Raw genomic sequence first — 57,671 nt, 5'->3', positions numbered from 1 at the left:
CAGGAAGATCGCCATCGGCTCCAGCCAGGCCGCGATGCGCCCCTTCACGTGCGGCTCGGTCGAGCCCACCGCGAACGCGCCCACCGCCGCCATGAGCAGACCGCACACGATCCAGCTGGTGCGCTCGGTCGCCACGTACAGCAGGACCACGAAGACGCCGAAGAAGATCAGCGAGGTGCCTAGGTCGCGCTCGAAGACCAGCACCAGCAGCGAGATGACCCACACCGTCACGAGCGGCCCGAGCTGGCGGCCCGGCGGCAGCCGCATCCCCAGGAACCTGCGGCCGGTCAGGGCCAGCGAGTCCCGGTGCACGACGAGGTAGCCGGCGAAGAACACCGCGATCATGATCTTCACGAACTCGCCGGGCTGGAGCGACATCCCGCCCAGGTAGATCCACCGCTTCGCGCCGTACGTGTCGGCGGGCATGAAGGCGGGTGCGATCAGCAGCACCAGTGCCACGGCCATCGTCAGGTAGATGTACCGCTGGAGCAGCCGGTGGTCGCGCAGCAGCGCCAGCATCCCCAGGCAGATCGCCACACCGATCACGGTCCACAGCAGCTGCCCGGGCGCGTTCGCCGCCGCGTTCTTGAACTGCTGCGTGTACGTCTGGTCCAGCCGGGCCAGCAGCACCAGCCCGATCCCGGTCAGCAGCAGCGACAGCGGCAGGATCAGCGGGTCCGCGTACGCCGCGAACCTCCGTACGCCCAGGTGCCCGACCAGGGCCAGCAGGGACATGCTGACGGCGAAGCCGGACAGGTTCGGCGGCAGGGCGCCGTTCATCGCCAGCCCCACGCTCGCGTGCCCGCCCACCGTGATCACGACCACGAAGGCCAGCAGCAGGGCTTCGGTACGGCGGCGCGCCCCGGCCGCCGTCCGGGCGTGCAGGGTCAGTCCGCGCACGGGACGCCGCCGCCGTCGGACGCGCCGCAGCGGCGGCCCGGCCCGGACGGTGCGGCGGTACGCCCGGAAGCCCCGGGTCCGTTCTGCTCTGCAATGAGGCGCTTTATCTTCATATCGTCTAGGACGCTGATGTCCGGTACGAGGTTCCCGGAGGGGGTCCCGCTCGGCCGCGAGGGGCGTGAATTGGCACTCCGCTTGACCGAGTGCTAATCGCCGGAATAGTCTCGGGCCTGGCACTCGCCCCTGGTGAGTGCCAACACAGCGACGGGCAGGTCCGGCACCCGCGACGACGGATCGACCTGGTCGCCACCTCAGACAGTTAACCCCGTGAGATCTCCGAAGGGGGAGGTCGGATCGTGACGACCGCCAGCTCCAAGGTTGCCATCAAGCCGCTCGAGGACCGCATCGTGGTCCAGCCGCTCGACGCCGAGCAGACCACGGCCTCTGGCCTGGTCATCCCGGACACCGCGAAGGAGAAGCCCCAGGAGGGCGTCGTCCTCGCCGTGGGCCCGGGCCGCTTCGAGGACGGCCAGCGTCTCCCGCTGGACGTCAACGTCGGCGACATCGTGCTGTACAGCAAGTACGGCGGCACCGAGGTGAAGTACAGCGGCGAGGAGTACCTCGTCCTCTCGGCTCGCGACGTGCTCGCGATCGTCGAGAAGTAATTCACCCCGAAGCAGAAGTGCTTTGAGCTGCGCCCCTGGCCACCCCGCTGAAGCCGGGCGGCGAGGGGCGCAGTTCGTTTGGAACCCCCAGATTTTTCGAGAGGGCTGAACCGCTCCCATGGCGAAGATCCTGAAGTTCGACGAGGACGCCCGTCGCGCCCTTGAGCGCGGCGTCAACAAGCTTGCCGACACGGTGAAGGTGACGATCGGCCCCAAGGGCCGCAACGTCGTCATCGACAAGAAGTTTGGCGCCCCCACCATCACCAACGACGGTGTCACGATCGCCCGCGAGGTCGAGCTCGACGACCCGTACGAGAACCTGGGCGCCCAGCTCGTGAAGGAGGTGGCGACCAAGACCAACGACATCGCGGGTGACGGCACCACCACCGCGACCGTCCTGGCCCAGGCGCTGGTCCGCGAGGGCCTGCGCAACGTCGCCGCCGGCGCCTCCCCGGCCTCCCTGAAGAAGGGCATCGACGCCGCGGTCAAGGCGGTCTCCGAGGACCTCCTCGCGACCGCCCGCCCGATCGAGGACAAGACCGACATCGCCGCCGTGGCCGCGCTCTCCGCGCAGGACCAGCAGGTCGGCGAGCTCATCGCCGAGGCGATGGACAAGGTCGGCAAGGACGGTGTCATCACCGTCGAGGAGTCCAACACCTTCGGCCTGGAGCTGGAGTTCACCGAGGGCATGGCCTTCGACAAGGGCTACCTCTCGCCGTACATGGTCTCCGACCAGGAGCGTATGGAGGCCGTCCTCGACGACCCGTACATCCTGATCAACCAGGGCAAGATCGCCTCCATCCAGGACCTCCTGCCGCTGCTGGAGAAGGTCATCCAGGCGGGTGGCTCCAAGCCGCTGCTGATCATCGCCGAGGACGTCGAGGGCGAGGCGCTCTCCACCCTGGTCGTGAACAAGATCCGCGGCACCTTCAACGCGGTGGCCGTCAAGGCCCCGGGCTTCGGCGACCGCCGCAAGGCGATGCTGCAGGACATGGCCACCCTCACCGGTGCCACCGTCATCGCCGAGGAGGTCGGCCTCAAGCTCGACCAGGCCGGTCTGGACGTGCTGGGCACCGCCCGCCGCGTGACCGTCTCCAAGGACGACACCACGATCGTGGACGGCGCCGGCTCCTCCGAGGACGTCCTCGGCCGCGTCAACCAGATCAAGGCCGAGATCGAGGCCACGGACTCCGACTGGGACCGCGAGAAGCTCCAGGAGCGCCTCGCGAAGCTGGCCGGCGGCGTGTGCGTGATCAAGGTCGGCGCCGCCACCGAGGTGGAGCTGAAGGAGAAGAAGCACCGTCTGGAGGACGCCATCTCCGCGACCCGCGCCGCGGTCGAGGAGGGCATCGTCTCCGGTGGTGGCTCCGCTCTGGTCCACGCCGCCAAGGTCCTCGAGGGCAACCTCGGCAAGGACGGCGACGAGGCCACCGGTGTCGCGGTCGTCCGCCGCGCCGTGGTCGAGCCGCTGCGCTGGATCGCCGAGAACGCCGGCCTCGAGGGCTACGTCATCACCTCGAAGGTGGCGGAGCTGGAGAAGGGCCAGGGCTTCAACGCGGCCACCGGCGAGTACGGCGACCTGGTCAAGGCCGGCGTCATCGACCCGGTCAAGGTCACCCGTTCCGCCCTGGAGAATGCCGCCTCCATCGCCTCGCTGCTGCTCACGACCGAGACCCTGGTCGTCGAGAAGCCGGCCGAGGAGGAGGCCGACGCCGGTCACGGCCACGGTCACGGCCACAGCCACTGACGCGTCCCCGCGCTTCTGACGGAAGGCCCCCGTCCCGCCGGTCACCCGGCGGGGCGGGGGCCTTCCCGTTCTGCTGCGGCCGCCTGAGCGGGCGTCACTCCATGACGCCCAGCTGCCGCATCAGGGCCATGGCGTCGTAGTGCCACCAGCCTTCCTTGATCATGCCGTCCTGACATCGGAAGACCGTGGTGCCGGTCATCGTGCAGGACTTGCCGGTGGGGGCGATGCCCATGAACTCGCCCTTGTGCGTCCCGGTCCAGGTCCACAGCGTGGTGACGTAGTCGTCCTGCGCCATCTGGGCGTCACGGGTGAAGGTGAAGTCGAAGGCGCTGCGCCACATCTCGACGTCCTCGCGGACCGCGGCGTATCCGGTCTTGTCCACGGGGTTGGAGACGTCGTGGTCCCGGTAGTCCGAGGCGAAGATCTCCTCGATGACGGACAGGTCGCCCTTCACCGCGATGTCGTCGTACATCCGGTTCGCCAGCAGGGTGTTGAGGTGTTCGTCGCGGACCGCGTCCAGATTGGTGAACGTCGGCATGCCGTCGCACAGGGACACCATCTCGTGGAACATCCGGTCCGTCTCCGGGAGGTTGGAGTTCTTCATGGCCTCCTCGTACGACGGGAACTCGACGAAGTTCACGTAGTGGTCCGTTTGGTCGCGGTCCTTGCCCACGATGCTGTGGGTGACCGTGCGCTTGCCCTGGCTCTGGGCGACGTACTTGTCCAGCAGATCGCTCATCGCCTCGGGCTGGTGAGTTCTGTAATCGACCAGTTGTACGAATGTCATGGTGGCTCCCGGGCTGGGTGGGACATGTCCAGTTTAGGGAGGATTCACCCGTTCGGCCGGGTTACTCGCGGGTCACCGGGCGGGGCTCACTGCGGCCCGTACTTGCGGCCCGTGCGCGAGGACACCCCGCCCAGCAGACCGCGCGGGGTCAGCTTCACGATGCCCATCAGCGCCTTGTACCGCGGGTCCGGGATCGAGACCGTGCGCCCGCGCGACAGGTCCGTCAGCGCCGCCGCGACCAGCTTGTCGGCGTCCAGCCACATCCAGTTCGGGATGTTGTCGGTGCCCATGCCGGCCCGCTCGTGGAACTCCGTCCGCACGAACCCCGGGCACAGCGCCATCATCCGCACCCCCGACCCGGCCAGGTCCCGGGCCGCGCCCTGGGTGAACTGCACGACCCACGCCTTGCTCGCGCCGTACGTGCCGCGCGGGACGAACGCCGCGACCGAGGCCACGTTGACGACCCCGCCGCGGCCGCGCTCGCGCATGCCCGACGTGGCCGCCGAGGTCAGCCGCAGCACCGCCTCGACGTGCACCTTCAGCATGGCCAGCTCGTCGGTCATCGACACGTCGAGGTAGCGGCCCTTGTTGCCGAACCCGGCGTTGTTGACCAGCAGGTCCACCGGGCTGCGGCGGTCGCCCAGCCGGGCCTCGACGCCGGCGATGCCCTCCTCCGTCGACAGGTCCGCGGTGAGCACCTCGGCCTCGATGCCGTGCCGGTCGTGCAGCTCGGTCGCCTGCTCCCGCAGCCGCTTGGTGTCCCGGGCCACCAGCACCAGGTCGTTCCCGTCGGCGGCGAGCCGCCGGGCGAAGGCGGCACCGATGCCCGCCGTGGATCCCGTAATCAGAGCAGTCGTCATACGCGAAACCTAGCTGCCGCGGATGTCAGGCCCGCGCGTCGCTGCCGTACTTCTCCAGATGGGCCCGCGCCTTCTCCCGGGCGGCGGCCGACAGGGCGTCGCCCGCGGCCAGCAGGCGCGGCAGCAGGTCCCGTTCGGTGGTGTGGGCGCGGAACCAGAAGCCCACCGTGACCTCGTGGTCCGGCCGGTGCAGCACCTCGACCGGATCGCCGGGCGCGATCTCGCCCGGCTCGACCACCCGCAGGTACGCGCCGGGCCGCCCCGCCCGGGTGAACCGCTTCACCCAGCCGGCCTCGCCCAGCGCGCCCTGGAAGGTGCGGCACGGGATCCGGGCCGCGGACACCTCCAGCACCAGCTCCCGGCCGACCCGCCAACGCTCGCCGACCAGCGCGCCGTTCACGTCCAGGCCCGCGGTGGTGAGGTTCTCGCCGAACCGGCCGCCGGGCAGTTCGCGGCCCAGCTCGGCCTCCCACCAGTCCAGGTCCTCGCGGGCGTACGCGTACACCGCCTGGTCGTGCCCGCCGTGGTGGCGCAGGTCGCAGATGGCGTCCCCGGCCAGTCCGCTGCCTCCGGTGCCCCGCGGACCGGGGGCGTCGACGCGTACCGGACCGGGGGTCGGGTACTTGCCGATGCCGGTGCGCCCGCCCGGCGCGTCGGTGTAGTCGACGGCGGTCGCGCGTCCCAGGTTCACGGAGATCAGATGCATGGCGGCACCGTAGCCCAGCCGTCTCAAAGCGGACAACCATAATTGGCGCCACCATCAAAGGGCCCCTTATGCTCGGAGGGTGATCGAGGCACGTCATCTCCGCGTCCTGCGCGCCGTGGCCGCGACCGGGTCCTTCTCGGCCGCCGCCCGCGAACTGGGCTGCACCCAGCCCGCCGTCAGCCAGCAGATGAAGGCCCTGGAGCAGGGCGCCGGCACCCCGCTGCTCATCCGCACCGGCCGCGAGATGCGCCTGACCCAGGCCGGCGAGGCGCTGGTGCGGCACGCCGCCGGGATCCTCGCCGGGCTGACGGCCGCCGAGGAGGAGGTCGCCGCCATCGCCGGGCTGCGGGCCGGCCGGGTGCGGCTCGTGTCCTTCCCCAGCGGCAGCTCCACCCTGGTGCCGACCGCGCTGGCCGCGATGCGCGCCGCCCACCCGGGCACCCGCATCTCGCTGGTCGAGGCCGAGCCGCCGCGCTCGGTGGAGATGCTCCGCGAGGGCGACTGCGACGTGGCCCTCGCCTTCCGTTACACGGGCGCGGCGGACCCGGCGGAGTGGGCGGACCTGGTGGTCCGGCCGGTGCTCACCGACAAGCTGGTCGGCCTGGTCCCGGAGGGGCACCCGCTGGCCGGGGCGGAGCGGGTGGCGATGGCCGACCTGGCCGGCGAGCCGTGGATCGCGGGCTGCCCGCGCTGCCGCCGGCACCTGGTCGACGTGTGCGAGGAGGCCGGCTTCACCCCGCGCATCGACTTCGCCACCGACGACTACCCGGCCGTGGTCGGGCTGGTCGGGGCGGGCCTGGGCGTGGCGGTGCTGCCGGAGCTGGCGGTGGAGTCCGTACGGACCAAGGGGGCGCGGACGCTGGCGGTCGAGCCGGCGGTGCACCGCGAGGTGGTCGCGCTGACGCTGCCCGACCTGGCGCGGGTGCCCGCCGTGGCGGCCACCCTCGACGAGCTGGAGCGTGCCGCCGCGCGGTAGCCGGGGCCGGCGCCGCGCGGCGGCTCAGGGGAAACGTTCCTGCTGACGGTGCCTTTCGTGCACCGGTTCAGTGCGCGGGCGTGCTGCTCACGCTCGATGCGGAGATCAGGCGGTGGCGGGCGCGGCCCATCAGCTCCTCGCGCTCGTCCTCGGTCAGCCCTCCCCAGACCCCGTAGGGCTCGCGTACGGCGAGGGCGTGTGCGGCGCACTCCGCGCGCACCGGGCATCGCATGCAGACCTCTTTAGCCGAGGCCTCGCGCGCGCTCCGGGCCGCGCCCCGCTCGCCTTCCGGGTGGAAGAAGAGGGAGCTGTCGACCCCTCGGCAGGCTGCCATCAGCTGCCAGTCCCAGAGGTCGGCGTTCGGTCCGGGGAGGCGGGAGAAATCTGCCATGGGTAGTCCTCTTGAGGCCGGTACTGAGACGGATACGGCCCAACCAGTCATATCTACTATCCGAGTAGATGTAAATATGACTCATTGGGAATCTAGCCTCAGACACCAGCCAACCGGAAGGAAAGCCGCCAAATAGGGCATAGCTCCAGATGGAGGACAGACCGGTTGTGGCGCCCGTGTTGTGTCGGCGTCCTCACGTAGAGTGCCGAAGGTGTCCGTCCGACCCGTAACTCTTTCGAGTGACCATCGTTGAGAGTGCGAAGGCGGTTGAACGAAGAAGTTCCCGGACAGGTGTCCGAGAGCATCGACCGCACAGGTGACGATACGTACCAGCCTGGAGGCTCAAGGTGACGCGCATCAGTAGCTGCGGAGGGCGGCCATGACATCCGTCCTCGTCTGTGACGACTCCCCGCTTGCCCGAGAGGCGCTCCGTCGCGCGGTGGCCACCGTGCCCGGCGTCGAGCGCGTGACCACGGCTGCCAACGGCGAGGAAGTCCTCCGCCGCTGGGGCGCCGACCGCTCCGACCTCATCCTGATGGACGTACGGATGCCCGGCCTCGGCGGTGTCGAGACCGTGCGCCGGCTGCTCTCGGCCGATCCGGGCGCCCGCATCATCATGCTGACCGTAGCCGAGGACCTCGACGGCGTCGCGCTCGCGGTCGCCGCCGGGGCCCGCGGCTACCTGCACAAGGACGCCTCGCGCGCCGAGCTGCGCGCGACGGTGACGCAGGCGCTCGCCGACCCGACCTGGCGGCTCGCCCCGCGCCGGCTGCGGTCCGCCGAGATGGGCGCCGCGCCCACCCTCACCGCCCGGGAGATCCAGGTGCTGGAGGGCATGAGCCACGGCCGGTCCAACGCCGAGATCGGGCGCGAGCTGTTCCTCTCCGAGGACACGGTCAAGACCCACGCCCGCCGGCTCTTCAAGAAGCTGGGTGCGTCCGACCGGGCGCACGCCGTGGCGCTGGGGTTCCGCTGGGGCCTCGTCCGCTGATCGCGTTGCGGTCCCCGTCCGCCACCGTGCGGGCGGGGCGGCGCGTGGCGGTCGCACCCGGCGGCCGGCCGCGGATCCCTGCCGAAGGCCCGGGAGTCTCCGCGAGTCTTGCCGTATCCGGTGTGCGCGAGGGGGTTGGCGGGGCAGAATCCGGGGGACGTGTCGCTTCGCGCGCGATGCCGCATCCTTGAGGGTGGGACACCACCCAGGGGCGGACGCCGGCGCAGGCGCTGCTGCCTCGGGGACCATTCGGCCGAGCGGGAGGGGAGGGCGTTGACGATGAGTTCCGGCGCGCCTGCTCATAACGCTTCGGTGCACAACACGGGCCGCGGTGCCGCGGAACGTCCGGCGTCAAGGCACCATGGATTGATGCGCGACGACGAGGCCCTGGGATCCCCCACGGCCACGGGCCCTGCGGGGCCCCCCAAGAACAGCGGCGCCGGCGCAGTCGGTGCCCTGGTCCGTCGTGCGGTCGAGGGCGACGAGCAGGCCACCCACGACCTGCTCGCCCACGTCCACCCGCTCGCCCTCCGGTACTGCCGGACCAGGCTGTCGCGGCTGCCGGGGGACGCCCGGCACTTCGTGGAGGACCTGGCGCAGGAGGTCTGCGTCGCGGTGCTGATGGCCCTGCCGCGCTACCGGGACACGGGCCGCCCGTTCGAGGCGTTCGTCTTCGCCATCGCCGCCCACAAGGTCGCCGACCTCCAGCGCGCCGCGATGCGGCACCCCGGCAGCACTGCGGTGCCCTCCGACGAGATGCCGGAACGCCCCGACGACTCGCTGGGACCCGAGGAGCGGGCGCTGCTCAGCAGTGACGCGGCCTGGGCCAAGAAGCTGCTCGCCAACCTGCCGGAGAACCAGCGTGAGCTGCTCGTGCTGCGGGTCGCCGTCGGGCTGACGGCGGAGGAGACCGGGCAGATGCTGGGGATGTCGCCGGGTGCGGTGCGCGTGGCGCAGCACCGGGCGCTGTCCCGCTTGCGCGCGTTGGCCGAACAGTAATTCGATCAACGCGGGTTGAAACTCGTAGGATTCCACGAAAATCGCGATCGATCTTGATCGTGGAATGAGACGCCCCGGGTTCCCGTTAGCATCGTTATCCGCGCTAAGCAAGACCATCTGGGAAGGTGTCATGACTGCCAACGGTGACGGAGTGCCCGACAAATTCGCCTCGCTCGGGCTGACCTACGACGACGTCCTGCTGCTGCCGGGCTCGTCCGACATGGCACCCGACGAGATCGACACCTCCTCCCTGATCTCGCGGAACGTCCGCGTGAACGTTCCGCTGCTGTCCGCGGCGATGGACAAGGTCACCGAGGCCCGGATGGCCATCGCCATGGCCCGCCAGGGCGGCGTCGGCGTGCTCCACCGCAACCTCTCCATCGTCGACCAGGCCAACCAGGTCGACCTGGTCAAGCGCTCCGAGTCCGGCATGGTCACCGACCCGATCACCGTGCACCCGGACGCGACCCTGCGCGAGGCCGACGAGCTGTGCGCGAAGTTCCGCATCTCCGGCGTCCCGGTCACCGACCCCGCCGGCAAGCTGCTCGGCATCGTCACCAACCGCGACATGGCCTTCGAGTCGGACCGCAGCCGCCAGGTGCGCGAGGTGATGACCCCGATGCCGCTGGTCACGGGCCACGTCGGCATCTCCGGCGTGGACGCCATGGAGCTGCTGCGCCGCCACAAGATCGAGAAGCTTCCGCTGGTCGACGACGCGGGCACCCTCAAGGGCCTGATCACCGTCAAGGACTTCGTCAAGGCGGAGCAGTACCCGAACGCCGCCAAGGACAAGGACGGCCGCCTGCTGGTCGGCGCCGCCGTCGGCGTCGCCGGCGACGCCTACGAGCGCGCCCAGGCGCTCATCGAGGCGGGCGCCGACTTCATCGTCGTCGACACCGCGCACGGCCACTCCCGGCTGGTCGGCGACATGGTCGCCAAGATCAAGTCGAACTCCTCGGTGGACGTCATCGGCGGCAACGTCGCCACCCGCGACGGCGCCCAGGCGCTCGTCGACGCCGGCTGCGACGGCATCAAGGTCGGCGTCGGCCCCGGCTCGATCTGCACCACCCGCGTGGTCGCCGGCATCGGCGTCCCGCAGGTCACCGCCATCTACGAGGCCTCCCTCGCGGCGAAGGCGGCGGGCGTGCCGGTCATCGGCGACGGCGGCCTCCAGTACTCCGGCGACATCGCCAAGGCGCTGGTCGCGGGTGCCGACACGGTGATGCTCGGCTCGCTGCTCGCGGGCTGCGAGGAGTCCCCGGGCGAGCTGCTCTTCATCAACGGCAAGCAGTTCAAGTCGTACCGCGGCATGGGCTCGCTCGGCGCCATGCAGTCCCGCGGCGACCGCAAGTCGTTCTCCAAGGACCGCTACTTCCAGGAGGGCGTGGGCGGCGACGACAAGCTCATCCCCGAGGGCATCGAGGGCCAGGTGCCCTACCGCGGTCCGCTGTCGGCCGTCGTCCACCAGCTGGTGGGCGGCCTGCGCCAGTCGATGTTCTACGTCGGCGGGCGCACGGTGCCGGAGCTCCAGGACCGCGGCCGGTTCGTCCGCATCACGTCCGCGGGCCTCAAGGAGAGCCACCCGCACGACATCCAGATGACGGTCGAGGCGCCGAACTACTCCCGCAAGGGCTGAGGCGATCGCACAGGGGCGGGCCCGGGTGACCGGGCCCGCCCCTCGCCGTTTCCGCACCGGCCCGGGGTTGCGCCCGTCCCGCTCGGCGGTCGCGGGAACGCGGCCGTCCGGCCTTCGGGGATACTGGACACGCAGTAGCCAAGAGGGAAAGGCCACCACACGTGACTGAGATCGAGATCGGGCGCGGCAAGCGCGGCCGCAGGGCGTACGCGTTCGACGACATCGCCATCGTCCCGAGCCGGCGCACCCGGGACCCGAAGGAGGTCTCGATCGCCTGGCAGATCGACGCCTACCGCTTCGAGCTGCCGTTCCTGGCCGCCCCCATGGACTCGGTCGTCTCCCCGCAGACCGCCATCCGCATCGGCGAGCTCGGCGGCCTCGGCGTCCTGAACCTCGAAGGCCTGTGGACCCGCTACGAGGACCCGCAGCCGCTCCTCGACGAGGTCACCGAGCTCTCCGAGGAGGCCGCCACCCGCCGCCTGCAGGAGATCTACGCGGCCCCGATCCAGGCCGACCTGATCGGCCGGCGCATCAAGGAGGTGCGCGACTCCGGCGTCGTCACCGCCGCCGCGCTCTCCCCGCAGCGCACCGCGCAGTTCTCGAAGGCCGTCGTCGACGCCGGCGTGGACATCTTCGTGATCCGCGGCACCACCGTCTCCGCCGAGCACGTCTCCGGCGCCGCCGAGCCGCTGAACCTGAAGCAGTTCATCTACGAGCTCGACGTCCCGGTCATCGTCGGCGGCTGCGCCACGTACACCGCGGCCCTGCACCTGATGCGCACCGGTGCGGCGGGCGTGCTCGTCGGCTTCGGCGGCGGCGCGGCCCACACCACCCGCAACGTGCTGGGCATCCAGGTCCCGATGGCGACCGCGGTCGCCGACGTGGCCGCGGCCCGACGCGACTACATGGACGAGTCCGGCGGTCGCTACGTGCACGTCATCGCCGACGGCGGCGTGGGCTGGTCCGGCGACCTGCCCAAGGCCATCGCCTGCGGCGCCGACGCCGTGATGATGGGCTCCCCGCTGGCCCGTGCCACCGACGCGCCCGGCAAGGGCCACCACTGGGGCATGGAGGCCGTCCACGAGGACGTGCCGCGCGGCAAGAAGGTGGACCTGGGCACGGTCGGCACCACCGAGGAGATCCTCACCGGCCCGTCCCACACCCCCGACGGTTCCATGAACCTCTTCGGCGCCCTCCGCCGCTCGATGGCCACCACCGGCTACAGCGAGCTGAAGGAGTTCCAGCGCGTCGAGGTCACCGTCGCGGACTCGCAGCACCGCCGCTGACCCGTTCCGGTCACCGCACCGGGCACCCGTTCGCACGCCAGGGCCGGCATCCCACCCGGGATGCCGGCCCTCCGGTGTACGTGCCTCAGCGCCCCGGCCGGACCAATCGGACACGCGCAGATCAGACGACCGCGGTTGCGGGCCGGATTCAGAGGCGGTGGGCGGCGCCCGCGGGGCTGGCGCCGCGGGTGTCGAGGAGGAGCTGCGCCTTCACCGCCAGGCCCTGCATGTCGTAGGTGCGGTGGTGCTGGAGGAGGACGGTGAGGTCGGCGCCGGCGGCGGCCTCGTACAGGGACTCGGCGCGGGGGACGGGCTGGTCGCGGACCCGCCAGGAGGCGATGTACGGGTCGTGGTAGCTGATCTGTGCGCCCAGGTCGAGGAGGCGGCTGGCGATCTCGCGGGCGGGGGAGCCCTCCTGGTCGGCGAGGTCGGGCTTGTACGTGACGCCGAGGAGCAGCACGCGGGCGCCGCGGGCGGACTTGCCGTGCTCGTTCAGCAGGCCGGCGCAGCGCTGGATGACGTACTGCGGCATCCGGCCGTTCACCTCCTGGGCCAGGCCCATCATGCGCAGCGGGTGGCCGGGGGTGCGGGGGGTGTGCGGGAGGTAGTTGGGGTCGAGCGGGACGCCGTGGCCGCCGACGCCCGGACCCGGGCGGAAGGCCTGGAAGCCGTAGGGCTTGGTCTCCGCGCAGCGGATCACGTCCCAGACGTCCACGCCGAGGTCGTGGCAGAGCACGGCCATCTCGTTGGCGAGGGCGATGTTGACGTGCCGGTACGTCGTTTCGAGCAGCTGGACCGCCTCGGCCTCGCGCAGCCCGCGGGCCCGCACCACCTTGTCGGTCAGCCGGGCGTAGAACGCGGCGGCGGACTCGGTGCAGGCCGGGGTGAGCCCGCCGATCACCTTGGGGGTGTTGGCGAAGCCGTGGGTGCGGTTGCCCGGGTCCAGCCGGCTGGGCGAGTACGCGAGGTGGAAGTCGCGCCCGGCGCGCAGCCGCGAGCCGGACTCCAGGATCGGGCGGAGGTAGTCCTCGGTGACCCCGGGGTGGGCGGCCGATTCGAGGATGACGGTGGTGTGCGGCCGCAGCCGGGCGGCGAGCGCCCGGGCGGCCTCGCCGACCGCCGACAGGTCGAGGGCGCGGTCGGCGCCGAGCGAGGTGGGGGCGCAGATGACCGCGGTCCGCACCCGGCCGAGTTCGGCCGGATTGGTGGTGACGCGGAAGCCGGCTGCCGACATCCGGCGGATCTCGGCGGCCGTCAGGGTGCTGTCGGTGACCGGGCCGGCGTCGTAGCCGACGGTCTCGATGCCCGCGGCTACGGCGGCCTGGGCGAGGGGGAGGCCGAGGTGGCCGAGGCCGATGACGGCGAGGTCTGCGGGCATGGAGGTGGCCGTCCTTCCCTAACCGGAGGGGGCTGGGCGCGCAAGTCCTGTGGATGACACGAGCTGGCGCTATGTCAGACTAGGCGTATATATGACCGATCTGCGGCATTGTGGGACGGCGGCCACCGTTGTGTTGTCCACAGCCGGTGGCTGATGTGGGTGCGCCCGGTCAGAATCGTGGTGAGGGGGATGTGAGCGGGGTCACTCACGCCGGGCGGAGCTTGTGCGCCCGCAGGGGCGGCCGCACCGACGGGAGGCAGCAGTGAGGACAGCGGAACTGGGGCCCGCGCAGCGCACCGAGGCGCTCGCCCGGATGGCCGAGCGGGAGCTGGACGTGCTGGTGGTGGGCGCGGGGGTGGTCGGCGCGGGCACCGCGCTGGACGCGGTCACGCGCGGGCTGTCCACCGGGCTGGTGGAGGCGCGCGACTGGGCGTCGGGCACGTCGAGCAGATCGAGCAAACTCATCCACGGCGGGCTGCGCTACCTGGAGATGCTCGACTTCGCGCTGGTCCGCGAGGCGCTGAAGGAGCGCGGCCTGCTGCTGGAGCGGCTCGCCCCGCACCTGGTCAAACCGGTGCCGTTCCTCTATCCGCTCCAGCACAAGGGCTGGGAGCGGCTGTACGCGGGCTCGGGCGTGGCGCTCTACGACGCGATGTCCGTCTCCAGCGGGCACGGCCGCGGCCTGCCCGTGCACCGCCACCTCTCGCGCCGGCGGGCCCTGCGGGTGGCGCCCTGCCTGCGCAAGGACGCGCTGGTCGGGGCCCTGCAGTACTACGACGCCCAGATGGACGACGCCCGGTTCGTGGCCACCCTGGTGCGGACGGCGGCGGCGTACGGCGCGCTGGCCGCCAACCGGGCCCGGGTGGTGGGCTTCCTGCGCGAGGGCGAGCGGGTGGTCGGCGCGAAGGTCCAGGACGTCGAGGGCGGCGGGACGTACGAGATCCGCGCGAAGCAGATCGTCAACGCCACCGGGGTGTGGACGGACGACACGCAGGCGCTCATCGGGGAGCGCGGACAGTTCCACGTACGGGCGTCGAAGGGCATCCATCTGGTCGTACCCAAGGACCGGATCCATTCGACCACCGGGCTGATCCTGCGCACGGAGAAGTCGGTGCTGTTCGTCATCCCGTGGGGACGGCACTGGATCGTCGGCACCACGGACACCGACTGGGACCTCGACAAGGCGCACCCGGCGGCCTCCAGCGCCGACATCGACTACCTGCTGGAGCACGTGAACTCGGTGCTCGCGGTGCCGCTCACCCGGGAGGACGTGCAGGGGGTGTACGCGGGCCTGCGGCCGCTGCTGGCCGGCGAGTCGGACGCCACGAGCAAGCTCTCCCGCGAGCACACCGTCGCCCATCCTGCGCCCGGGCTGGTGGTGGTGGCGGGCGGCAAGTACACGACCTACCGGGTGATGGCGAAGGACGCGGTGGACGAGGCCGTGCACGGGCTCGACCAGCGGGTCGCGGCCTGCGTGACGGAGGACGTGCCGCTGCTGGGCGCCGAGGGGTACCGGGCGCTGTGGAACGCGCGCGCCCGCACGGCGGCGCGGACCGGGCTGCACGTGGCGCGGATCGAACATCTCCTGAACCGGTACGGCTCTCTGACGGAGCAGATCCTCGACCTGATCGCGGCCGATCCGGGGCTCGGCGTGCCGCTCGGCGGGGCGGACGACTACCTGCGGGCGGAGGTGGTCTACGCGGCGTCGCACGAGGGGGCCCGGCACCTGGACGACGTCCTCACGCGGCGGACCCGGATCTCCATCGAGACGTTCGACCGCGGGACGCGGTGTGCGCGGGAGTGCGCCGAGCTGATGGCTCCGGTGCTCGGCTGGGACGAACAGCAGATCGACAAGGAGGTGGAGCACTACGAGAAGCGGGTGCAGGCGGAGCGGGAGTCGCAGCGTCAGCCGGACGACCAGACGGCGGACGCGGCGCGGCTGGGGGCTCCGGACATCGTTCCGCTTTAACGATCTTGAGGTCGCTCTGAGGTTGTGGGGAACCGCGGACCCCGGGCTCCCGTCCGTGCCGGAGTGAGGAACAATGAGGGTTCTGCCGGGGCGGGTTGCCACGCTCCCTGCCGAGGCGGGGGTGAACCGCGATCGCAGAGGGGACGCATGTCGAAGCCGGAGCACACGCGCAAGGCGCAGGACCTCGCGGATGGCGCCGCCGGTTCCCTTGCGAAGGACGCCGCCACCGCGTCCGGTTCGGAAGCGGAGCCGACCGCGGGCGGGGTCGTCCTGGCCAAGGGGGCCGGGGCCGGGTCTGAGGCTGCGGCAGATGCGGCTGCCGGAGACGGGGTTGCCGCCGAGACCTCGGCTGAGGCCGGGGCTGAGGATGCTGCCGGGCCTGCCGGTGCGGGCGAGACGGAGCCGGAAGGCGAGCCCGAGCCGGTGTCGGTGACGAAGGCGGAGCCTGCGCCGGTGGCCCTGGCGAAGGCGCCGGGGGAGGCTGCGGCGGCGCCCGCCACTGCGGCCGAACCTGCTCCCGTGCCTGCATCCGGGCCCGCCGACAAGGAGAAAGCGGAACCGGAGGCGGAGCGGGACGGGCAGCCCCGGAAGGGAGCTGACGGGGCGTCGTCGGACACCGGGGAGCACGAGGGGCAGCTGCTGGCCGGGCGGTACCGGCTGGGGCGGGTCCTCGGCAAGGGCGGCATGGGCACGGTCTGGCGGGCCGTCGACGAGACCCTCGGCCGCACCGTCGCGGTCAAGGAACTCCGGTTCCCCTCCGGGATCGACGCCGACGAGAAGCGCCGCCTGATCACCCGCACCCTGCGCGAGGCCAAGGCCATCGCCCGGATCCGCAGCGGCGGGGCGGTCACCGTCTTCGACGTGGTCCACGAGGACGACCGGCCGTGGATCGTCATGGAACTCGTCGAGGGTTCCTCGCTCGCCGAGTTCATCCGCGAGAGGGGCACCCTCACCCCGCGGCGCGCCGCCGAGGTCGGCCTCGCCGTCCTCGACGTCCTGCGCGCCGCGCACCGCGAGGGCATCCTGCACCGCGACGTGAAGCCGTCCAACGTGCTGATGTCCGACAGCGGCCGGGTGGTCCTCACCGACTTCGGCATCGCGCAGGTCGAGGGCGACCCCTCGGTCACGTCCACCGGCATGCTCGTCGGTGCCCCCTCGTACATTTCCCCGGAACGCGCCCGCGGCTACAAGCCGGGACCGCCGGCCGACCTGTGGTCCCTCGGCGGTCTGATCTACGCCTGCGTCGAGGGCGTGCCGCCGTACGACAAGGGTTCGGCGCTCGCCACCCTGACGGCCGTCATGACCGAGCCGGTGGACCCGCCGCGGAACGCCGGTCCGCTGACCGACGTCATCTACGGGCTGCTCGCCAAGGACCCGGCGCAGCGGCTCGACGACGCGGGCGCCCGCGCGATGCTCACGGCGATCGTCAACGCGCCGGAGCCCGAGCCGGAGCCGCCGGTCGACGAGACCCGCATGATCGCCCTGCCGCCGCTGCCGGAGAAGACGGAGAAGGACGCGGCGCGGGAGGCGGCCAAGGAGGCCGCGCGGGCGGCCAAGGCAGCCAAGGAGAAGGAGCGGGAGAACCGCGAACGGGCCAAGGCTGCGCTGAAGTCGGCGCGGGCCGCGGCCGCCGTGCAGCACGCCGAGCCCGGCCCGGCCGTCCCCGCGCAGGGCACCGGCGGCCCGCGGACCGCGCCGGCGGCCCCGCTCACGGACGTGCTGCCGCGCCGCACGATCGCGCTGGCCGTGGTGGCGTTCGTGGCCGTGCTCGCCGCCATCGGCGGGGTCATCGCGTACGCCTTCAGCGGGAACGACGAGCCGGACCGGGACAGCAAGAACGGCGGCAAGGCCGGCGGTTCCTCGTCCGCGTCGGCGAAGCCTGCGGCGGCGGGCGGTTCCGGCAACGGCGGTTCCGCGCAGGGCGGCCAGGCGCAGGGCCAGGGCCAGGGCAAGGGCCAGACCGGCCAGTCGCAGGGCGGCACCGACGGCAAGGGCACCGCGCAGGGCGCCACCGGCGGTCAGGGCAAGGACGGCACCAAGGGCGGCGCGCTGCCCGCGGGGTACGCGACCGTGACCGACGACCGGTTCCACTTCACGATGGCGCTGCCGAAGGACTTCCGCCGCAACGACATAGCGGGCGAGAACTCCGGCGGCATCTACAACCGTGACGGCGGCTTCCCGCGGGTCCAGGTCGACTTCAACGACAGCCCGCTCGACGACGCCAGGCTGGCCTGGTCCCAGCTCGCCGTGGTCGTCGCGCGCAGCAGCAGCGGGTACAAGCACCTCGGCATCGCGGAGCGGGACTACCGCGGCTACCCGACGGTCGCCGACTGGGAGTTCGAGCGGAACCAGGGCGGGGCGCGGATCCGGGTCCTCAACCGCGGCTTCAAGGTGGACGCCGACCACGGCTACGCGATCATGATCAGCTGCAAGGTGTCCGAATGGGACGCGGCGGAGTGCAAGACGCTCCGCGAGACCGCGTTCGCGACCTTCCAGCCGAAGGACTGACCCCCGGCCCGCCCCGGGGCGCGGCGGCCGTCGCCGTGCCCCGGATCCTCCCGGTCGCCCCGGAATCGCCCGACCGGGCCTGACCTCGCCGGACCCGCGACGCGGGTGGCCCCTGCGACGTATCGTGAGAGTCCGCGGACCGTACGCAGCCGCAACGGGCCGGTAATCGACCGGAATTGGCCTGTTTGCGGCGGTGCGGGCGTGGCTGCTCGTGACGGGGGAACGCTCAGGGGGAGGGGTCGTGGAGGAGTACGCGGGGAGGGTTCTCGCCGACCGCTACCGTCTGCCGCTGCCGCCGTCCGACGAGTTCGAGCTGGTCGAGACCCGAGCCTTCGACACGCGCAGCGGGCAGGAGGTCCTGGTCCGGCAGGTGCTGCTGCCGGAGATCGTGGACGCCGAACTGCTCGACGACGGGCCGGGAGGTCCGGCGCCGGCCGCCCGGCGGGCGGCGGGCGGGGCGACCCGGCGGCCGGCGGACCCCGCGGTGCGGCGGGCGATCGAGGCGGCGCAGGCAGCCGCGCGGATCCCCGACCATCCGCGGCTCGACCAGGTCTTCGACGTCTTCGCCGAGGGCGGGTCGCTGTGGATAGTGAGCGAGCTGGTGCGGGCGCGTCCGCTGGCCGCGCTGCTCGCCGACCGTCCGCTGGGTCCGTACCGGGCCGCGGAGGTCGCCTCGGACGTCCTCACCGCCCTCCGCGTCCTGCACGCACACGGCTGGACCCACCGGAACATCACCATCCGCACGGTCCTGGTCTGCGAGGACGGCCGCGTCGTCCTCACCGGCCTGGCCGCCGGCGCCGCGGAGGAAGCCCTCTGCGGCTACGACGTGGTCCCCCCTTCCGAAGACGACGGCAGCCCACCGGAACCGCCCCCCGCCGCCCGGCCGTACGGAGCCCAGGGCACCGACCCGCGCCCCGCGGGGAAGCCGGCACTGCCCCCCATCCCGCCGGGCGCGGGGTACGGGCCCGCCGCCATGGCCCCCGCGCCCGGCTCGGCGGGCCCGCCGGGTGGGCAGTACGGACCCACGGGCGCGCCGGGCGCTGCCCCGCAGGGTGCGGGAACCGGGCCGGAAGGGCAGCCGACACTGCCCGGTCGGGCCAACGGGGCTGCACCACAGGGCTCGTACGGGCCGGTCCACGGGCAGGATGACCCCCTCGGGGGGCCGCAGGCGTACGGCGGTGCGGACCAGGAGGGTCCGGCGGAGGCAGGCGGGCAGCCCCTTGCCCACCGGTCGCCGTACAAGGACCACATCGCCCCCGAGGCGGCGCGGGACCACGAGGCCGCCGCCGGCCGGACCGGGGGCGCGCCGGCCGGGCAGGTGCCCGGTGCCGGGGCGGCCTCCGACCTCGCCGCGGCGGCGCGCGCCGGGGCCATCGCCGCCTACCGGGCCGGTGCCCAGGCAGCCGCCCGGGCCGCCGAGGAGCGGCGGGCCGCCGCACCGCCGGAGGCCCGGCCGAAGGGGTCCAACCTCCCGCAGGGCTACTCGTACCCGTACGGCGGGGGCCCCGAGGCCGGCACGCCGTGGCACGGGGCCACGCCCCGCACCCCCGCCCTGCCCGCCGGCTACACACCCGCAGGGCCCCCGGCCCCCGCCCCCGAACCGGCCCCGTCCGGTCAGCCCCCGTACGCCGGTCCGGAGCCCTCGGCTCCCGGGCCCGCCGGATCCGTGCCGGTTCCGGCGCAACCCGGCGCTCCGGGGCACGAGCTCCACCCCGGTCCCGTGCAGCCCGGCCATGGCGGGCCGTCCGCGCCCGTGCAGCAAGGCCACGGCGGGGCGGTGGCGGTGCCCGTGCAGCCCGGCGGGCCGGGGGAGCGGGCGTACTTCGGTGCCAAGGACGGTCCGGTGCCGCTCGGGCATGCGGGGCTGACCGGCCCGGCCGTGCACGCCGGCCTTCCCGGGCCCGGCGCGCAGCCTGCGGCCGCCGTGCCCGGCACACACCCCGCGGCCGCCGCGGGCTATGGGGCGCAGCCCGGGTACGAGCCGGGGCACGCCGGGTCGGGGGCGCCGGAAACCGGTGAGGGGCACGTGCCCGTGCAGGCCGCCCGGGCTTCCGGGTGGGACGGCGGCGGCCGGGGGCCGGGATCGCCGCTCGCCGCCGAGCGGGCGCGGCAGACACGGATCGCCGTGGTGGGCGCCGTCACCGAGCGCTGGGCGCCGGAGCAGGCGCATCCGGTGCACGAGAACTGGCAGTTGGCCGCGCCCGTCGGACCCGCCGCGGACCTGTGGGCGCTCGGTGCGTTGCTGTACCGGGCGGTGCAGGGGCACGCCCCGTACCCCGAGGACAGTGCCGTCGAGCTGGTCGAGATGGTGTGCTCCGAGCCGCCCGCGTACGCGGAGGAGTGCGGGCCGCTGCGGCCGGTCGTCGAGTCGCTGCTGCGCCAGGACCCCACCGAGCGACCTGACTTCGAGGAGCTGCGCGGCTGGCTGCGGTCGCTCGTACGGTCCGCCCCGGAGCCGGACGCCGCCGTCCCGGTGCCGCCCGTACCGGAGCCCGAACCGGACGCGACGCGGCTGCCGATCAAGCGGCGCCGCGGCGAACTCGTGCGCAAGCGGCGTCCGTCCGGCGAGGACCGCGGGCACGGCCGGCACCGCCAGGCGCCCCGGCCCAAGCCCTCGCCGAGCCCGCGCCCCAGCCCGAGCCCGCGGTCCGCGCCGCCCAAGCGCGCCGGCCGCGCTCCCGGTTCGCTCGGCCGGAACCTGCTGATCGGCGTGTTCGTCGCGCTCGCCGGGGCGGTCGCGTACGCGATGGTCTTCCTGCCGGAGACCGAGCGGCGCACGCCCGTGGCCACGGCTTCGTCCCCCGCGCCGCAGCCGGCCCCGACGCGGCCGCCGACCCGGGCTCCGCAGCCGACGCAGGCGCCCCGCACCGAGGCCCCCGCGACCCGGCCCCCCGCCACCGCGAACCCCGACGTCGGCAAGGGCTACACCCTGGCCCGGGACGCGGAGGGCTTCCAGCTCGCCGTGCCCGAGGGCTGGGACCGGCGGCCCCTCAACGACTCCGGCCAGGTCCGCTACACCGACGGCGACTACGAACTCATCGTCGTGCCGGGCCGGGACGCCGTGCAGGGCAACCCCGACCCGCTGGGCTACCAGCGCGACAAGGAGCGCGAGCTGAACCCGTACCGCTCCTCCAGCTGGGCCACCGCCCGCGGCGTCCGTTCCCTCACCGTGGGTCAGAAGGTCATGGCCGAGGGCGAGTACACGTGGACCGACGCCAGCGGCCGGAACGTCTTCGTCCGCAACCGTGTCATGGCCCTCGGCGGCCGCTACCACGTGGTCATGGCGGTGGGCCCGGACGACGCCCGCGACAAGGTCACCGAGATCTACCAACGGGCCACGGCCAGTTACCAGTCGGGCGGCTGACCAGGGGAGAACGCCCCGGACGGGGCGGTCGAAACCGACAGTTGCGTCACAGTGCGGTCTCGCAGGCGGTTCGTGGTACCTGGGATGCACAACCGCTCTTTAGTCTGGCCGTCCGGAGCACAGAAGCGGCAGGAATTCGTGAATCAGAGGACAGGCGCGGGCGCGGTGCTTGCGGGGCGTTACCGGCTCGGCGAGTCCATCGGCAGCGGCGGCATGGGCAAGGTGTGGCGCGCGCATGACGAGGTGCTGCACCGCACCGTCGCCGTCAAGGAGCTGACGGCGGGTCTGTACGTCGCCGAGGCCGACCGGGCCGTGCTGCACGCCCGGACCCAGAAGGAGGCCCGGGCGGCCGCCCGGATCGCGCACCCCGCCGTGGTCACCGTCCACGACGTGCTCGAACACGACGACCGGCCGTGGATCGTCATGGAGTACATCGACGGCCCCTCGCTCGCGGACGCCGCCAAGGCGGCCGGCCGGATCGAACCGCGGGAGGCCGCCCGGATCGGACTGCACGTGCTGCGCGCGCTGCGGGCCGCGCACGCGGTGGGCGTGTTCCACCGCGACGTGAAGCCGGGCAACGTGCTGCTGGCCAAGGACGGCCGGGTGCTGCTCACCGACTTCGGCATCGCGGCCATCGAGGGCGACACCTCCATCACCCGCACCGGCGAACTCGTCGGCTCCATCGACTACCTGGCCCCCGAGCGGGTCACCGGCGGCGCACCCGCCCCGGCGTCCGACCTGTGGTCGCTCGGCGCCACCCTGTACACGGCCGTCGAGGCCCGCTCGCCGTTCCGGCGCACCTCGCCGATCTCCAGCCTGCAGGCCGTCGTCCACGAGGACCCGCCGCCGCCGCGGCAGGCCGGCGCACTCGGCGCGGTGATCACGGCGCTGCTGCGCAAGGACCCGGCGGACCGGCCGTCGGCCGCCGAGGCCGAGCAGATGCTGATCGAGGCGATGGAGGGCCGCGAGCCGCGCTCCGCCCACGCCTTCGTGCCCACCCGCCGGTTCGGCCCCGAGCACGCGGTGGCCGCCGGCCACGGCGGCGGAGTCCCCGCCGCCCAGGGCGCGCCGCACCACGCCGGGCACCCGGGGCACTCCGGGCACCCCGCCCACCACCCCGGCCAGGTCCCGCACGGCATACCCGCGCAGCCCGGCCCGCACCCCGCGCCGCCCTACCAGCAGGCCGCCCCGCACCGCTCGGCCGGCCGGATCCGGCGGGCCGCGGCGGTCGCCGTGGTGGCCGCCCTGGTCGGCGGCGGCATCGCCTTCGGCTTCCTCAAGTACTACGGCAACGGCGACGGCAAGGACGGCGGCGACGGCGGACGCACCGCCGCGGGCGGCAGCACCGGCCGGGCCGCCGGCGCCGTCCCGGCCGGCTGGCGCCAGGTCCAGGACCCGGCCGGCTTCAGCCTGTGGCTGCCCGACGGCTGGCAGCGCCGGACCGACAAGGGCCAGATCGACTACACCCCGGACGACGGCCGCCACCGGCTCCGGATCAGCGTCGACCGCACCCCCGACTTCCCGACCCCTTACGCACACCTGCTCGACGTCGAGAAGAGCGTCCGCAAGCGGCTGCCCCAGTACGAGCGGCGGGCCCTGAACGCGAACACCTTCCGCGGCCTGTCCGAGGCCGGGATCTGGGAGTTCACGTGGACCGAGAAGAAGGACTTCCCGGGCAAGCGGCGGGCCGTCGACCAGATGTACGTGTCCTCCGGCGGCACCGAGTACGCGATCTACATGACCGGCCCGGCGGCGGACTGGGACACCACCCGGGCGCAGTTCGACACCGTGCTGCGGGGCTGGCAGGCGCCGTGACGACAGGTCGGGGTCCACGGGGTCTGCGCAGATCAGGACACATCTGCCAGTGATCACTGGCGCGATGTCCAAAAATCGGTTACCGACGGGTACCCAAGCCGCCCGTAACGTCATACGCTCACCGCCATGACGGACTCGCAGGCCCCGGCCACCACCCTCCGCAGCGTCCCTGTCACGACCAACCCGGTGGCCGCGGCCCCGGCCGGCGCGCGGACCGCCGCCGACGTGGTGACGCCCGCCCTGGTCCGGCGGCTCACCCGCGGCATCACCGGCTCCGGCCGGACCGCGAACCACACCCCCTTCACCGGGGACAAGCTCGCCGACCTGCCCGAGGCCACGCCCGAAGAGGTCGAGAGCGCCTTCGCGGCCGCCCGCGCCGCCCAGTCCGGCTGGGCCGCCTGGCCCGTCCGCCGCCGCGCCGCCGTCCTGCTCCGCTTCCACGACCTGCTGCTCGACCGGCAGGCCGAGATCCTCGACCTGATCCAGCTGGAGACCGGCAAGGCCCGGCTGCACGCCCACGAGGAAGTCCAGGCGGTTGCGGTCGCGGCCCGCCACTACGGCCGCAAGGCCCCCGCCTACCTGCGCCCCAAGGGCCACGCGGGCGCCATGCCGACCCTCACCAAGGTCACCGAACTGCGCCAGCCGCGCGGCGTCGTCGGCCAGATCGCCCCCTGGAACTACCCCCTCGAACTCTCCGTCGGCGACGCCCTGCCCGCCTTCGTCGCCGGCAACGCCGTCGTGATGAAGCCCGACACCGAGACCGCGCTGACCGCCCTGTGGGCCCGAGACCTCCTGATCGAGGCGGGCCTGCCCGCCGAGGTCTTCCAGGTCGTGCTCGGCGAGGGCCCGGTCGTCGGCCCCGAGGTGGTCCGGCACGCCGACTACGTCTCCTTCACCGGCTCCACCCGCACCGGCCGCGAGGTCGCCCGCGGCGCCGCCGAGCGGCTCGTCGGCGTCACCCTCGAACTCGGCGGCAAGAACGCCATGCTGGTGCTCCACGACGCCGACATCGAGAAGGCCGCCGCCGGCGCCGTCCGCGCCTGCTTCTCCTCCGCCGGCCAGCTCTGCATCTCCATCGAGCGGCTGTACGTCCACGCCTCCGTCGCCGACGCCTTCGTCGAGCGGTTCGCCGCCCGCACCAGGGCCATGCGGCTGGGCAGCTCCCTCGCGTACGGCGCCGACATGGGCTCCCTCGTCGGCGAACGCCAGCTGGAGACCGTGCAGCGGCACGTCGACGAGGCCGTCGCCAAGGGCGCGACCGTCGTCGCCGGCGGCACCGCCCGCCCCGACATCGGCCCGCTCTTCTACGAGCCCACCATCCTCGACGGCGTCGAGGCCCCGATGGCCGTCTGCGCCGAGGAGACCTTCGGTCCGGTCGTCTCCGTCTACCGGTTCACCGACGAGGACGAGGCGATCGCCGCCGCCAACGCCACCCCGTACGGCCTCAACGCGAGCGTCTGGACCAGGGACGCCCGCCGCGGCCACGCCGTCGCCGCCCGGCTGCGCACCGGCACCGTCAACATCAACGAGGGGTACGCCCCCGCCTACGGCAGCGTGCAGGCCCCGATGGGCGGCATGAAGGACTCCGGCCTCGGCCGCCGGCACGGCTCCGAGGGCATCCTCAAGTACACCGAGGCCCAGACCGTCGCGCACCAGCGGCTGCTCCCCATGGCGCCCTCGCTGGGCATGGACGACGACAAGTACGCCGCGTTCATGACGACCAGCCTCAAGGTCATGAAGGCCCTCCGGCTCCGCTGACACCCCCCACCAGGAAGGCACGGAAGTGGCACACGACCTCGACGGTCTCGACTACGACGTCCTCGTCATCGGCTCCGGCTTCGGCGGTTCGGTCTCGGCGCTGCGGCTCACCGAGAAGGGCTACCGGGTCGGGGTCCTGGAGGCGGGCCGGCGTTTCACCCGGGAGACCCTCCCCAAGAACAGCTGGGACCTGCGCAACTACCTGTGGGCCCCGGCCCTCGGCCTGTACGGGATCCAGCGGATCCACCTGCTCGGCAACGTGATGGTGCTCGCCGGGGCCGGCGTGGGCGGCGGCTCGCTGAACTACGCCAACACCCTGTACGTGCCGCCGGCCGCCTTCTTCCAGGACCGGCAGTGGGCGGACATCACCGACTGGCACGACGAGCTCGCCCCGTACTACGACCAGGCCAAGCGGATGCTGGGCGTCCGGCTCAACCCGACCATGACCCCCTCCGACGTCCACCTGAAGGCGGCCGCCGAGAAGATGGGCGTCGGCGACAGCTTCCACATGGCGCCCGTCGGCGTGTTCTTCGGCGACGGCGACGACGCCGACGGCGGCTGCACCGCCCGCCCCGGTGGCGAGGTCCCCGACCCGTACTTCGGCGGCGCCGGCCCGGCCCGGCGCGCCTGCACCGAGTGCGGCGAGTGCATGACCGGCTGCCGGCACGGCGCGAAGAACACCCTCGCCGAGAACTACCTGCACCTCGCCGAGCAGGCGGGCGCCGTCATCCACCCCATGACCACCGTCACCGCCCTCGCCGAGCACCCCGACGGCGGCTACCGCGTCCGCACGGTCCCCACCGACGCCCGCCGCAAGGGCGTCAGCCGGGAACTGCGCGCCCGGCACGTGGTCGTCGCGGCCGGCACCTACGGCACCCAGACCCTGCTGCACACCATGAAGGACAACGGGCTGCTGCCCCGGATCTCGGCCCGGCTCGGCGACCTGACCCGCACCAATTCCGAGGGGATCGTCGGCGCCCAGACCGACGACCGCCGCTACCGCCGCAAGCACGGGCAGCAGGCGCGCGCCGACTTCACCAAGGGCGTGGCCATCACCTCGTCGGTGCACCCCAACGCGGACACCCACATCGAGCCGGTCCGCTACGGCAAGGGCTCGAACGCGATGGGCGCGATGACCATCCTCCAGGTGCCCTACCACCAGCACCGGGTCCGGGCCTGGTTCGGGCGGACCGCCAGGCACCCGGTGCAGATGCTGCGGTCGCTGTCCAACCGGCGCTGGTCCGAGCGGACCATCATCGGCCTGGTCATGCAGTCCCTGGACAACTCGCTGACCACGTACCGCAAGCCCGGCGGCATCGGGAAGGGGCTGCTGACCGCCCGGCAGGGCCACGGCGCCCCGAACCCGGTGCAGATCGCCGAGGCCACCGAGGCCGCGACCCTGCTGGCCGAGGAGATCAACGGCTTCGCCGGCAGCAACGTCGGCGAGCTGATGGGCACCCCGCTGACCGCCCACTTCCTCGGCGGCTGCCCGATCGGCGCCTCGCCCGAACAGGGCGTGGTGGACCCGTACCACCGGCTGTACGGGCACCCGGGGATCTCGGTGGTGGACGGCTCGGCGGTGTCCGCGAACCTCGGCGTCAACCCGTCCCTGACGATCACGGCGCAGGCGGAACGGGCCATGTCGTACTGGCCGAACAAGGGCGAGGCCGATCCGCGGCCCGCGCAGGGCGAGGGCTACCGGCGGCTGTCCGCGGTCGAACCGGTCGCTCCGGCGGTTCCGAAGGAGGCCTTCGGGGCACTGAAGCTGCCCTTCCTGGCGGTGCCGGAGGTGCCCAAGAAGGCGGAGTGACCCGGCGTACGGGATCCGTTCCGCTCCCGGACAGCGAAAGGGGCTGCACGCCCCCTCCACGTGCAGCCCCTCACGCCGGAGCGTTGGTTCCGCATAGGTGACAGCCCGGAGGCGCCCGGGGTTGTACGGAAACCGGCGATAATCCGTGTGACGCGCGTCACCTGAGGCCGGAGTTCCGGTGATCGTCCTCATTTCGTGATCTGAAAACGGGCAACCGGAACCGATCTCCGCAGGTCGAAGCGGTCATGAGGCTTCTTTCCCTGCTGGCTGCCGCAGGCCTGGCGACCCTGGGCACGGCGGCGCCCGCCCACCCGGCCGACCGCGCCGAGGTCACCCTGAGCGGTCCGTCCGCGGTGCACCTGCGGCCGTTCCCCGAGACCGGTGAGCCGCGCCAGACCAAGCTGAAGGTCGACACGCGCAATCCGGGCCGGGCGGCCACCGGGGCCTACACCCTCACCGTGGACTTCCGCGGTCTCGGCGGGATCGCCCGGGTCACCGGCCGCCCCGGCGACGGCTGCACGGCCACCGCCACCACGCTGGTCTGCGAGCGCACCGGTGCGCAGCCCGGCACCGCGCCCGCCGTCGACCTCCGCCTCACCGCGGTGCGGGGCAGCCGGCCAGGGCAGAGCGGCGACCTGACGGTGACCGCCCACGGGCCGGGCGCCAGGTACCGGAGCCTCACGACCACGGTCGCCGTCGGCGGCACCGACCTCCGGGTGATCCCCTTCGACCTCGACGCCACCACCGCCGTGGGCCAGCGCCAGCAGGTCCCGCTGGCGTTCGAGAACACCGGCACCGAGGACGCCGGGGAGCTGGTGCTGGACCTCACCACGACCCGGGGCCTGGAGTTCGTCGAGCGCTACGACAACTGCACCTACCCCGACCCGCGCCGCCCGGTCCGGGAGGGCAGCGTCCGCTGCCACTTCACCGGCCCGTTCGAGGCGAAGGCCACGTACGAGCTGGACAGCCCGCTGACCCTGCTGGCGAACCGGCACGCCCTCGCCGACACCTTCTCGTACGTCCTCACCCCCGACCCGGAGGCCGAGACCGCGGCGGCCGGGATCCGCGAGCGCACCCCCCTTGCCCGAAAGGGCAGTGGCAGGGCCGGCGGCAAGGGCAAGACCCTGGGGCTCACCGCCCAGCGGCCCCGGCCGGCCGCGCCGATGACCGCCGACCTGCATCCCGCGGACAACGGCCAGGACTTCAGCTTCAAGACCGCGAACAGCGCCGACTTCGCCGCCTTCGGCGCCACCCTCAAGGGCGACCGGGGCAGCACCGCCGCCCTCCGCGTCGCCCTCCGCAACCAGGGCCCGGCGTGGATCGAGCGCGCCGACGGCGAGGCGTTCGGCGCCGCCGACATCCGCATCCCGCAGGGCGCCCGGGTCACCCGCAAGCCGCAGGGCTGCCACGCCCGGACCGCCGGCGGCGCCCCGCGCACCGAGCAGCTCGGCGCACCCCGCTACTTCTGCACCGGCGCCGCGCGGGTGTTCCTCGACGGGGCCGCCGTCAGCTACCCGTTCGAGGTGGCCGTCGACCGCTACGTCCCGGACGCCACGGGTTCCATCACCGTCGGCAGGTCCTTCGCCACCTCCGGCGGCACCTGGCGGCTCAAGCCGGCCGACCGCAACCGGGCCAACGACACCGCCAGGATCTTCCTGAACCCGCTGAGCACGCCCACCCCGAGCCCCACCCCGACCCGCAGCCCGTCCCCGACGCCCACCGCTTCGGCGACCGCCACGGCCGGCCCCACCCCGACCGCCACCGCCTCCCCGACGCCCGGCAGCACCGGCAGCACCGGTGGCACCGGCGGCAACCTCGCCAACACCGGCAGCGGCGGCGCGGGCCCCCTCGCCGCGCTCGCGGGCGGGGCCGTCCTGGCCGGCGGTGTGCTGGTCCTGGTCTTCCGGCGCCGCGCGGCCCGCGCGTAGCGCCCGTACGACCGCACCGGGAGGCCCGGAAAACCTCCGGCCCCGGAAAACGGACCGGCCGGCACCGGGCGTCCCCGGTGCCGGCCGTCCTACGGTGACCGGGCTGCTGTCCCCTGCCGTCCGGTCACACGCCGGAGCGAGGTCCCACGACGTACGGCTCCACGGGCCGTACGTCTCATCGCTCCAGCGGAGCCACGCGTGGTTGGTGCGGTCCCGCGCCTGGCTGGCACGGACAACCTCACCAACGAAGGCCCCCGGGGCCGGTCACGGTCCGGACGGGTGACGAACGGCAGGGCGAGCCCGCCGCGCCCGGGCCACGCGGCCTCAGATGCGGCCCCGGCACAGCTCCAGCAGCGTCATGGCGAGCGCCGTGCCGGGCTTGGTGCCGAGGGCGTCGCTGAAGTGCGCCAGCACCTCCATCTCGCGGGACAGGTGCACCCGGCGGCCGCCCGTGCCGATCCGGGCCTCCTGGATCACGGCCGAGACGGCCATCCGCTCCTGGATCAGTCCGATGATCCGGTCGTCGATCGCGTCGATCCGCTCGCGGGAACCGGCGATCAGCTCGGCGGCGGCGGCCGGGGTCAGCGTGGTGGCGGTCATGTTCTCTCCTGATGGGTCGTGCCGGCAGGAGCGGGAACGCCAGAGCGCCCCGGTCCTTCCGGACCGGGGCGCTCTGGGAAGTCAGTGGCTCAAGCGGAGCAGCACTCAGACCCGTGGCGACCGGACCGGCCGGTGCCATAGGTAAAGAGGAAGCTCGCCTGCTTGCGCATGAAACGGATTATTGCCACGGGGCGGCCGCGAAGACAAACGGGTTCGGATGGTGAGACGAAGACGGGTGTGCGATCCCCGTTAGAATCGACAAAACAACACCCTTTCCCCGCCGGAAGGCCGCCCCGTGCCAGAAGCACCCTCCGCCGCACCGGACGTCGTCCTCGTTGTCGACTTCGGCGCGCAGTACGCCCAGCTCATCGCCCGCCGCGTCCGTGAGGCCCGGGTCTACAGCGAGATCGTGCCGAGCACGATGCCCGTGGCCGAGATGCTGGCCAAGAACCCCAAGGCGATCATCCTCTCCGGCGGCCCGTCCTCCGTGTACGAAGAGGGTGCCCCGCAGCTCGACCGCGCGCTGTTCGAGGCCGGCGTCCCGGTCTTCGGCATGTGCTACGGCTTCCAGCTGATGGCCGTCACCCTCGGCGGCACCGTCGACAACACCGGCGCCCGCGAGTACGGCCGCACCCCGCTGACCGTCTCCAAGGCCGGCTCCACCCTCTTCGAGGGCACCCCCGAGCACCAGTCGGTGTGGATGTCCCACGGCGACGCCTGCTCCGCCGCCCCCGAGGGCTTCACGGTCACCGCGTCCACGAACGTCGTGCCCGTCGCCGCCTTCGAGAACGACGAGAAGAAGCTGTACGGCGTCCAGTACCACCCCGAGGTGCTGCACTCCACGCACGGCCAGCAGATCCTGGAGCACTTCCTCTACCGCGGCGCCGGCATCGAGCCCAACTGGACCACCGGCAACGTCATCGAGGAGCAGATCGCCGCGATCCGCGCCCAGGTCGGCGACAAGCGCGCCATCTGCGGCCTGTCCGGCGGCGTGGACTCCGCGGTCGCCGCGGCTCTCGTCCAGAAGGCCATCGGCGACCGTCTGACCTGCGTCTACGTCGACCACGGCCTGATGCGCAAGGGTGAGACCGAGCAGGTCGAGAAGGACTTCGTCGCCGCCACCGGCGTCCGCCTGAAGGTCGTCGACGCGCAGGAGCGCTTCCTCACCGCCCTCGCCGGGGTCTCCGACCCCGAGGAGAAGCGGAAGATCATCGGCCGCGAGTTCATCCGCGTCTTCGAGCAGGCCCAGGCCGAGATCGTCGCCGAGGCCCCGAACGACCAGCCCGTCGAGTTCCTGGTCCAGGGCACCCTGTACCCGGACATCGTCGAGTCCGGCGGCGGCACCGGCACCGCGAACATCAAGTCGCACCACAACGTCGGCGGCCTCCCCGAGGACCTGGAGTTCCAGCTCGTCGAGCCGCTGCGCCAGCTGTTCAAGGACGAGGTCCGCATGGTCGGACAGGACCTCGGCCTGCCCGAGGAGATCGTCCAGCGCCAGCCCTTCCCGGGCCCCGGCCTCGGCATCCGCATCGTCGGCGAGGTCACCAAGGAGCGCCTGGACCTGCTGCGCGAGGCCGACGCCATCGCCCGCCACGAGCTGACCGCCGCCGGTCTCGACCGCGAGATCTGGCAGTGCCCGGTCGTGCTCCTCGCCGACGTCCGCAGCGTCGGCGTCCAGGGCGACGGCCGCACCTACGGTCACCCGATCGTGCTGCGCCCCGTGTCGTCCGAGGACGCCATGACGGCCGACTGGACCCGGATGCCGTACGAGGTGCTCGCCCGCATCTCCACCCGCATCACCAACGAGGTCAAGGACGTCAACCGGGTCGTCCTGGACTGCACCAGCAAGCCCCCGGGCACCATCGAGTGGGAGTAGGACTCCCCCGAGCCCTGCCGAGGCCGCCGCTCCCCGCCGGAGCGGCGGCCTCGCCGTTTCCCCCGGCCGAAAGCGCCGGCTCTGGTCTCCTCGGGCGGGTCTCGGTACCTTGCGCGCCAGCCGAGCGAAGGAGCCCCGCCCCATGGCCGGACAGCCCGCCCCCGTACCGTCCGAGCAACTGCTGTTCGCGATGCCGCCGGAGCACGAGGACCCCGCCGAGGAGCGCGCGTACCGCAAGGAGCGGCTGGCCGGGGCGCTGCGGCTGTTCGGCGGACTCGGCTTCGAGGACGGGGTGTCGGGGCACATCACCGCCCGCGACCCGGAGTACGAAGACTGCTTCTGGGTCAACCCGTTCGGGCGGTCCCTCGCCCTCACCGCCGCCGAGGACCTGCTGCTCGTCGACGGCGAGGGCCGGGTCGTGGAGGGCGCCCGGCACGTCAACCAGGCGGCGTTCACCCTGCACGCGGCCGTCCACAGGGCCCGCCCCGACGTGGTCGCCGTCGCGCACGCGCCCTCCGGCCACGGCCGCGCCCTCGCCGCCCTCGGGGAGCTCCTCGACCCGCTCACCCAGGAGGCCTGCGCCTTCTACGAGGACCACGCCCTGCTCGACCGCTACACCGGGGCCGCCGTGGACGCGGCCGAAGGCCGGCTGGTCGCCGCCGCGCTCGGCCCGCGCAAGGCGCTGATCCTGCGCAACCGCGGGCTGCTGACCGTCGGCGGCTCGGTGGACGCGGCCGCCTGGTGGTTCGTGTCGATGGAGCGGGCCTGCGGGGTCCAGCTGGCCGCCCGGGCGGCCGGGAAGCCCCGGCCGATCGACCACCGCAGCGCCCTCGCCACCCGCGAGCAGCTCGGCTCCGACCTCGTCGGATGGATCAGCTACCAGCCGCTGTGGCAGCGCATCGCGTCAACCCGGCAGCCGGGGAATCACCCGCTCTGACGTCGGCGGCGATCCGGAGCACTGCCGCAGTGGTGCACAATTCGCAGGCACTGCACGGTAGTTAGAGAGGCGGCACGCTCGTGGCTGTCCAGGAATTGCACCGAAGTACCCACGCCGGCACCTGTACCTGCGACGACTGCCCGCACGGCGCCCGCGAGGGCCACCGCCGGGCGGTCGCCGCGTTCGTGGAGAAGCGGGACGGTCTGGCCGCCGGTTACGGGCTGCCCGCCGCCGTCGCCCGCTCGGCCGGCGCCTCCCGCCAGTGGGTGTCGGACGAGCTGACCCAGTCCGCCCGTACCGTCGCCGACCGGGGCCGGGAGGCCGGGCACTCCTGGCTGTACCTGCTGTCCCGGCGGGCCGTGCTCGCCGTGTGGATCGCCGCCGGTGTGCTGCTCGTGGTGCAGGTGGCGACCGCGCTGGGCACCGGCTGGAGCGCCGCCCGTACCGCGGGGCTGCTGTCCGCGCTGCTGCTCGCGGCCCTGCTGACCGTCGCCGCGCGGGCCCAGACCGTACGGGGCGGGCTGCTGGCGCCGCTGGTCGGGGAGGACAACCGGCTGTCGACCTCGCGGGCGGTGCCGTGCGCCTGGCTGGTGCTGACCGCGTTCGCCGCCCTGCTGCCCGCGCTGCGGCTGGCCGCGACCCCGTCGGGGGCCGAGCGGGCGGCGCTGTACGAGGGGCTGGGGCTGCCGCGGGCGCTGCCGCTGCTGACCGTCCTGGCGGTCACCTCCGGGGTCGCGGTGCTGGTCCGGCGGGTGGTCGCGGTGCGGATCATGGGCCAGCGGCTGCAGAAGCTGCCCGCCGACCGGCCGCGCGGCGCGGACCTGCTGACCGACGACGCGGGCCGCGGCAGCCTGCCCGACGCGCAGTACGTGCTGGTGGCCACGGTCACCCTGGCGTTCGTGGCGGTCTCGCTGGCCCGCTACCCCGACCGGCTGCCGCAGCTGCCCTGGTCGCTGGCGGTGCTGACGGCGCTGTCGGCCGCCGTCTACCTGGCGGCGAAGTACGCGGAGGGCAGCCGGCCGCTGGTGCTGTCGGTGGTCCGCACCCGCGAACCCGGCGAGCTGGACTCGGCGATCCGCACGGGTGACGACATCGAGATCCGCGGGGTGGGTTTCGTGCCGCCCGGCGCGCAGACGCCCGAGATGCTGGCCCGGCTGGTGGTGCGGATCGGCACCGTGCACGTGCACGTGCCGCTGGTGCCGGTGCCGGGCGGTTTCAGCAGCCCCTGCGACCAGGTGCTGATCGTGCCGGTGCCCGCCGAGGTGGAGCCCGGGATCACCGAGGTGCAGGTGGTGACGGCCGCCGGCGTGGAGTCCAACCGCTGCACCATCGACGTCGCCGACTGATCGGGGCGATGATGGGCGGGTGACCGGCAACCAGTTCCCCGCGCCCGACGACACCCCCGACCCGGCGTCCGCCGCGCCCGCCGGCCCGGCCGGTCCGCCGGCCCCGGCCGCGACCTCCGCTGCCACCACCGGTTCCGCCGCTTCCGCGCCCGCCGGCCTGCGGGACCTGGCCGCCCGGCACGCGCTGCTGCCACTGCGGATCTTCCTCGGCGTGACGTTCGTGTACGCCGGACTCGACAAGCTGACCGACTCCGCCTTCCTGCAGGCCTCCGGCGCCGGCTCCATCGGGGACCTGATGCGCGGGGTGCGCGACGGCTCCGCGATCCCCGCCCTGGTGGACCTCGCCCTCAAGGGCCCGGTCGCGTTCGCCGTGCTTCTGGCCATCGGGGAGGTCCTCGTGGGCCTCGGCACCCTCGCCGGGCTGTTCGCCCGGTTCGCGGCCGCCGGCGGTGCCCTGATCTCGCTCAGCCTGTGGCTCACCGTCAGCTGGCAGGCCTCCCCGTACTACTACGGCAACGACCTGGTCTACCTGATGGCCTGGCTGCCGCTGATCCTCGCCGGCGCCCCGTACCTCTCCCTCGACCAGCGGCTGCGCGGGCGGTTTCACTCCCGCCGGTCGCGCCGTACCGCGTAGGTCGTCAGCCCCACCAGGGCCGCCAGCGCGAAGCCGCCCGTCACCATGGGGACGATCAGGAACCACGGCAGGTCCAGCCCGCCGCTCGCGTCCACCAGGTACAGCACGCCCGTGGTCAGCAGGACCAGGCCGGCGAGCAGCCGGCCCGGCAGGAACTCATGACGCCGCACGGGTCACCTCCACCTGTCCCACAGCCATCCGCAGCTGCAGGTCGATCGTGCCGCCGGGCACCGCGCCCGGTGCGGGGGCCAGCTCCGGACGGTGCGTCCGGTCGTTCTGTACGCGGACGTGGTCGCGCCGCTCGCCGGGCAGCATCAGGTCGCCCAGCCGGATCTCGACCGCGCCCGTCGCTGCCGCCTCCGGCGGCAGGACCACCCGCAGCCGGCCGGCGTCCATGGCCGCCCGGACGGTGACCGTCGTGCCCTTCGGGACGTCGAGGCGGCTCAGGTCCAGGGTGGCCAGGCCTGTGCCGGCCGTGTAGCCGGGCCGGACCTCGGCGACCGAAGCCGGCCGCCAGACCGTGCTCCGCCAGTCCGTGCCGATCTCCCGGGGCAGGACGGTGGCGCCCATCAGCAGGGCGGCGGTGAGCACGGACAGCAGCAGGGTGCCGAAACCGGTGCGGCCCCTGAACGCACTGACCGCGAGGCCGGTTCCGAAGACCCCGAGCGCCGCCGCGAGGCCGGTCTGGAGGGCCTGGCCGAGCGGGTTGCCGTGCCAGGCCGCGGCGGTGCCGACGGCGCCCGCGAGCAGTGCGAGGACGAAGGTCCGGCCGCCGATGCCCTGACCGCGGCCGGCCGGTTCGCAGCCCTTGCCGCCGGCGTCCTGCCGCGCGGGCGGGTGCGCCGCCGACGGCTCCGCCGCGGTGTGCGCCTCCGGATCCGGCCCCCACAGGTAGCCCTGACCGGAGCCCGGCGGACCCGTCGTACCGTCCTTGACCAGCGGATCCCGCCACCAGGAGACGACGCCGGGGGCCGGCGGGGCCTGGGTCTCCGGCGGCGCCTCGGTCCGCGGCGGTACGACCGCCCGGAACGGCTCGGCGTCGGGCCCCGGGGCGTCCCGGCGGCGCCGCGCCCGGTGCGCCGCCGCGCCCACGGCCGCGATCACCAGCACGGTGAACGTCAGGGTGCCCCCGTTGTCCACCATGGACAGGAACAGGGCGCAGCCGACCAGCGCGAGCAGCACCGCGGCCAGCGTCGAGCCCTCGATCCGGCCCGTGAGCAGCCGCTTCGCCTCGTTGTCCTCGTCGCCCTCCAGCGGCATCACCAGCCAGGCGATCCCGTACCCGACCAGGCCCAGGCCGCCCGTGACGGTGAGCACGGCCACCACCACCCGGAAGATCACCGGGTCCACGCCGAAGAACCGGCCCAGCCCGCCGCACACGCCCGCGACCACATGGCTGCGCCGGCTGCGGGTCAGCGCGGGCCGCTCGGCCGGATCGGGTTCCGGTGGGCCGGCGGGGGCCGCCGCGGTCGCGTCGTGTGCTTCGGTCATGGGTCCATGGTGGCGGGCCCTCCGCGCCGCCGGTATCCGGCCCCACCCTGGCCCGACCCTGATATCCGCAGTCCGGAACCGGGGGTTGTCCCTGATGCCCCGCCCCCGGCGGGCATGTGACCATCGATGACATGCCGGCAGCAGTGCACCATCCCAGACACCCCCGCGGTCCCGCGGCCCCCGAGGCCGAGGAGCCGATGCGCAAGCTGTACCGGAGCGCCGACGGCCGGATGCTCGGCGGTGTGGCCCGCGGGCTGGCCGGGCACCTGGGGCTGCCCGTCGTCTGGGTCCGGCTGGCGTTCTTCGCGCTGTTCATGCTCGGCGACGGGCTCGGCGTGCTGCTGTACGCGGCGTTCTGGGTCTTCGTACCGCTGGGGGTCGGCGGGCGGGCCGAGGACCGGTCGGTGCTGGAGTCGTTCCTCGCCGGCTCGCCGAAGCTGCGCAAGCCCAGCAAGCAGGAACTCGTCGCGATCCTCGCGCTGTTCGCCGGCCTGGTGCTGTTCATCAACCGGCTGCGGCTCGGCGGCGAGTCCGGGCGGTACGTGTGGCCGCTGCTGCTCGTCGGCGCCGGCGTGGTGCTGGTGTGGCGGCAGGCCGACAACGCCCGCCGGGCGAACTGGACCACCGTCTCCCGCCGCCACGGCCGGCTGCTGAATCTGGGCCGGGCGCTGGCGGGCGTGGTCCTGGTCGGCGTCGGGATCACCGTGTTCATCGTGGTGCGCGGCTCCGCCGCCCAGCTCGGCAACGTCCTGACCGCCGCGCTCGCCGTCCTCGCCGGCATCGCGCTGCTCGCCGGCCCCTGGCTGATCCGCATGACCCAGGACCTGTCCGAGGAGCGGCTGATGCGCATCCGCGCCCAGGAGCGCGCCGAGGTCGCCGCACACGTCCACGACTCCGTCCTGCACACCCTCACCCTGATCCAGCGCAACGCGGAGGACGCGGGCGAGGTCCGCCGGCTGGCCCGGGCGCAGGAACGGGAGCTGCGCAACTGGCTGTACAAGCCGGAGGGCACCGGCAAGGACGAGGCCGAGGAGCCGGACACCCTCGCGGAGGCCGTGAAGAAGGCGGCGGCCGAGGTCGAGGACCACCACGGCGTCCCCATCGAGGTGGTCGTCGTCGGCGACTGCCCGCTCGACGAACGGCTGGGCGCACAGATGCAGGCCGCGCGCGAGGCGATGGTCAACGCCGCCAAGTACGGTGGCGAGGGCGGCCCGGTGCAGGTCTACGCCGAAGTCGAGGGGGCGGTGGTGTTCGTGTCGGTGCGCGACCGCGGACCCGGTTTCGACCTCGATGCGGTACCGGACGACCGAATGGGCGTACGAGAATCGATCATCGGCCGGATGCAGCGGAACGGCGGGACCGCACGGCTGCGGGCCGTGCCCGACGGCGGCACGGAAGTCGAGCTGGAGATGGAGAGGGCGAGGACGGCATGACCGAGGAGAACACGACCCTGCCGGCGGACCGGCGGGTGCGGGTGGTGCTCGTCGACGACCACCGCATGTTCCGGGCCGGGGTCCAGGCCGAGATCGGCGAGACCGGGCGGACCGGCGTCGAGGTGGTCGGCGAGGCCGCCGACGTGGACCAGGCCGTCACCGTGATCACCGCGACCCGGCCCGAGGTCGTGCTGCTCGACGTCCACCTGCCCGGTGGCGGCGGCGTCGAGGTGCTGCGCCGGTGCGCCCCGCTGATGGCGGCGGCCGAGCAGCCCGTACGGTTCCTCGCGCTGTCGGTGTCGGACGCGGCGGAGGACGTCATCGGGGTGATCCGCGGCGGCGCCCGCGGCTACGTCACCAAGACGATCACCGGGGCCGACCTGGTCGCCTCGGTGTTCCGGGTGCAGGAGGGCGACGCGGTGTTCTCGCCGCGGCTGGCCGGCTTCGTGCTGGACGCGTTCGCCTCGACGGACGCGCCGCCGGTCGACGAGGACCTGGACCGGCTCACCCAGCGCGAGCGCGAGGTGCTGCGGCTGATCGCGCGGGGATACGCGTACAAGGAGATCGCGAAGCAGCTGTTCATCTCGGTGAAGACGGTCGAATCGCACGTCTCGGCGGTGCTCAGGAAGCTCCAGCTGTCCAACCGGCACGAGCTGACCCGCTGGGCGACGGCCCGCCGCCTGGTCTGACTCCTTTTCGCGGCCGCGGTCGCGGCCGCAGTCGCGACCGGGTGCGCGGCCCGGACCGGTCACACCGGCCGGGTGGCGCCGGCCCAGGGCATCTCGTCGATGGGGGCGATGCGCACCGTCGAGCCGGGGCGGGGCGCGTGGATCATCTTGCCGCCGCCGATGTACAGGCCGACGTGGCTGATGCCGGAGTAGAAGAACACCAGGTCGCCGGGGGCGAGCTGGGAGCGGGAGATCCGGCGGCCCGCGTTGATCTGCGTGTACGTGGTCCGGGGCAGCGACACCCCGGCCGCGCGCCAGGCGGCCTGGGTCAGGCCCGAGCAGTCGAAGGCCCGGGGCCCGGTCGCGCCCCACACGTACGGGCGGCCGATCGCACCGTACGCGAAGGCCACGGCCTGGGCGGCGCGGGAGCCGGGAACGGCCGGCCGGCCGGCGGGCGGGGCGCCGCGGTCGGGCCGGGCGGTGCCGGTGTTCCGGCCGGGCGTGCCCGTGCCCTCGCCGGCCTGCTTCTGCGCTGCGTACCGGGCCCGCTCCTCCGCCGTCAGCCTGGCCAGCAGCTGCCGGGCCGCCGTGAGCTTGCCCTCGACGGTCTTCTTGTGGCGGGCCGCGGCGTCCTGCTGGGCGCGCAGCTCGGCGAGGGTGCCGTCGGCCTTCTCCCGCAGGGCGCGCACCTCGCCGATCCGCTGCCGGACGGCGGCGATCCCGGCGGCGCTGCGGTCGCCGGCGCGCTCGATCAGCGCGGCCCGCTCCAGGTACTCCTGCGGGTCGTCGGCCATCGCCAGCTGCAGGGCCGGGCCCAGGCTGCCGGTGCGGTACTGGGAGGCGGCCAGCGAACCGAGCGCGCCGCGCGCGGTGTTGAGCTTCTCGGTCTTGCGGGCGGCCTCGTCGCGCAGGGCGTCGAGCCGGCGCTGCGCCCGGTCGGTCCGCTCCTTCGCCCCGTTGTACTTCTCGGTGGCGGCTTCCGCCTCCTGGTAGAGCGTGTCCACCTTGGCCTTGACCTGGGCCGGGGTGAGGCGGGGCTCTGCGGTGGAGGAGCCTTCGAACGCGGTGGCGGTGGCAGCGCCCGCAAGGGCGAGGGTGGTGGCCGCGGTGCGGACCGTGCCACCGGAGAGCGGGCGCTGCCTCGGCTTTCGATGCTTCATGGGGGAGGACGCTAGGGGGGCAGGTAACGGCCGGATATCGGAATGACCGGAAAATTGCCTTTTCGTTCCGGTTGATGATCGGAACTGTCCCGTCGGGGCCGGTGTCGGGTGGCTCTCTGCCCGCTGGCTACGCTCGACGCCATGGACGTACTCATCAATGTCTTCGTCGGCCTCCACATCGTCGGCATCGCCTCGCTGCTGGGCGGTTTCCTCATGCAGATGAAGGCGATGGGCGCCGGTACGGCCCGCTTCGTGCCCGGCATGCTGCACGGCGCGCTGACCATGCTGATCACCGGCATGGCCCTGGTGGGCTTCCACGAGATGCAGGACGACGCGGTCAACAACATCAAGATCGGCGTGAAGCTCGCGGTCCTCTTCGTGATCCTGGCGCTGGTGTACGTCAAGCGCGACGAGGAGCAGGTCCCGAAGGGCATGTTCGCCGCGGTCGGCGGCCTGACCCTCGCGAACGTCTTCATCGCGGTCCTCTGGACCTGAGCCCCTGCCCGCCGGCGGGCAGACCGGCTGCGGTCCGGGTCAGCCGCCCGGCCGGACCCGCCCGTACATCGGCTGGTAGTGGATCGAGTCCTCCCGTACGTACGCCCCCGGCCGCGGTGCGTGGATCATCCGGCCGGCGCCGACGTACAGCCCGACGTGGCTGATGTCGCCGTAGAAGAACACCAGGTCGCCGGGGAGCAGGTCGGCCACCGTGACCCGCGGGCCCGCCTTCACCTGCTGCCACGTGGTGCGCGGCAGCTCCACCCCCGCCGCGTGCCAGGCCGCCCGCGTCAGCCCCGAGCAGTCGTACGCGTGCGGACCCGCGGCACCCCACACGTACGGCTTGCCCAGCTGGGCCCGGGCGAAGGCGACGGCCGCAGCGGCCCGCCCCGGCACCGGCCGGCCGGGCCCGGCGGGACCCGGCTGCTCCGGCTCCCGCCGGGGCGGGCCGGACCGCTCCGGCTCGGCGATTCGTTCCCGCTCCCGGGCCGTCAGCCCCGCCAGCAGGGACCGCGCCTCGGCCAGCTTCCGCTGCACCTGCGCCTTGCGGCGGCCCAGCTCCCGCTGCGCGTCGTCCAGCGCCGCCAGCCGGGTCACCGCCGCCCGCCTGGTCCGGGCGGCCTCCGCCTGCCGCCCGCGCAGCTCCACCAGCACCTCCTGCTGCCCGCTGCCCAGCCGCGCCAGCACATGGCTGCGGGCCGCGTAGTCCTGCGGGTCCCGGGCCAGCAGCAGGGTCGCGGTGGCCCCGACCGGCCCGCCCGCCCGGTACTGCGCGGCCGCATGGCTGCCCAGCAGCCGCCGCGCCGTGTTCAGCCTCTCCCTGGTCACCGCCATCTGCGCCATCAGCCGGGACAGCGCCGCCTGCTGCGCGTCCCGGCGCTCCTTCGCCGCGTCGTAGTGCTGGACGGCCGTCCCGGCCTGCCGGTACAGCCCGTCCACCTGCGCCCGCACGTCCGCCGGCGCGGGCCGGGGCCGCGGCACGGCGGCCGCCCCGGGCGCGGTGAACAGGCTGACGGACGCCAGCGCCGCCGAGGTCACGCCCAGCGCCTGGGCGTTCATCCGTAATCCGGTGCGCGGTCTGCGGTGGGTGGTCACGGCCGGCACCTCCTTCCGTGGGGGGACACGAGGTGCACGCCGGTGCGCGGGCGGATGCGCGGGAGTGTGCAAGGACTGCGCGCCGGCTTGGCGGAGCACGCTAGCGCCGCCCGCGGGGGCTGGGAAGGGTCCGGGCGCATATGCGGCCCGGTGCGGGCTGCGGGGGCTCCGCGTGGACGGGGGCGGCTGTGATTTTCCGTACGCGGCCCGGCCCTGTCGGTCCCGGCCTCTAAACTCGGAAGGCGATGAGCAGCCTCTTTGACGACAGCTTCCTGACGGACCTGGCCCCCTCCGGCGAGGAGCCCCCGCCGCCCCCGGACGACTACGGCCCCGAGGAGCCCGCGGACGACCTGTTCGGCGGGAAGTTCGACATGCCCGTCGACACAGGGGGGAGCGGGGACGCCTACTACCGCGACGGGGCGCCCAAGCCGGTCATCGACCCGGCCGCCCTGCTCGACGGGCTGAACGAGCAGCAGCGGGCCGCCGTCGTGCACGCCGGATCACCGCTGCTGATCGTCGCCGGCGCCGGCTCCGGCAAGACCCGCGTGCTCACCCACCGCATCGGCCACCTGCTGGCCGCGCGGAAAGTCCACCCGGGCCAGATCCTCGCGATCACCTTCACCAACAAGGCCGCCGGCGAGATGAAAGAGCGCGTCGAGAGCCTCGTCGGCCCGCGCGCGAACGCGATGTGGGTCTCCACCTTCCACAGCGCGTGCGTGCGGATCCTGCGCCGCGAGTCGAAGCGGCTCGGCTTCACCTCCTCGTTCTCGATCTACGACGCGGCGGACTCGAAGCGCCTGATGGCGCTCGTCTGCCGGGACCTCGACCTGGACCCGAAGAAGTTCCCGCCGAAGTCCTTCAACGCCAAGATCTCCAACCTGAAGAACGAGCTGATCGACGACGAGGCGTTCGCCGCGCAGGCGGCCGACGGTTTCGAGAAGACGCTCGCGCAGGCGTACGCGATGTACCAGTCGCGGCTGCGCGAGGCCAACGCCCTCGACTTCGACGACATCATCATGACCACGGTCCACCTGCTCCAGGCGTTCCCGGACGTGGCCGAGCACTACCGCCGCCGGTTCCGGCACGTCCTCGTCGACGAGTACCAGGACACCAACCACGCCCAGTACACCCTGGTCCGCGAGCTGGTCGGCGCCGGGTACGAGGACCTGCCGCCGGCCGAGCTGTGCGTGGTGGGCGACGCCGACCAGTCGATCTACGCCTTCCGCGGCGCGACGATCCGCAACATCCTCCAGTTCGAGGAGGACTACAAGGACGCGACGACGATCCTGCTGGAGCAGAACTACCGCTCCACGCAGACCATCCTGTCCGCCGCCAACGCGGTCATCGAGCGCAACGAGAACCGCCGCCCCAAGAACCTGTGGACGGACGCTGGCTCCGGCGCCGGCATCACCGGCTACGTCGCGGACACCGAGCACGACGAGGCACAGTTCGTCGCCGACGAGATCGACCGGCTGACCGACAACGGCGACGCGAAGGCCGGCGACGTCGCCGTCTTCTACCGGACCAACGCGCAGTCCCGCGTGTTCGAGGAGATCTTCATCCGCGTCGGCCTGCCGTACAAGGTCGTCGGCGGCGTCCGGTTCTACGAGCGCAAGGAGGTCCGGGACGTCCTCGCCTACCTGCGGGTCCTCGCGAACCCGGAGGACACCGTCCCGCTGCGCCGGATCCTGAACGTCCCCAAGCGCGGCATCGGCGAGCGCGCCGAGGCGATGATCGACGCCCTGTCGCTGCGCGAGCGGATCACGTTCCCGCAGGCCCTCAAGCGGGTGGACGAGGCGTACGGGATGGCCGCCCGCTCCACCAACGCCGTCAAGCGGTTCAACACGCTGATGGAGGAGCTCCGTACGATCGCCGAGTCCGGTGCCGGGCCCGCGGTGGTGCTCGAAGCCGTCCTGGAGCGCACCGGCTACCTGGCCGAACTCCAGGCCTCCACCGACCCCCAGGACGAGACCCGCATCGAGAACCTCCAGGAACTCGCCGCCGTGGCGCTGGAGTTCGAGCAGGAGCGCGAGGAGGGCGAGGGTGCCGGCACCCTCGCCGAGTTCCTGGAGAAGGTCGCGCTGGTCGCCGACTCCGACCAGATCCCCGACGAGGACACGGACGGCTCCGGCGTCATCACCCTGATGACCCTGCACACCGCCAAGGGCCTCGAGTTCCCGGTGGTCTTCCTGACCGGCATGGAGGACGGGGTCTTCCCGCACATGCGTGCGCTGGGCCAGACGAAGGAACTGGAGGAGGAGCGCCGGCTGGCGTACGTGGGCATCACCCGCGCCCGCGAGCGGCTCTACCTGACGCGCTCGTCGATGCGCAGCGCCTGGGGCACCCCTTCGTACAACCCGCCGTCGCGGTTCCTGGAGGAGATCCCGGAGCAGTACCTCCAGTGGAAGCGGACCGGGGCGCAGAAGCCGGCCGGTCCGGTGCGCGGCTCCGGCGGATCGCGCGGTACGGGCGGCACCGGCGGGCGGGCGTCGTTCGGGACCTCGCCGGAGTCGTTCCTGGCCGGCGGGCTGTCTTCGTCGCGGTCCCGTTCGGGGCCGTCGGGCTTCGCCACCCGGCGCACCGCGGACAAGCCGGTGATCGCGCTGGTGGTCGGGGACCGGGTGACGCACGACCAGTTCGGCCTGGGCACGGTCATGGAGGTCACCGGGGCGGGCGCGGACGCGCAGGCCACGATCGACTTCGGGGACGCCAAGCCGAAGCGGCTGCTGCTGCGGTACGCGCCGGTCCAGAAGCTCTGACGGCGGGCCGGCACACGCAAACGGGAGAGGGGCCGGGCGACATCGCCCGGCCCCTCTCCCGTACGTCTTCGGCCGCCGGCTACATCGGGTCCAGACCGTGCGAGCGCAGCCAGGTCAGCGGGTTGATCGCCGAGCCGCCGCCGGGGCGGACCTCGAAGTGCAGGTGCGGGCCGGTGGAGTTGCCCGAATTGCCGGAGTACGCGATGACGTCGCCGGCCTTGACCGACCCGGACCGGAGCTTGGTGCTGCTGAGATGGCAGTACCAGGTCTCGGTGCCGTCGGGGGCGGTGACTATGGCCATGTTGCCGTAGGCGCTGTTCCACTGGGTGCGCACGGTGCCGTCGGTGGCGGCCATGACCGGCGTGCCGTAGGAGACAGGGAAGTCGATTCCGGTGTGCAGGGACATCCAGTTGACGCCGGACTGGCCGTAGCCGGCGCTCAGGCCGTGCTGGGCGACGGGCAGCGCGAACTTGGGGCGCATCGCCTCCTTGCGGGCCGCCTCCTCCGCGCGCTTCTTGCGCTCGGCCTCCTGGCGGGCGCGCAGGTCGATGCGCTCCTGGGTGCGGCTGGCGCGGTCGGCGAAGTCGCCGGCGTCCGCACTGAGCGCGGCGAGCTGGGTGTCGAGCTTGCTGTTCGCGGCGACCGGCTTCACCGAGGCCGGGTCGGGCGCGGCGAGCGTGGTGGTGTCCTCGGCGGGCTGCTGGCCGCCGGTGAGCCCGCCGACGGAGGCGGCGGCGACGCCGGCCACGCCCATGACGCACGCGGAGGGCACGGCCACGGTCAGCAGGGCCGAACGCTTGGCGGGGGTGCGGTTGCGGCGGCTGGCCGCGCGGCCGCCGGCGGCGGGCGCGGCGGGGGCGCCGCGGCGGGCGGAGCGGGAGCTGCGGGGGGCCGGGTGCGGGGCGGTCTCGCCCGCCTCGGCCGGGTGCGCCTCGGGGGCGGCCGGGTCGTCGTGGCCGCCGGGCGCGTCGTCGGTGACGTCTTCGAACACCGCGGTGCCGCCGGTGTCCGGACCGGCGTGGTCCTCGGCGTACTCCTCGTAGGAGACGGCCTGTCCGGGGACGGTGTGGCCGGCGAGGCCGCCGTGTCCCGGGTGGTACGTCTCGTACGGGTCGGCGGAGTGGCCGTACGGGGTCTGCGCCTCGGGGGCCGACAGGTCGTCGTAGCCGTAGGAGGAGGGGACGTACTGCTGCGGGAGTTCCTCGGCGACGGCGCCGTTCCAGGCGGTCGCGTCGTAGCTGCCGGTCTCCGTGCCGGTGGCGAAGGAGGGCATCTCCCAGTGGCCGGAGGCGTCCTGGCCGGCGGTGCCGTAGCCGAACGCGTCGCTCTGGTGGGCGGCGCCGGCGTTCCAGGCGCTCGCGTCCCACTGGCCGGTGGTGTCCTCGGACGCCGTCTGCGCCGGAATGGCCGCGAGGTAGGCCTCCTGGGAACTCTGGCTCCAGGCCGAGGAGTCGTAGGCGCCGGTGTCGTACGTCTGCTGCGTCCCGTACGTGCCGTACGGGTCGTAGGCGAAGCCGTAGCCCTGCGTCTGGTGCTGGTTCTCGTAGGTCCCCTCGAAGCCCCCCTGGAGCGGACCGCCGTACGGATCACCGGCGAAGGTGGTGGTGGAAAGGCCGTCATACCCGGCATCCGGGTACGGGCCCGACGAGGGGCGGTCGTTCACCAACTTCTCTTTCGCCTCGGCAGTGGGGGCCTGGGTGGCCGGGGAATGAGAGGTTCCCCGGAGGAGAGCAGTGGCGTGACTGTACCCGGCGGTTCGTGGCGCGGACAATCTTCGGAGTGTTTTGTGCCTTCAGGAACCGGGCATTCAGCCGCCTTTCGGCCGACTGCTGACGGAGCCTTGGCGCTGCGTTCGAAGAGTGTTCGAAGAAACGGTCATGCGGGTGGGGGTTCCGGCGGCCGCGCCCCGGTGCCGGGCGACGGGCGGGTACGGGGTCAGGCGGCGGAGGTGCTGTCGGCCGGTGCGGCCCGGTGTCCGGCCAGGCCGTCGAGGGCCTGCCTGATGCCCGCCGTGACCGCCGGATGCACCGGCAGGGCGAGGTGGCCGATCCCCGTTACCTGCACGTTCTCGGTGGCGAGGTCCGGGTGGTCGAGCCGGGCCGTCTCGGCGGGCACCATCAGCTGGTCCAGGTCGCTCCAGAAGCTGACGAACCGGGTCCGGCAGCCCGGCGCGGGCAGCCGGAGCTCCCGGATCACGTCGGAATCCGGCCGCATCTGCCGCACCAGCGGGTGCGCGTCCATCAGCGGGGCCACCCGGGTGCCCCCGTGCGGCGTGCCGAGGCAGACCAGCGTCCGCACCCGCGTGTCGCCGCCCATGCGCTGTACGTAATAACGGGCGACCAGCCCGCCCAGGCTGTGCCCGACCAGGTCGACCCGGTCCTGCCCGGTCCGCGCGCACACGTCCTCGACCCGCTGCGCGAGGGCGGCCGCCGCGGTGCGCAGGTCGGTGGTGAGCGGGGAGTAGTTCACGGCCTCCACCCGGCGCTGCCCGTGCGCGGCCAGCAGCGGCCGCAGCAGCAGGAACACGGAGCGGTTGTCCGTGAACCCGTGCAGCAGCAGTACGGGCGGCCGCGGCGCGGTGTCCGGGCCGGGCGCGGGGCGCTCGGGGCGGATGCCCACGGGGTAGACGAGTAGGTGGGCGGCGAGGATCACGAGTTCCAGAACGCCGGCGCGCAGGGCGTCGGCCGACAGGCCGGAGGCGCCGGGTACCTTCACTCCGGGCACTTTCAGTGACAAGCCCATGCCTGCCTCCCAGTGGTTCCGGAGGCGGCAACGCCGTCGTCCGGTGGGCCTCGCCACCGTGCCGTGCGGCTGGCGGCACGGTGGCGGGGCGACCTCGTCCCGGCTCCCCTTGCGAGCGGCTCTGTCAATGACGAAAACGTGTCAGGTGTGATTTCCCCCATGCCGTCCACCGTGAAACGGCGGCTTGCGGGATGCTGTGCTTAACGTTCGTTCACCTGGAGGTAGTGATGGGTGTGACCGGTCCGATCCGTGTGGTGGTCGCCAAGCCGGGTCTCGACGGCCACGACCGTGGTGCCAAGGTGATCGCGCGCGCTCTGCGCGACGCGGGCATGGAGGTCATCTACACCGGTCTCCACCAGACCCCCGAGCAGATCGTCGACACCGCGATCCAGGAAGACGCCGACGCGATCGGCCTCTCGATCCTCTCCGGCGCTCACAACACCCTCTTCGTGAAGGTCATCGAGCTCCTGAAGGAGCGCGACGCGGAGGACATCAAGGTCTTCGGCGGCGGCATCATCCCCGAGGCGGACATCCCCCCGCTGAAGGAAAAGGGCGTGGCCGAGATCTTCACCCCCGGCGCCACCACCACCGCCATCGTCGACTGGGTCCGGGCGAACATCCGCCACCACGCGGAGGCGTAACGGCCCTGCCGGACCGGACCGGGCCCTGCCGGACCGGACCGGGCTGGGCCGGGCTGGGCGCAAATCCAGCCCGCCCGGGCCATCGGATCCGGCTGGGCGGGAAATTCCGGCCGGTCCGGCCCATCGAGTCGGGCTGGGCGGGAAACAAGCCCATCCGGGCCATCGGATCCGGCTCGGCGTGAAAATTCCAGCCCGTCCGGCGTTTGAGGACCGGGGGTGCGGGGGCGGAGCCCCCCGGGTTTTTCAGCCTCGCCGGCGTGTGAGGCGCGGGGTCCGGGGCGGGGTCCCGTGGCAGGCACCGGCAGGGGCACGGCCCCGGCGGCGTCACCCCCCGCCCAGTTCCCGGTGCATCGCCGCCCTCAGGCACAGCGTCGCCACCAGCCGACGGAACGCCTCGCCCCAGTACCCCACCGCCCCGGACACCGACACCGTCCCCGCGTCCGGGGATTCCTCGTACGCCGCGGCCAGCACTTCCAGCCGCCCCGCCTCCGCAGGATCCAGGCACCGCTCGGCCAGCCCCATCACCCCGCTGAAACTCCACGGGTAGCTCCCCGCGTCCCGCGCGATGTCGAGCGCGTCCACCACGGCCCGCCCCAGCGGCGCGGCCCACGGCACCGCACACACCCCCAGAAGCTGGAACGCCTCGGACAATCCGTGCGCCGCGATGAACTCCGCGACCCACTGCGCCCGCTCCGCCGGCGGCAGCGTCTCCAGCAGCTTGGCCCGTTCCGCCAGCGAGGCCGTCCCCGGCCCTGCCGCGGGCGGCGCGGCCGCCGACCCCAGCAGGGCCGTCGCCCAGGCCCCGTCCCGCTGCCGCACCGCCGCCCGGCACCAGGCCGCGTGCAGGTCCTCCGCCCAGCCCTCGGCCACCGGCAGCGCGACGATCTCCGCCGGCCCCAGCCCCCCGAACCGCTCGCGCCAGCACGACAGCGGCGCCGCCTCCACGATCTGCCCCAGCCACCAGGACCGCTCGCCGCGGCCGGCCGGCGGCCGCTTCACCACCCCGTCCCGCTGCATCCCCGCATCGCACTCGGACGGCGCCTCCACCCCTTCCGGCCCGACGCAGGCCAGGGCCCGTTCCGCCATCCGCGCGGCCAGCGCCGACTGCGGCAGGGCCGAGAGGAGTTCGGCCGCGGTCGCCCGGACGTTCCGGCTGCGGTCCGCCAGCGCCGCCTCCAGGAACGCCTCGTCCGCCCCGGACAGCCCGCTGCGCAGCGAGTCGAGGAACATCAGCCGGTCCTCGGCCCGCTCGCTGCCCCAGGTCCCGGCCAGCAGCTCCCGGGCCGCCGCCGGGTCGTGCTCCCGTATCAGCGCGAGGAGCGCGACCCGTTCCGCGAACAGTCCCTCCTGCCAGAGCGTGTCGACCGCCTGCCGGTCCGCGGGATCCGGCAGCCCGGTCCCGCCGCTGCCGCTGCGCAGGGCGAACCGCCAGTCCGGGTTGAGCCGTGCCAGCCACAGCCCGCGCACTCCCGCCAGCGCCAGCGCGTGCGGCCGCAGGTCGGTCCGCGCCCGGGCTGCGTCCAGCAGGTCCGGCAGCAGGGCGTGCGGGGCCTGGTAGCCGCGGGCGTTGGCCGCCGCCAGCCACTGCGGCAGCAGCTCCGCCAGATCGGGCGCCGCCCCGCGGCCGGCCGAGCCCCCCGCGGCCCGGCCGGCCAGCAACTGCGCCAGCCGCTGCCGCGCCGGCTCCGGCAGCTCCGGCCGCGGATCCCGCGGTGCCGGCTCCGGCAGCGCCGCCGCCGGCGCGGCCCGCAGCCCGGCCCGCCGCCGCACCGTCTGCACCGCCGCCGCGTCCAGCAGCCCCACCGGCGCCCCGCCCCGCCGCTCGGTCCCGAGCAACGCCGCCGTCACCAGCCCTTCCCACTCCAGGCCCTGCCACCCGGCGTCCCCACCCGGCCCCGCCACGTCCCGCACCGCCACTCCCGTCTCCACCACCGTGCCCACCCCTCCCGAATTCCCGAACCGCACCCGCACCCCGCTCCACCCCGACCCTCTGCGGGACCGGCTGCAAGCGCCCCGACCACTCGGGCGCACGGCCTGACCGCCCCCGCAGCCGCACACCCCTCCCTCCGCGGCACCGCGACAGGAAGCCCCCTCCCGCACACCCCATCCCGCTCCCGACCCCCGCACGGCCCTCGCCCCGCTCCCCGCGGCACCGGACCGCAAGCGGCCCTTCCCGTAGGCCCGCAGAGCCGCTCGGGCTTGCCGCGCCCCGGTCCCGCCCCCTCCGCGGGACCGGGGCGCGAGCGACCGCCCGCACACACGCCGCCCCGTACACCTGCCGCCGTGCTCCGGTCCCGTCCCCTGCGCGGGGCCGGAGCAAGCGGTGGTGCGGGTGTGGCCCCCCGGCCCCGGCCCGGTGCGGGTCCGGCGTCAGGGGCGGGCTGCCCCGGTCCCGCCCCCTCCGCGGGGCCGGGGCAGCGGGCCCGGCCTGGTGCCTGCCGGGCCGGTCGGGGGTCAGACGAGGGGGACGGCCGCGGGGGAGTCCGGCTGCCAGGCGGTCAGGGGCGTGAACCCCGTGTGGCCGCACTCCCCGAACACCGTCAGCGGTGCGCCGCCCGAGAGCGCGGCGAGCTGCCAGCGGCTCGCCGCGGCCCGGCCCCCCGGGCTCAGCGGGAGCGCGTACGTCCCGTCCGCGTCCGCCAGTTGCCAGTTCCCGTCGTCGGCGGGCACGGGTATGACTCCCGCCAGGACCACCGGCCAGGAGTCCAGCCACGGATCCCGCCGCAGAGCCGCCCCGTACTGGTCCAGCGCCGCCCCCGTGTCCACCCCCGGCGGTGGCCCCGCCGGCGGCCCGGGCGGGTCGTCCCGCCCGACCAGGTCCGCGCGCAGCGGGACCGCCCCTGCGTGGAACGCGGCCTCCCCCCGGACCACCAGCCCCACCGGCAGGGCGAGTTGCGGCGCCCGGCCCGGCGGACCGAAGTCCAGGACCAGGGCCGGCCGGCCGGTCTCCTCCCCCTGCAGCCAGACCCGCCGCGTGGTCAGCCGCCCGTCCGGCGAGACCGTGTCGTACTGCGCGAGCACCAGCCACCGGTCGGCCACCGGCGCCCCCTCCACGGCCCCCGGCAGCCCCACCCGCGTCCGCACCGTCGCGGCCAGCGGAGCCGGCAGCTCCGCCACCCCCTGCCACGCCCGGTCCAGCAGGTGCAGCAGCGCGCACTCCTCCAGCATCCGCACCGGCCAGCCCGGCCCGGACGCCGTCAGCGTCCCCAACTCCCGCACCCTGGCCGCCAGTCCCGGTGCCTGCGCGTCGACCATCCGCGCGGCGGTCTCCTCCCAGGCCCGGTACCCCGCCTGCTCCTGCCCGGCGAGCCCCCCGCGCAGCAGATCGGCCAGCCGCTGCTCCAGCTCGGCGACACCCGCGTCGATCCGGCCGGCCCGCCGCTCCGCCCGGCGCCTGGCCGCCGCCTCGTCCACGGGCTTCCCCCCACCCGCACCACCCCCCTCCTTCTTCCGCTCGCTCCGCTGCGCGCGGTCCCCGAGCCACCCGCCGGCCCACTCCGGTGCCTCCCCCGCGGGCACCGTCCCCTCGTCCGCGGCCCAGAGCAGCAGCAGCCCCAGTGCGTGCTTGCAGGGGAACTTCCGGCTGGGGCAGGAGCACTTGTACGCCGGACCCGTCAGGTCCACGACCGTCTGGTACGGCCGGCTCCCGCTGCCCTTGCACAACCCCCACACCGCACCCGAACCGGAATGCCCCGCTCCCGACCACGGCCCGGCACTGCCGAGCTTGGTCCCCGCCTTGCGCGACGTGTCGTCAGGCGCCAGCGACAGCACCTGCTCGGCAGTCCAGCGCACCGCCTGATCAGTCATGGCTCCGAAGGTAGAGGTGCCCACTGACAATCCGTCTGACCTGCAACGACACTGCTGCTGTGGACGGTTGGGAGGGCGATGTCAGTGCCGTGGTGCACCGTGGAAATCGCCGCCGCACCACCCGGCGGTGAGACAGGCAGACACGTGGAGGGGGACCCATGACCATGTCCGGAAACGGCACGGGCGGCGAGGCACTGAGGCCGCATGCGGAAGACGCGTTCGCCGACGAACTGAAGGCCCTGGCCGCCGCCGACGACCGCCCGCGCCCGGCCCGCTGGAAGCTGTCGCCCTGGGCGGTGGCCACGTACCTGCTGGGCGGCACGCTGCCCGACGGCACCGTGATCACCCCGAAGTACGTGGGCCCCCGCCGCATCGTGGAGGTGGCCGTCACCACCCTCGCCACCGACCGCGCGCTCCTGCTCCTCGGCGTCCCCGGCACCGCCAAGACCTGGGTGTCGGAACACCTCGCGGCAGCCGTCAGCGGCGACTCCACCCTCCTCGTCCAGGGCACCGCCGGCACCCCCGAGGAGGCCATCCGGTACGGCTGGAACTACGCCCGGCTGCTCGCCCACGGACCCAGCCGCGACGCCCTCGTGCCCAGCCCGGTGATGCGGGCCATGGCCGAGGGCACGACCGCCCGGGTCGAGGAACTCACCCGCATCCCCGCGGACGTCCAGGACACCCTGATCACCGTCCTGTCCGAGAAGACCCTGCCGATACCGGAACTCGGCGAAGAGGTGCAGGCCGTCCGCGGCTTCAACCTCATCGCCACCGCCAACGACCGCGACCGCGGGGTCAACGAGCTGTCCAGCGCCCTGCGCCGCCGCTTCAACACCGTGGTGCTGCCGCTGCCCGCCGACCCCGAGGCGGAGGTCGACATCGTGGCCCGCCGCGTGGACCAGATCGGGCGCTCGCTGGACCTGCCGGCCGCGCCCGACGGGCTCGACGAGATCCGCCGCGTCGTCACCGTCTTCCGCGAACTCCGCGACGGCGTCACCACCGACGGGCGGACCAAGGTGAAGTCGCCGAGCGGCACCCTGTCCACCGCCGAGGCCATCTCCGTGGTCACGGGCGGCCTCGCCCTCGCCGCCCACTTCGGCGACGGCGTGCTGCGCCCGTCGGACGTGGCGGCCGGCATCCTCGGCGCCGTGGTCCGCGACCCGGCGGCGGACCGCGTCGTCTGGCAGGAGTACCTGGAGGCCGTGGTGCGCGAGCGGGACGGCTGGAAGGACTTCTACCGGGCCTGCCGGGAGGTGACGGTATGACCGGTCCGCTGCTCCTGGGCATCCGCCACCACGGCCCGGGATCCGCCCGCGCCGTGCGGGCCGCCCTCGACGCGGCCCGGCCCCGCGCCGTGCTCGTCGAGGGCCCGCCCGAGGCCGACGCCCTGCTGCCGCTGGCCGCCGACCCCGGCATGCGGCCGCCCGTCGCACTCCTCGCGCACGTCGCCGACGACCCCGGCCGCGCCGCGTTCTGGCCGCTCGCCGAGTTCTCGCCGGAATGGGTCGCGATCCGCTGGGCCCTCTCCCACGGGGTCCCGGTCCGCTTCGTGGACCTCCCGGCGGCGCACACGCTCGCCGGCGCCGGAGAGGAACCGTCGCAGGCCGCCGCGGCGGGCCCGGAGCCGGAGCCCGTGGCCGTCCCGGGCCCCGACGCCGACGGTGGCCCGGGGACGGCCTCCGGCGACCCGCCGGAGGGCCCGGCCGACGGGGCGGACCTCCGGCACGATCCGCTGGCCGCGCTCGCGGCGGCCGCCGGGTACGAGGATCCCGAGCGGTGGTGGGAGGACGTCGTCGAGCACCGCGGCGGCGGTGACGCCCTGGCCGCTTTCGAGGCCGTCGGCGAGGCCATGGGGGTCCTGCGAGAGGAGCACGGTGCCGGCGGTCATCACCGGGACCTGGTCCGCGAGGCCCACATGCGGCAGAAGATGCGGGCCGCCCGCCGGGAGTTCGGCGACGAGTACGCCGTCGTGTGCGGGGCCTGGCACGTGCCGGCCCTGCGGATGAAGACCACCGCCACCGCCGACCGGTCGCTGCTCACCGGACTGCCCAGGGTGAAGACCGAGACGGCCTGGGTGCCGTGGACCCACCGCCGGCTCACCCGGGCCTCCGGGTACGGGGCGGGCATCGCCTCGCCGGGTTGGTACCGGCACTTGTTCACCGCCCCCGACCGGCCGGTGGCCCGCTGGCTCACCCGGGTCGCGGGACTCCTCCGCGACGAGGATTTCCGGGTCTCCTCCGCGCACGTCATCGAGGCCGTGCGGCTCGCCGACACCCTCGCCGCGATGCGCGGCCGCCCGCTGGCCGGACTGTCCGAGACCCTCGACGCGGTCCGCGCCGTGATGTGCGACGGCTCCGACGTGCCGCTCGCGCTCGTCGAGGACCGGCTGGTCGTCGGCGACGAGCTCGGCGAGGTGCCCGAGCACGCCCCGGTGGTACCGCTCCAGCGGGACCTCACCCGGCAGCAGCGCTCGCTGCGGCTCAAACCGGAGGCGGCGGAACGCGAACTGGAACTGGACCTCCGCAAGGACACGGACGCGGCCCGCAGTCTGCTGCTGCACCGGCTGGGGCTGCTCGGCATCGGCTGGGGCGAACCGGCCGCGTCCCGCGGCAGCACCGGTACCTTCCGGGAGACCTGGCGGCTGCGCTGGGAGCCGGAGCTGTCGGTCCGGGTCGCCGAGGCGGCCGTGTGGGGCACCACCGTGCTCGGCGCCGCCACCGCCCGCGCCGAGGCCGACGCCGAGGCCGCCGGGCAGCTCGGCGACGTCACCGCGCTGGCCGAGCGGTGCCTGCTCGCCGGGCTCTCCGACGCGCTGCCCACCGTGATGCGGGTGCTCGCCGACCGGGCGGCGCTCGGCGCCGACGTGGCCCAGCTGGCCCGGGCCCTGCCCGCCCTGGCCCGCGCGCTGCGCTACGGCGACGTGCGCGGCACCGACACCGCGGCGCTCGCGGAGGTGGCGGCCGGGCTCGCCGAGCGGATATGCGTGGCGCTGCCGCCCGCGTGCACGGGGCTGGACGCGGACGCGGCGGCTGAGGTGCGCGGCCATGTGGACGGGGTGCACACGGCGATCGGCCTGCTGGCGGACGCCGGGCTGCGCGAGCGGTGGTCCGCGGTGCTGCGGGCGCTCGCCGGGCGGGACACCGTGCCGGGGGCGATCCGCGGCCGGGCGGCCCGGCTGCTGCTGGACGAGGGACGGCTGTCGGGCGGTGACACCGCGCGGCTGATGGGGCTGGCGCTCTCGCGCGCCGCCGCACCGGCCGATGCGGCGGCGTGGATCGAGGGCTTCGTCGGCGGCCCGGGCGGCGGCACCCTGCTGGTGCACGACGACCGGCTGCTGGGCCTGGTCGACGACTGGCTCACGGGCGTACCCGCCGACGCCTTCACCGACGTACTGCCGCTGCTGCGGCGGACGTTCGGGGGGTACGAGCCGGGGGTCCGGCGCACCCTCGGCGAGCTGGTCCGCCGCGGCCCGGGCGCCGGGCCCGCGGCGGCCGCGCCCGGGTCGGCCCCCACCGGCTTCGCCCCGGACCTCGACCCGGACCGGGCGGACGCGGTGGTGCCGCTGGTCCGGATGCTGCTGGGCCTGACCGGCACGCGGGAACGGGGGACGGAGGCGATGACGGGGGCGGCGCAGTGACGGGGACGAGCGGGCGGGGACGGCAGGGGTGACGGGAACGGCCGAGCAGGCGGGGAGGACGGACATGGCGGGGGACACAGGGATGGCGGGGGCCGCGGGGAACAAGGTGGTTGCAGGGACAAGAGGGAGAGCGGGGAACACGGAGACAGCGAGGAACACGGAGACAGCGAGGAACACGGAGACAGTGGGGAACACGGGGACAGCGGGGTCTGCGGAGACGGCAGGGGCGGCTGAGTTGCCAGGGGCGACCGGCGCAGGCGCGACCGAGCGGCTGCGGCGGTGGCGGATGGTGCTCGGCGCGGAAGGCGGGGATGGGACGGGGTACGAGCCCTCGGGGCGGGACGCGGCCATGGACGCGGCGCTCGCCGCGCTGTACGGGTCCGGCCGCGGCGACGGGGGACGGCGGCGGTCGGGGGAGCGGTCGGCGGGGCTCGGTGCGTCCGCGCCGAGCGTGGCGCGCTGGCTCGGGGACATCCGCACGTACTTCCCCGGCTCGGTGGTGCAGGTCATGCAGCGGGACGCCATCGACCGGCTGGGACTCTCCTCGCTGCTGCTGGAGCCGGAGATGCTGGAGGCCGTCGAGCCGGACGTCCACCTGGTCGGCACCCTGCTCTCGCTGAACAAGGCGATGCCCGAGACCACGAAGGAGACGGCCCGGGCCGTCGTCCGCAAGGTCGTCGGGCAGCTGGAGAAGAAGCTCGCGACCCGCACCCGGGCCACCCTCACCGGCGCGCTCGACCGTTCCGCCCGGATCAGCCGGCCGCGCCACCGGGACATCGACTGGGACCGCACCATCCGGGCGAACCTGAAGAACTACCTGCCCGAGTACCGCACGGTCGTCCCCGAGCGGCTCATCGGCTACGGGCGGGCCGCGCAGTCGGCGAAGAAGGAGGTGGTGCTCTGCATCGACCAGTCCGGTTCGATGGCGGCGTCGGTGGTCTACGCGTCGGTGTTCGGGGCGGTGCTCGCCTCGATGCGGTCCATAGCCACCCGTCTGGTCGTGTTCGACACGGCGGTCGTCGACCTCACCGACCAGCTCGACGACCCGGTGGACGTGCTGTTCGGCACCCAGCTCGGCGGCGGCACCGACATCAACCGGGCCCTCGCGTACTGCCAGTCGAAGATCACCCGTCCTGCGGACACCGTCGTCGTGCTCATCAGCGACCTGTACGAGGGCGGCATCCGGGACGAGATGCTCAAGCGGGTGGCGGCGATGAAGGCGGCCGGCGTGCAGTTCGTGGCGCTGCTCGCACTGTCCGACGAGGGCGCCCCCGCCTACGACCGGGAGCACGCCGCCGCGCTGGCGGCGCTAGGCGCCCCCGCGTTCGCCTGCACGCCCGACCTGTTCCCGGAGGTGATGGCCGCCGCGATCGAGAAGCGCCCGCTGCCCGTACCGTGAAATGCCTGCTCATTGCACGTATCGCAGGTTCGGGCCGGCCGCTCACCCCCGGCGGGGCGGTCCCGTGAGGGCGGCCGGCGGCCGGCGTCACATGGTCGGATCACACGAACTTGCAGCTCACCCGTGAGGCGATCTGTGAGGGGAATCACCGCGCGGGTGTGATCTGTGATTTAGGGTCCTACGGCCTCCGGGGATAACCTGCCGGACGGACATGCCGCGTCCACGGTCACCGTGTGCGCATCCCCTGTGACAGCGCCGTCACGTTGCCCTCCGCGGCACGCCCACGCAGACAACCGCGAACACTGCGAATCTTTAAGACAAGGGACGGACGCGCGTGGACCTGTTCGAGTACCAGGCGAGGGACCTCTTCGCCAAGCACGGTGTACCGGTGCTGGCCGGTGAAGTGATCGACACGCCTGAGGCGGCTCGCGAGGCCACCGAGCGGCTGGGCGGCAAGTCGGTCGTCAAGGCGCAGGTGAAGGTCGGAGGCCGCGGCAAGGCCGGCGGCGTCAAGCTGGCCGCCACCCCGGACGAGGCCGTCGCCCGCGCGACGGACATCCTCGGCATGGACATCAAGGGCCACACGGTCCACAAGGTGATGATCGCCGAGACCGCGCCGGAGATCGTGGAGGAGTACTACGTCTCCTACCTCCTCGACCGCACCAACCGCACCTTCCTGGCCATGGCCTCGGTCGCGGGCGGCATGGACATCGAGCAGGTCGCCGAGGAGACCCCGGAGAAGCTCGCCAAGGTCCCGGTGAACGCCAACGAGGGCGTGACCATCGAGAAGGCCCGCGAGATCGTCGCCCTGGCGAAGTTCCCGGCCGAGGTCGCCGAGAAGGTCGCCGAGGTCATGGTGACCCTGTGGTCCACCTTCATCGCCGAGGACGCGCTCCTCGTCGAGGTCAACCCGCTCGCGAAGGTCGCGTCCGGCGAGGTCATCGCCCTCGACGGCAAGGTCTCCCTGGACGAGAACGCCGAGTTCCGCCAGCCGGGCCACGAGGAGTTCGTGGACCACGCCGCGGCCAACCCGCTGGAGGCGGCGGCCAAGGCCAAGGGCCTGAACTACGTCAAGCTCGAGGGCGAGGTCGGCATCATCGGCAACGGCGCGGGTCTCGTCATGAGCACCCTCGACGTCGTCGCGTACGCCGGTGAGAACCACGGTGGCGTCAAGCCCGCCAACTTCCTCGACATCGGTGGCGGCGCCTCCGCCGAGGTCATGGCGAACGGCCTCGAGATCATCCTCGGTGACGCCGACGTCAAGTCCGTGTTCGTCAACGTCTTCGGTGGCATCACCGCGTGTGACGAGGTCGCCAAGGGCATCGTCCAGGCCCTGGAGCTGCTCGAGAAGAAGGGCGAGGCGGTCACCAAGCCGCTGGTCGTCCGTCTCGACGGCAACAACGCGGAGCTGGGTCGCAAGATCCTGTCGGACGCCAACCACCCGCTGGTCCAGCGCGTGGACACCATGGACGGTGCGGCCGACAAGGCCGCCGAGCTCGCGGCTGCGAAGTAAAGGGACGAGGTCACAGACTCACCATGGCTATCTTCCTCAACAAGGACAGCAAGGTCATCGTCCAGGGCATGACCGGTGCCACGGGCATGAAGCACACCAAGCTGATGCTCGCCGACGGCACGAACATCGTCGGTGGCGTGAACCCGCGCAAGGCCGGCACCACCGTCGACTTCGACGGCACCGAGGTCCCGGTCTTCGGCTCGGTCGCCGAGGCGATGGAGAAGACGGGCGCCAACGTCTCCGTCCTCTTCGTGCCGCCGGCCTTCGCGAAGGCCGCCGTCGTCGAGGCCGTCGACGCCGAGATCCCGCTGGCCGTCGTCATCACCGAGGGCATCGCGGTGCACGACTCCGCCGCCTTCTGGGCGTACGCCACCGCCAAGGGCAACAAGACCCGGATCATCGGTCCGAACTGCCCCGGCCTGATCACCCCCGGCCAGTCCAACGCCGGCATCATCCCGGGCGACATCACCAAGCCCGGCAAGATCGGTCTCGTGTCCAAGTCCGGCACGCTGACCTACCAGATGATGTACGAGCTGCGTGACATCGGCTTCACCTCCGCCGTCGGCATCGGTGGCGACCCGGTCATCGGCACCACGCACATCGACGCCCTGGAGGCCTTCGAGGCCGACCCGGAGACCGAGCTCATCGTCATGATCGGCGAGATCGGCGGCGACGCCGAGGAGCGTGCGGCGGACTTCATCGCGAAGAACGTCACCAAGCCGGTCGTCGGCTACGTCGCGGGCTTCACCGCCCCCGAGGGCAAGACCATGGGCCACGCCGGCGCCATCGTCTCCGGCTCCTCCGGCACCGCGCAGGCCAAGAAGGAGGCCCTGGAGGCCGCCGGCGTCAAGGTCGGCAAGACGCCGACCGAGACCGCCAAGCTGGCGCGCGAGATCCTCGGCGCCTGAGTCTCCGCGCATCCGCGCACACACCGCGGGCCCGCATCCTCTCCGGAGGGTGCGGG

43 protein-coding genes (1 of these 43 running past the window's edge) are annotated in these 57,671 nt (G+C 73.5%); 28 read left to right on the top strand and 15 right to left on the bottom strand.

Annotated features, from left to right (window positions below; all coding sequences use genetic code 11):
• A protein-coding gene (locus LG634_RS13810; RefSeq protein ID WP_264203104.1) for an FtsW/RodA/SpoVE family cell cycle protein crosses the window boundary here: on the bottom strand, positions 1-891 show its 5' portion. The gene continues 621 nt to the left of window position 1, outside the view; the window shows 891 of its 1,512 coding nt (coding positions 1-891); it begins with the start codon at positions 889-891; the stop codon falls past the left edge of the window.
• 365 nt (positions 892-1,256) lie between these two features.
• Between LG634_RS13810 and groES the strand changes: the two genes are divergently transcribed.
• Positions 1,257-1,565 carry a co-chaperone GroES gene (gene groES, locus LG634_RS13805; RefSeq protein ID WP_007265952.1) on the top strand — a complete coding sequence of 103 codons (309 nt, stop codon included), beginning with the start codon at positions 1,257-1,259 and terminating at the stop codon, positions 1,563-1,565.
• Positions 1,566-1,683: 118 nt separating this feature from the next.
• A complete protein-coding gene (gene groL / locus LG634_RS13800; RefSeq protein ID WP_226734075.1) occupies positions 1,684-3,312 on the top strand; it encodes a chaperonin GroEL in 1,629 nt (542 codons plus the stop codon).
• 94 nt (positions 3,313-3,406) lie between these two features.
• On the opposite strand, the gene LG634_RS13795 is transcribed toward groL, so the two are convergent.
• The 3 genes from LG634_RS13795 to LG634_RS13785 form a co-directional block, all read right to left on the bottom strand.
• Positions 3,407-4,051 carry an ester cyclase gene (locus LG634_RS13795; protein WP_308072491.1) on the bottom strand — a complete coding sequence of 215 codons (645 nt, stop codon included), beginning with the start codon at positions 4,049-4,051 and terminating at the stop codon, positions 3,407-3,409.
• 134 nt (positions 4,052-4,185) lie between these two features.
• Positions 4,186-4,959 (bottom strand): SDR family NAD(P)-dependent oxidoreductase, encoded by a 774-nt coding sequence (locus tag LG634_RS13790; protein WP_226734073.1) that lies wholly within the window; start codon positions 4,957-4,959, stop codon positions 4,186-4,188.
• A 25-nt stretch (positions 4,960-4,984) separates the two neighbouring features.
• Positions 4,985-5,665: an MOSC domain-containing protein gene (locus LG634_RS13785; protein ID WP_226734072.1), complete on the bottom strand. Its 681-nt coding sequence runs from the start codon at positions 5,663-5,665 to the stop codon at positions 4,985-4,987.
• 79 nt (positions 5,666-5,744) lie between these two features.
• Here LG634_RS13785 and LG634_RS13780 point away from each other — a divergent pair, with 79 nt between their 5' ends.
• A complete protein-coding gene (locus tag LG634_RS13780; protein ID WP_226734071.1) occupies positions 5,745-6,641 on the top strand; it encodes a LysR family transcriptional regulator in 897 nt (298 codons plus the stop codon).
• Between the two features lie 67 nt (positions 6,642-6,708).
• Here LG634_RS13780 and LG634_RS13775 read toward each other — a convergent pair whose 3' ends face one another.
• Positions 6,709-7,032 carry a WhiB family transcriptional regulator gene (locus LG634_RS13775; protein WP_226734070.1) on the bottom strand — a complete coding sequence of 108 codons (324 nt, stop codon included), beginning with the start codon at positions 7,030-7,032 and terminating at the stop codon, positions 6,709-6,711.
• 379 nt (positions 7,033-7,411) lie between these two features.
• Between LG634_RS13775 and LG634_RS13770 the strand changes: the two genes are divergently transcribed.
• The 4 genes from LG634_RS13770 (at position 7,412) to LG634_RS13755 (ending at position 11,944) form a co-directional block, all read left to right on the top strand.
• Entirely contained in the window at positions 7,412-8,023 is a 612-nt protein-coding gene (locus LG634_RS13770) for a response regulator transcription factor (RefSeq protein ID WP_003948568.1), read from the top strand.
• A gap of 369 nt (positions 8,024-8,392) precedes the next feature.
• The gene (locus tag LG634_RS13765; protein WP_226734069.1) at positions 8,393-9,022 is read left to right on the top strand and encodes a sigma-70 family RNA polymerase sigma factor; all 630 of its coding nucleotides are present in this window, start codon (positions 8,393-8,395) and stop codon (positions 9,020-9,022) included.
• A 130-nt stretch (positions 9,023-9,152) separates the two neighbouring features.
• Positions 9,153-10,658: an IMP dehydrogenase gene (gene guaB / locus LG634_RS13760; RefSeq protein WP_226734068.1), complete on the top strand. Its 1,506-nt coding sequence runs from the start codon at positions 9,153-9,155 to the stop codon at positions 10,656-10,658.
• A gap of 161 nt (positions 10,659-10,819) precedes the next feature.
• Positions 10,820-11,944 (top strand): GuaB3 family IMP dehydrogenase-related protein, encoded by a 1,125-nt coding sequence (locus LG634_RS13755; RefSeq protein ID WP_226734067.1) that lies wholly within the window; start codon positions 10,820-10,822, stop codon positions 11,942-11,944.
• A gap of 148 nt (positions 11,945-12,092) precedes the next feature.
• Here the strand turns inward: LG634_RS13755 and LG634_RS13750 are convergent, their stop codons facing one another.
• The gene (locus LG634_RS13750; RefSeq protein WP_226734066.1) at positions 12,093-13,322 is read right to left on the bottom strand and encodes a nucleotide sugar dehydrogenase; all 1,230 of its coding nucleotides are present in this window, start codon (positions 13,320-13,322) and stop codon (positions 12,093-12,095) included.
• A gap of 262 nt (positions 13,323-13,584) precedes the next feature.
• Between LG634_RS13750 and LG634_RS13745 the strand changes: the two genes are divergently transcribed.
• The 7 genes from LG634_RS13745 to LG634_RS13715 all read left to right on the top strand — a co-directional run bounded on the left by LG634_RS13745 (position 13,585) and on the right by LG634_RS13715 (position 28,474).
• A complete protein-coding gene (locus LG634_RS13745; RefSeq protein ID WP_226734065.1) occupies positions 13,585-15,291 on the top strand; it encodes a glycerol-3-phosphate dehydrogenase/oxidase in 1,707 nt (568 codons plus the stop codon).
• Positions 15,292-15,438: 147 nt separating this feature from the next.
• Positions 15,439-17,799: a serine/threonine-protein kinase gene (locus LG634_RS13740; RefSeq protein WP_226734064.1), complete on the top strand. Its 2,361-nt coding sequence runs from the start codon at positions 15,439-15,441 to the stop codon at positions 17,797-17,799.
• Positions 17,800-18,040: 241 nt separating this feature from the next.
• On the top strand, positions 18,041-21,163 hold the full coding sequence (locus LG634_RS13735) for a serine/threonine kinase C-terminal domain-containing protein (protein ID WP_226734063.1): 3,123 nt from the start codon (positions 18,041-18,043) through the stop codon (positions 21,161-21,163).
• Positions 21,164-21,247: 84 nt separating this feature from the next.
• A complete protein-coding gene (locus LG634_RS13730; protein WP_264203093.1) occupies positions 21,248-22,978 on the top strand; it encodes a serine/threonine-protein kinase in 1,731 nt (576 codons plus the stop codon).
• Between the two features lie 126 nt (positions 22,979-23,104).
• The gene (locus LG634_RS13725; RefSeq protein WP_226734061.1) at positions 23,105-24,736 is read left to right on the top strand and encodes a succinic semialdehyde dehydrogenase; all 1,632 of its coding nucleotides are present in this window, start codon (positions 23,105-23,107) and stop codon (positions 24,734-24,736) included.
• 25 nt (positions 24,737-24,761) lie between these two features.
• Positions 24,762-26,546, top strand: coding sequence for a GMC oxidoreductase (locus LG634_RS13720; protein WP_226734060.1), 1,785 nt, complete (start codon positions 24,762-24,764; stop codon positions 26,544-26,546).
• A gap of 245 nt (positions 26,547-26,791) precedes the next feature.
• Positions 26,792-28,474, top strand: coding sequence for a hypothetical protein (locus LG634_RS13715; RefSeq protein WP_226734059.1), 1,683 nt, complete (start codon positions 26,792-26,794; stop codon positions 28,472-28,474).
• A 324-nt stretch (positions 28,475-28,798) separates the two neighbouring features.
• Here LG634_RS13715 and LG634_RS13710 read toward each other — a convergent pair whose 3' ends face one another.
• Positions 28,799-29,074 (bottom strand): chorismate mutase, encoded by a 276-nt coding sequence (locus LG634_RS13710; RefSeq protein WP_226734058.1) that lies wholly within the window; start codon positions 29,072-29,074, stop codon positions 28,799-28,801.
• A 295-nt stretch (positions 29,075-29,369) separates the two neighbouring features.
• On the opposite strand from LG634_RS13710, the gene guaA reads away from it, so the two are divergent.
• The 4 genes from guaA to LG634_RS13690 all read left to right on the top strand — a co-directional run bounded on the left by guaA (position 29,370) and on the right by LG634_RS13690 (position 33,867).
• The gene (gene guaA, locus LG634_RS13705) at positions 29,370-30,950 is read left to right on the top strand and encodes a glutamine-hydrolyzing GMP synthase (protein ID WP_226734057.1); all 1,581 of its coding nucleotides are present in this window, start codon (positions 29,370-29,372) and stop codon (positions 30,948-30,950) included.
• A gap of 142 nt (positions 30,951-31,092) precedes the next feature.
• Entirely contained in the window at positions 31,093-31,887 is a 795-nt protein-coding gene (locus tag LG634_RS13700) for a class II aldolase/adducin family protein (protein ID WP_226734056.1), read from the top strand.
• Between the two features lie 80 nt (positions 31,888-31,967).
• A complete protein-coding gene (locus LG634_RS13695; protein WP_226734055.1) occupies positions 31,968-33,233 on the top strand; it encodes a hypothetical protein in 1,266 nt (421 codons plus the stop codon).
• 157 nt (positions 33,234-33,390) lie between these two features.
• A complete protein-coding gene (locus tag LG634_RS13690; RefSeq protein ID WP_226734143.1) occupies positions 33,391-33,867 on the top strand; it encodes a TQO small subunit DoxD in 477 nt (158 codons plus the stop codon).
• Here LG634_RS13690 and LG634_RS13685 read toward each other — a convergent pair.
• Positions 33,837-34,037 carry a hypothetical protein gene (locus tag LG634_RS13685; RefSeq protein ID WP_226734054.1) on the bottom strand — a complete coding sequence of 67 codons (201 nt, stop codon included), beginning with the start codon at positions 34,035-34,037 and terminating at the stop codon, positions 33,837-33,839. The genes LG634_RS13690 and LG634_RS13685 overlap by 31 nt on opposite strands.
• Positions 34,024-35,358 carry a PspC domain-containing protein gene (locus LG634_RS13680; protein ID WP_226734053.1) on the bottom strand — a complete coding sequence of 445 codons (1,335 nt, stop codon included), beginning with the start codon at positions 35,356-35,358 and terminating at the stop codon, positions 34,024-34,026. The genes LG634_RS13685 and LG634_RS13680 overlap by 14 nt, the downstream gene beginning before the upstream one ends.
• A 131-nt stretch (positions 35,359-35,489) precedes the next feature.
• Here LG634_RS13680 and LG634_RS13675 point away from each other — a divergent pair, with 131 nt between their 5' ends.
• Positions 35,490-36,791: an ATP-binding protein gene (locus LG634_RS13675; RefSeq protein ID WP_226734052.1), complete on the top strand. Its 1,302-nt coding sequence runs from the start codon at positions 35,490-35,492 to the stop codon at positions 36,789-36,791.
• Positions 36,788-37,480, top strand: a complete 693-nt coding sequence (locus tag LG634_RS13670) for a LuxR C-terminal-related transcriptional regulator (RefSeq protein ID WP_226734051.1) — start codon at positions 36,788-36,790, stop codon at positions 37,478-37,480. Before LG634_RS13675 ends, LG634_RS13670 begins: the two co-directional genes overlap by 4 nt.
• Before the next feature lie 59 nt (positions 37,481-37,539).
• On the opposite strand, the gene LG634_RS13665 is transcribed toward LG634_RS13670, so the two are convergent.
• Positions 37,540-38,619 carry a C40 family peptidase gene (locus LG634_RS13665; protein ID WP_226734050.1) on the bottom strand — a complete coding sequence of 360 codons (1,080 nt, stop codon included), beginning with the start codon at positions 38,617-38,619 and terminating at the stop codon, positions 37,540-37,542.
• 141 nt (positions 38,620-38,760) lie between these two features.
• Here LG634_RS13665 and LG634_RS13660 point away from each other — a divergent pair, with 141 nt between their 5' ends.
• The gene (locus LG634_RS13660) at positions 38,761-39,114 is read left to right on the top strand and encodes a hypothetical protein (RefSeq protein ID WP_226734049.1); all 354 of its coding nucleotides are present in this window, start codon (positions 38,761-38,763) and stop codon (positions 39,112-39,114) included.
• A gap of 39 nt (positions 39,115-39,153) precedes the next feature.
• Here LG634_RS13660 and LG634_RS13655 read toward each other — a convergent pair whose 3' ends face one another.
• A complete protein-coding gene (locus LG634_RS13655) occupies positions 39,154-40,209 on the bottom strand; it encodes a C40 family peptidase (RefSeq protein ID WP_226734048.1) in 1,056 nt (351 codons plus the stop codon).
• A gap of 245 nt (positions 40,210-40,454) precedes the next feature.
• On the opposite strand from LG634_RS13655, the gene pcrA reads away from it, so the two are divergent.
• Positions 40,455-42,968 (top strand): DNA helicase PcrA, encoded by a 2,514-nt coding sequence (pcrA, locus tag LG634_RS13650; protein WP_226734047.1) that lies wholly within the window; start codon positions 40,455-40,457, stop codon positions 42,966-42,968.
• 79 nt (positions 42,969-43,047) lie between these two features.
• Here pcrA and LG634_RS13645 read toward each other — a convergent pair whose 3' ends face one another.
• Both LG634_RS13645 and LG634_RS13640 read right to left on the bottom strand, forming a co-directional pair.
• Positions 43,048-44,631: a M23 family metallopeptidase gene (locus tag LG634_RS13645; RefSeq protein WP_226734046.1), complete on the bottom strand. Its 1,584-nt coding sequence runs from the start codon at positions 44,629-44,631 to the stop codon at positions 43,048-43,050.
• A gap of 272 nt (positions 44,632-44,903) precedes the next feature.
• The gene (locus tag LG634_RS13640; protein ID WP_372482419.1) at positions 44,904-45,710 is read right to left on the bottom strand and encodes an esterase/lipase family protein; all 807 of its coding nucleotides are present in this window, start codon (positions 45,708-45,710) and stop codon (positions 44,904-44,906) included.
• A gap of 227 nt (positions 45,711-45,937) precedes the next feature.
• Here LG634_RS13640 and icmB point away from each other — a divergent pair, with 227 nt between their 5' ends.
• Positions 45,938-46,351 carry a coenzyme B12-dependent isobutyryl CoA mutase small subunit gene (icmB, locus tag LG634_RS13635; protein ID WP_226734044.1) on the top strand — a complete coding sequence of 138 codons (414 nt, stop codon included), beginning with the start codon at positions 45,938-45,940 and terminating at the stop codon, positions 46,349-46,351.
• 324 nt (positions 46,352-46,675) lie between these two features.
• Here the strand turns inward: icmB and LG634_RS13630 are convergent, their stop codons facing one another.
• A complete protein-coding gene (locus tag LG634_RS13630; RefSeq protein ID WP_372482422.1) occupies positions 46,676-48,253 on the bottom strand; it encodes a DUF5691 domain-containing protein in 1,578 nt (525 codons plus the stop codon).
• A gap of 552 nt (positions 48,254-48,805) precedes the next feature.
• Positions 48,806-50,158: an SWIM zinc finger family protein gene (locus LG634_RS13625; protein ID WP_226734043.1), complete on the bottom strand. Its 1,353-nt coding sequence runs from the start codon at positions 50,156-50,158 to the stop codon at positions 48,806-48,808.
• A gap of 158 nt (positions 50,159-50,316) precedes the next feature.
• Between LG634_RS13625 and LG634_RS13620 the strand changes: the two genes are divergently transcribed.
• From LG634_RS13620 to sucD, 5 genes are all read left to right on the top strand, one after another.
• Complete coding sequence (locus LG634_RS13620; protein WP_226734042.1) at positions 50,317-51,423, top strand: ATP-binding protein; 1,107 nt, start codon at positions 50,317-50,319, stop codon at positions 51,421-51,423.
• Positions 51,420-53,795 (top strand): DUF5682 family protein, encoded by a 2,376-nt coding sequence (locus tag LG634_RS13615; RefSeq protein WP_226734041.1) that lies wholly within the window; start codon positions 51,420-51,422, stop codon positions 53,793-53,795. Before LG634_RS13620 ends, LG634_RS13615 begins: the two co-directional genes overlap by 4 nt.
• Before the next feature lie 286 nt (positions 53,796-54,081).
• Positions 54,082-55,194, top strand: a complete 1,113-nt coding sequence (locus LG634_RS13610; protein WP_226734141.1) for a vWA domain-containing protein — start codon at positions 54,082-54,084, stop codon at positions 55,192-55,194.
• A 334-nt stretch (positions 55,195-55,528) separates the two neighbouring features.
• On the top strand, positions 55,529-56,707 hold the full coding sequence (sucC, locus tag LG634_RS13605; protein ID WP_226734040.1) for an ADP-forming succinate--CoA ligase subunit beta: 1,179 nt from the start codon (positions 55,529-55,531) through the stop codon (positions 56,705-56,707).
• Positions 56,708-56,730: 23 nt separating this feature from the next.
• Positions 56,731-57,615, top strand: a complete 885-nt coding sequence (gene sucD / locus LG634_RS13600) for a succinate--CoA ligase subunit alpha (protein ID WP_226734039.1) — start codon at positions 56,731-56,733, stop codon at positions 57,613-57,615.
• The last annotated feature ends 56 nt before the right edge of the window (positions 57,616-57,671 follow it).

The sequence above is a fragment of the Streptomyces bambusae genome (genome assembly GCF_020532645.1).
Taxonomy (GTDB): Bacteria; Actinomycetota; Actinomycetes; order Streptomycetales; family Streptomycetaceae; genus Streptomyces; species Streptomyces bambusae.
This window is presented reverse-complemented; position numbering and strand designations above follow the sequence as displayed.

Excerpts from the sequence above, each read along its gene's own strand:
- LG634_RS13770 (WP_003948568.1), top strand. The coding sequence starts at position 7,412 with ATGACATCCGTCCTCGTCTGTGACGACTCCCCGCTTGCCCGAGAGGCG.
- LG634_RS13625 (WP_226734043.1), bottom strand. The coding sequence starts at position 50,158 with ATGACTGATCAGGCGGTGCGCTGGACTGCCGAGCAGGTGCTGTCGCTG.
- LG634_RS13775 (WP_226734070.1), bottom strand. The coding sequence starts at position 7,032 with ATGGCAGATTTCTCCCGCCTCCCCGGACCGAACGCCGACCTCTGGGAC.
- LG634_RS13730 (WP_264203093.1), top strand. The coding sequence starts at position 21,248 with ATGCACAACCGCTCTTTAGTCTGGCCGTCCGGAGCACAGAAGCGGCAG.
- LG634_RS13740 (WP_226734064.1), top strand. The coding sequence starts at position 15,439 with ATGTCGAAGCCGGAGCACACGCGCAAGGCGCAGGACCTCGCGGATGGC.
- LG634_RS13790 (WP_226734073.1), bottom strand. The coding sequence starts at position 4,959 with ATGACGACTGCTCTGATTACGGGATCCACGGCGGGCATCGGTGCCGCC.
- LG634_RS13765 (WP_226734069.1), top strand. The coding sequence starts at position 8,393 with ATGCGCGACGACGAGGCCCTGGGATCCCCCACGGCCACGGGCCCTGCG.
- LG634_RS13750 (WP_226734066.1), bottom strand. The coding sequence starts at position 13,322 with ATGCCCGCAGACCTCGCCGTCATCGGCCTCGGCCACCTCGGCCTCCCC.
- LG634_RS13680 (WP_226734053.1), bottom strand. The coding sequence starts at position 35,358 with ATGACCGAAGCACACGACGCGACCGCGGCGGCCCCCGCCGGCCCACCG.
- LG634_RS13615 (WP_226734041.1), top strand. The coding sequence starts at position 51,420 with ATGACCGGTCCGCTGCTCCTGGGCATCCGCCACCACGGCCCGGGATCC.
- LG634_RS13725 (WP_226734061.1), top strand. The coding sequence starts at position 23,105 with ATGACGGACTCGCAGGCCCCGGCCACCACCCTCCGCAGCGTCCCTGTC.
- LG634_RS13620 (WP_226734042.1), top strand. The coding sequence starts at position 50,317 with ATGACCATGTCCGGAAACGGCACGGGCGGCGAGGCACTGAGGCCGCAT.
- LG634_RS13795 (WP_308072491.1), bottom strand. The coding sequence starts at position 4,051 with ATGAGCGATCTGCTGGACAAGTACGTCGCCCAGAGCCAGGGCAAGCGC.
- LG634_RS13665 (WP_226734050.1), bottom strand. The coding sequence starts at position 38,619 with ATGAAGCATCGAAAGCCGAGGCAGCGCCCGCTCTCCGGTGGCACGGTC.
- LG634_RS13715 (WP_226734059.1), top strand. The coding sequence starts at position 26,792 with ATGAGGCTTCTTTCCCTGCTGGCTGCCGCAGGCCTGGCGACCCTGGGC.
- icmB (WP_226734044.1), top strand. The coding sequence starts at position 45,938 with ATGGGTGTGACCGGTCCGATCCGTGTGGTGGTCGCCAAGCCGGGTCTC.
- LG634_RS13640 (WP_372482419.1), bottom strand. The coding sequence starts at position 45,710 with ATGGGCTTGTCACTGAAAGTGCCCGGAGTGAAGGTACCCGGCGCCTCC.
- LG634_RS13610 (WP_226734141.1), top strand. The coding sequence starts at position 54,082 with ATGGTGCTCGGCGCGGAAGGCGGGGATGGGACGGGGTACGAGCCCTCG.
- LG634_RS13670 (WP_226734051.1), top strand. The coding sequence starts at position 36,788 with ATGACCGAGGAGAACACGACCCTGCCGGCGGACCGGCGGGTGCGGGTG.
- LG634_RS13660 (WP_226734049.1), top strand. The coding sequence starts at position 38,761 with ATGGACGTACTCATCAATGTCTTCGTCGGCCTCCACATCGTCGGCATC.
- groL (WP_226734075.1), top strand. The coding sequence starts at position 1,684 with ATGGCGAAGATCCTGAAGTTCGACGAGGACGCCCGTCGCGCCCTTGAG.
- LG634_RS13675 (WP_226734052.1), top strand. The coding sequence starts at position 35,490 with ATGCCGGCAGCAGTGCACCATCCCAGACACCCCCGCGGTCCCGCGGCC.
- guaB (WP_226734068.1), top strand. The coding sequence starts at position 9,153 with ATGACTGCCAACGGTGACGGAGTGCCCGACAAATTCGCCTCGCTCGGG.
- LG634_RS13785 (WP_226734072.1), bottom strand. The coding sequence starts at position 5,665 with ATGCATCTGATCTCCGTGAACCTGGGACGCGCGACCGCCGTCGACTAC.
- sucD (WP_226734039.1), top strand. The coding sequence starts at position 56,731 with ATGGCTATCTTCCTCAACAAGGACAGCAAGGTCATCGTCCAGGGCATG.
- pcrA (WP_226734047.1), top strand. The coding sequence starts at position 40,455 with ATGAGCAGCCTCTTTGACGACAGCTTCCTGACGGACCTGGCCCCCTCC.
- LG634_RS13710 (WP_226734058.1), bottom strand. The coding sequence starts at position 29,074 with ATGACCGCCACCACGCTGACCCCGGCCGCCGCCGCCGAGCTGATCGCC.
- LG634_RS13700 (WP_226734056.1), top strand. The coding sequence starts at position 31,093 with ATGGCCGGACAGCCCGCCCCCGTACCGTCCGAGCAACTGCTGTTCGCG.